Source organism: Vibrio sp. Vb1337 (genome assembly GCF_033338715.1).
GTDB lineage: Bacteria > Pseudomonadota > Gammaproteobacteria > Enterobacterales > Vibrionaceae > Vibrio > Vibrio alginolyticus.
The window spans coordinates 1-57,671 of record NZ_JAWOTD010000016.1 but is presented as its reverse complement, the minus strand read 5'-3'; the positions used below and the strand labels follow the sequence as shown (position 1 = coordinate 57,671).

Annotated in this window: 49 protein-coding genes (1 of these 49 running past the window's edge); 26 read left to right on the top strand and 23 right to left on the bottom strand. The window is 45.0% G+C overall.

Annotation, left to right across the window (positions count from 1 at the left end; genetic code table 11):
* Positions 1 to 314: the start of a sulfate reduction electron transfer complex DsrMKJOP subunit DsrO gene (gene dsrO / locus R7E42_RS17315; protein ID WP_318072876.1), read on the bottom strand. Its footprint begins 454 nt before the window's first position; 314 of the gene's 768 nt are visible here — the first part of the coding sequence; the start codon lies at positions 312 to 314; its stop codon lies off the left edge, out of view.
* 178 nt (positions 315 to 492) lie between these two features.
* Between dsrO and R7E42_RS17310 the strand changes: the two genes are divergently transcribed.
* From R7E42_RS17310 to R7E42_RS17245, 14 genes are all read left to right on the top strand, one after another.
* Positions 493 to 2,325: a sensor histidine kinase gene (locus tag R7E42_RS17310; protein WP_158174055.1), complete on the top strand. Its 1,833-nt coding sequence runs from the start codon at positions 493 to 495 to the stop codon at positions 2,323 to 2,325.
* Positions 2,326 to 2,350: 25 nt separating this feature from the next.
* Positions 2,351 to 2,953: a response regulator transcription factor gene (locus R7E42_RS17305; protein ID WP_318072875.1), complete on the top strand. Its 603-nt coding sequence runs from the start codon at positions 2,351 to 2,353 to the stop codon at positions 2,951 to 2,953.
* A 102-nt stretch (positions 2,954 to 3,055) separates the two neighbouring features.
* A complete protein-coding gene (locus R7E42_RS17300; RefSeq protein ID WP_033905718.1) occupies positions 3,056 to 3,454 on the top strand; it encodes a hypothetical protein in 399 nt (132 codons plus the stop codon).
* A gap of 65 nt (positions 3,455 to 3,519) precedes the next feature.
* Positions 3,520 to 5,631 (top strand): protein-disulfide reductase DsbD family protein, encoded by a 2,112-nt coding sequence (locus tag R7E42_RS17295; RefSeq protein WP_318072874.1) that lies wholly within the window; start codon positions 3,520 to 3,522, stop codon positions 5,629 to 5,631.
* Positions 5,628 to 6,143 carry a protein disulfide oxidoreductase gene (locus R7E42_RS17290; protein ID WP_203345885.1) on the top strand — a complete coding sequence of 172 codons (516 nt, stop codon included), beginning with the start codon at positions 5,628 to 5,630 and terminating at the stop codon, positions 6,141 to 6,143. Before R7E42_RS17295 ends, R7E42_RS17290 begins: the two co-directional genes overlap by 4 nt.
* Before the next feature lie 161 nt (positions 6,144 to 6,304).
* Positions 6,305 to 6,937: a class I SAM-dependent DNA methyltransferase gene (locus R7E42_RS17285; protein WP_318072873.1), complete on the top strand. Its 633-nt coding sequence runs from the start codon at positions 6,305 to 6,307 to the stop codon at positions 6,935 to 6,937.
* Between the two features lie 25 nt (positions 6,938 to 6,962).
* Positions 6,963 to 7,718 (top strand): class I SAM-dependent methyltransferase, encoded by a 756-nt coding sequence (locus R7E42_RS17280; RefSeq protein WP_318072872.1) that lies wholly within the window; start codon positions 6,963 to 6,965, stop codon positions 7,716 to 7,718.
* A 19-nt stretch (positions 7,719 to 7,737) separates the two neighbouring features.
* Positions 7,738 to 8,163, top strand: a complete 426-nt coding sequence (locus tag R7E42_RS17275) for a GNAT family N-acetyltransferase (RefSeq protein ID WP_213966763.1) — start codon at positions 7,738 to 7,740, stop codon at positions 8,161 to 8,163.
* Between the two features lie 3 nt (positions 8,164 to 8,166).
* Positions 8,167 to 8,727 carry a GNAT family N-acetyltransferase gene (locus R7E42_RS17270; protein ID WP_213966764.1) on the top strand — a complete coding sequence of 187 codons (561 nt, stop codon included), beginning with the start codon at positions 8,167 to 8,169 and terminating at the stop codon, positions 8,725 to 8,727.
* A gap of 227 nt (positions 8,728 to 8,954) precedes the next feature.
* Entirely contained in the window at positions 8,955 to 10,088 is a 1,134-nt protein-coding gene (locus R7E42_RS17265) for an efflux RND transporter periplasmic adaptor subunit (protein WP_262580429.1), read from the top strand.
* Positions 10,081 to 11,352 carry a TolC family protein gene (locus R7E42_RS17260; RefSeq protein WP_318072870.1) on the top strand — a complete coding sequence of 424 codons (1,272 nt, stop codon included), beginning with the start codon at positions 10,081 to 10,083 and terminating at the stop codon, positions 11,350 to 11,352. The genes R7E42_RS17265 and R7E42_RS17260 overlap by 8 nt, the downstream gene beginning before the upstream one ends.
* On the top strand, positions 11,349 to 12,563 hold the full coding sequence (locus R7E42_RS17255; protein ID WP_262627436.1) for an ABC transporter permease: 1,215 nt from the start codon (positions 11,349 to 11,351) through the stop codon (positions 12,561 to 12,563). The genes R7E42_RS17260 and R7E42_RS17255 overlap by 4 nt, the downstream gene beginning before the upstream one ends.
* A 2-nt stretch (positions 12,564 to 12,565) precedes the next feature.
* Complete coding sequence (locus R7E42_RS17250) at positions 12,566 to 13,849, top strand: ABC transporter permease (protein WP_239932585.1); 1,284 nt, start codon at positions 12,566 to 12,568, stop codon at positions 13,847 to 13,849.
* Positions 13,850 to 13,871: 22 nt separating this feature from the next.
* Positions 13,872 to 14,576: an ABC transporter ATP-binding protein gene (locus R7E42_RS17245; RefSeq protein WP_130545155.1), complete on the top strand. Its 705-nt coding sequence runs from the start codon at positions 13,872 to 13,874 to the stop codon at positions 14,574 to 14,576.
* 65 nt (positions 14,577 to 14,641) lie between these two features.
* Here R7E42_RS17245 and R7E42_RS17240 read toward each other — a convergent pair whose 3' ends face one another.
* Together R7E42_RS17240 and R7E42_RS17235 are read right to left on the bottom strand one after the other, a co-directional pair.
* Positions 14,642 to 15,325 carry a topoisomerase I gene (locus tag R7E42_RS17240; protein ID WP_130545126.1) on the bottom strand — a complete coding sequence of 228 codons (684 nt, stop codon included), beginning with the start codon at positions 15,323 to 15,325 and terminating at the stop codon, positions 14,642 to 14,644.
* Between the two features lie 75 nt (positions 15,326 to 15,400).
* A complete protein-coding gene (locus R7E42_RS17235) occupies positions 15,401 to 16,318 on the bottom strand; it encodes a leukocidin family pore-forming toxin (protein ID WP_005376731.1) in 918 nt (305 codons plus the stop codon).
* A 1,099-nt stretch (positions 16,319 to 17,417) separates the two neighbouring features.
* Between R7E42_RS17235 and R7E42_RS17230 the strand changes: the two genes are divergently transcribed.
* Positions 17,418 to 18,392: a DUF1852 domain-containing protein gene (locus tag R7E42_RS17230; protein ID WP_017636059.1), complete on the top strand. Its 975-nt coding sequence runs from the start codon at positions 17,418 to 17,420 to the stop codon at positions 18,390 to 18,392.
* A 30-nt stretch (positions 18,393 to 18,422) separates the two neighbouring features.
* Positions 18,423 to 19,451 carry a methionine synthase gene (locus tag R7E42_RS17225; protein WP_031780992.1) on the top strand — a complete coding sequence of 343 codons (1,029 nt, stop codon included), beginning with the start codon at positions 18,423 to 18,425 and terminating at the stop codon, positions 19,449 to 19,451.
* A gap of 817 nt (positions 19,452 to 20,268) precedes the next feature.
* Here R7E42_RS17225 and R7E42_RS17220 read toward each other — a convergent pair.
* Both R7E42_RS17220 and R7E42_RS17215 read right to left on the bottom strand, forming a co-directional pair.
* Complete coding sequence (locus R7E42_RS17220; RefSeq protein ID WP_318072869.1) at positions 20,269 to 21,288, bottom strand: DUF2955 domain-containing protein; 1,020 nt, start codon at positions 21,286 to 21,288, stop codon at positions 20,269 to 20,271.
* Between the two features lie 9 nt (positions 21,289 to 21,297).
* Complete coding sequence (locus R7E42_RS17215) at positions 21,298 to 22,362, bottom strand: HlyD family secretion protein (protein ID WP_318072868.1); 1,065 nt, start codon at positions 22,360 to 22,362, stop codon at positions 21,298 to 21,300.
* Between the two features lie 99 nt (positions 22,363 to 22,461).
* Here R7E42_RS17215 and R7E42_RS17210 point away from each other — a divergent pair, with 99 nt between their 5' ends.
* Positions 22,462 to 23,322 carry a LysR family transcriptional regulator gene (locus R7E42_RS17210; protein ID WP_318072867.1) on the top strand — a complete coding sequence of 287 codons (861 nt, stop codon included), beginning with the start codon at positions 22,462 to 22,464 and terminating at the stop codon, positions 23,320 to 23,322.
* A 150-nt stretch (positions 23,323 to 23,472) separates the two neighbouring features.
* Complete coding sequence (locus R7E42_RS17205; protein WP_005457944.1) at positions 23,473 to 24,015, top strand: hydrolase; 543 nt, start codon at positions 23,473 to 23,475, stop codon at positions 24,013 to 24,015.
* Positions 24,016 to 24,054: 39 nt separating this feature from the next.
* On the opposite strand, the gene R7E42_RS17200 is transcribed toward R7E42_RS17205, so the two are convergent.
* The 3 genes from R7E42_RS17200 to R7E42_RS17190 form a co-directional block, all read right to left on the bottom strand.
* Positions 24,055 to 24,951, bottom strand: coding sequence for a 1-aminocyclopropane-1-carboxylate deaminase/D-cysteine desulfhydrase (locus tag R7E42_RS17200; protein ID WP_318072882.1), 897 nt, complete (start codon positions 24,949 to 24,951; stop codon positions 24,055 to 24,057).
* A 109-nt stretch (positions 24,952 to 25,060) separates the two neighbouring features.
* Complete coding sequence (locus R7E42_RS17195; protein WP_318072866.1) at positions 25,061 to 26,347, bottom strand: HAMP domain-containing sensor histidine kinase; 1,287 nt, start codon at positions 26,345 to 26,347, stop codon at positions 25,061 to 25,063.
* Complete coding sequence (locus R7E42_RS17190; protein ID WP_005389368.1) at positions 26,344 to 27,021, bottom strand: response regulator transcription factor; 678 nt, start codon at positions 27,019 to 27,021, stop codon at positions 26,344 to 26,346. The genes R7E42_RS17195 and R7E42_RS17190 overlap by 4 nt, the downstream gene beginning before the upstream one ends.
* A 151-nt stretch (positions 27,022 to 27,172) precedes the next feature.
* Here R7E42_RS17190 and R7E42_RS17185 point away from each other — a divergent pair, with 151 nt between their 5' ends.
* Genes R7E42_RS17185 through R7E42_RS17175 form a run of 3 tightly spaced genes read left to right on the top strand, consistent with a single transcriptional unit; the run spans position 27,173 to position 30,043 of the window.
* Positions 27,173 to 28,213 (top strand): glycosyltransferase family 2 protein, encoded by a 1,041-nt coding sequence (locus R7E42_RS17185; RefSeq protein WP_020197904.1) that lies wholly within the window; start codon positions 27,173 to 27,175, stop codon positions 28,211 to 28,213.
* A 2-nt stretch (positions 28,214 to 28,215) separates the two neighbouring features.
* Positions 28,216 to 29,622, top strand: a complete 1,407-nt coding sequence (locus tag R7E42_RS17180) for a glycosyltransferase family 39 protein (RefSeq protein ID WP_318072865.1) — start codon at positions 28,216 to 28,218, stop codon at positions 29,620 to 29,622.
* Positions 29,623 to 29,626: 4 nt separating this feature from the next.
* Positions 29,627 to 30,043, top strand: coding sequence for a GtrA family protein (locus R7E42_RS17175; RefSeq protein ID WP_318070826.1), 417 nt, complete (start codon positions 29,627 to 29,629; stop codon positions 30,041 to 30,043).
* Positions 30,044 to 30,177: 134 nt separating this feature from the next.
* Here R7E42_RS17175 and R7E42_RS17170 read toward each other — a convergent pair whose 3' ends face one another.
* The 3 genes from R7E42_RS17170 to R7E42_RS17160 all read right to left on the bottom strand — a co-directional run bounded on the left by R7E42_RS17170 (position 30,178) and on the right by R7E42_RS17160 (position 37,231).
* Positions 30,178 to 31,122: a hypothetical protein gene (locus R7E42_RS17170; protein ID WP_318070828.1), complete on the bottom strand. Its 945-nt coding sequence runs from the start codon at positions 31,120 to 31,122 to the stop codon at positions 30,178 to 30,180.
* A 3-nt stretch (positions 31,123 to 31,125) separates the two neighbouring features.
* Positions 31,126 to 34,635 (bottom strand): T6SS effector BTH_I2691 family protein, encoded by a 3,510-nt coding sequence (locus R7E42_RS17165; protein ID WP_318072864.1) that lies wholly within the window; start codon positions 34,633 to 34,635, stop codon positions 31,126 to 31,128.
* A gap of 262 nt (positions 34,636 to 34,897) precedes the next feature.
* Positions 34,898 to 37,231 carry a YgiQ family radical SAM protein gene (locus R7E42_RS17160; RefSeq protein ID WP_064354146.1) on the bottom strand — a complete coding sequence of 778 codons (2,334 nt, stop codon included), beginning with the start codon at positions 37,229 to 37,231 and terminating at the stop codon, positions 34,898 to 34,900.
* Positions 37,232 to 37,655: 424 nt separating this feature from the next.
* On the opposite strand from R7E42_RS17160, the gene R7E42_RS17155 reads away from it, so the two are divergent.
* The 3 genes from R7E42_RS17155 to R7E42_RS17145 all read left to right on the top strand — a co-directional run bounded on the left by R7E42_RS17155 (position 37,656) and on the right by R7E42_RS17145 (position 41,262).
* A complete protein-coding gene (locus R7E42_RS17155; protein ID WP_318072863.1) occupies positions 37,656 to 40,112 on the top strand; it encodes an EAL domain-containing protein in 2,457 nt (818 codons plus the stop codon).
* Between the two features lie 86 nt (positions 40,113 to 40,198).
* On the top strand, positions 40,199 to 40,909 hold the full coding sequence (locus R7E42_RS17150) for a hypothetical protein (RefSeq protein WP_005389354.1): 711 nt from the start codon (positions 40,199 to 40,201) through the stop codon (positions 40,907 to 40,909).
* A gap of 152 nt (positions 40,910 to 41,061) precedes the next feature.
* Positions 41,062 to 41,262, top strand: coding sequence for a DUF4250 domain-containing protein (locus R7E42_RS17145; protein ID WP_005376762.1), 201 nt, complete (start codon positions 41,062 to 41,064; stop codon positions 41,260 to 41,262).
* 21 nt (positions 41,263 to 41,283) lie between these two features.
* Here the strand turns inward: R7E42_RS17145 and metR are convergent, their stop codons facing one another.
* On the bottom strand, positions 41,284 to 42,195 hold the full coding sequence (gene metR / locus R7E42_RS17140) for an HTH-type transcriptional regulator MetR (protein WP_005386724.1): 912 nt from the start codon (positions 42,193 to 42,195) through the stop codon (positions 41,284 to 41,286).
* Between the two features lie 281 nt (positions 42,196 to 42,476).
* On the opposite strand from metR, the gene metE reads away from it, so the two are divergent.
* On the top strand, positions 42,477 to 44,759 hold the full coding sequence (gene metE, locus R7E42_RS17135; protein WP_318072862.1) for a 5-methyltetrahydropteroyltriglutamate--homocysteine S-methyltransferase: 2,283 nt from the start codon (positions 42,477 to 42,479) through the stop codon (positions 44,757 to 44,759).
* Between the two features lie 133 nt (positions 44,760 to 44,892).
* Here the strand turns inward: metE and R7E42_RS17130 are convergent, their stop codons facing one another.
* The 8 genes from R7E42_RS17130 to R7E42_RS17095 all read right to left on the bottom strand — a co-directional run bounded on the left by R7E42_RS17130 (position 44,893) and on the right by R7E42_RS17095 (position 52,571).
* Positions 44,893 to 45,285, bottom strand: coding sequence for a GspS/AspS pilotin family protein (locus R7E42_RS17130; RefSeq protein ID WP_005386726.1), 393 nt, complete (start codon positions 45,283 to 45,285; stop codon positions 44,893 to 44,895).
* A 3-nt stretch (positions 45,286 to 45,288) separates the two neighbouring features.
* The gene (locus R7E42_RS17125; protein WP_005376766.1) at positions 45,289 to 45,585 is read right to left on the bottom strand and encodes a YciI family protein; all 297 of its coding nucleotides are present in this window, start codon (positions 45,583 to 45,585) and stop codon (positions 45,289 to 45,291) included.
* Between the two features lie 115 nt (positions 45,586 to 45,700).
* Entirely contained in the window at positions 45,701 to 46,096 is a 396-nt protein-coding gene (gene yciA / locus R7E42_RS17120; protein ID WP_005376768.1) for an acyl-CoA thioester hydrolase YciA, read from the bottom strand.
* Between the two features lie 225 nt (positions 46,097 to 46,321).
* On the bottom strand, positions 46,322 to 46,885 hold the full coding sequence (locus tag R7E42_RS17115; RefSeq protein WP_213894013.1) for a septation protein A: 564 nt from the start codon (positions 46,883 to 46,885) through the stop codon (positions 46,322 to 46,324).
* Between the two features lie 198 nt (positions 46,886 to 47,083).
* Positions 47,084 to 47,326 carry a hypothetical protein gene (locus R7E42_RS17110; protein ID WP_005376770.1) on the bottom strand — a complete coding sequence of 81 codons (243 nt, stop codon included), beginning with the start codon at positions 47,324 to 47,326 and terminating at the stop codon, positions 47,084 to 47,086.
* Between the two features lie 111 nt (positions 47,327 to 47,437).
* The gene (locus tag R7E42_RS17105) at positions 47,438 to 49,978 is read right to left on the bottom strand and encodes a hybrid sensor histidine kinase/response regulator (RefSeq protein WP_318072861.1); all 2,541 of its coding nucleotides are present in this window, start codon (positions 49,976 to 49,978) and stop codon (positions 47,438 to 47,440) included.
* Positions 49,971 to 51,155: an acyl-homoserine-lactone synthase gene (locus R7E42_RS17100; protein WP_318072860.1), complete on the bottom strand. Its 1,185-nt coding sequence runs from the start codon at positions 51,153 to 51,155 to the stop codon at positions 49,971 to 49,973. Before R7E42_RS17100 ends, R7E42_RS17105 begins: the two co-directional genes overlap by 8 nt.
* 156 nt (positions 51,156 to 51,311) lie before the next feature.
* A complete protein-coding gene (locus R7E42_RS17095) occupies positions 51,312 to 52,571 on the bottom strand; it encodes a dicarboxylate/amino acid:cation symporter (protein WP_222712504.1) in 1,260 nt (419 codons plus the stop codon).
* A 543-nt stretch (positions 52,572 to 53,114) separates the two neighbouring features.
* On the opposite strand from R7E42_RS17095, the gene R7E42_RS17090 reads away from it, so the two are divergent.
* The gene (locus tag R7E42_RS17090; RefSeq protein ID WP_033905678.1) at positions 53,115 to 54,656 is read left to right on the top strand and encodes a long-chain-fatty-acid--CoA ligase; all 1,542 of its coding nucleotides are present in this window, start codon (positions 53,115 to 53,117) and stop codon (positions 54,654 to 54,656) included.
* A gap of 126 nt (positions 54,657 to 54,782) precedes the next feature.
* Here R7E42_RS17090 and R7E42_RS17085 read toward each other — a convergent pair whose 3' ends face one another.
* From R7E42_RS17085 to trpB, 3 genes are all read right to left on the bottom strand, one after another.
* Positions 54,783 to 55,478, bottom strand: coding sequence for a Crp/Fnr family transcriptional regulator (locus R7E42_RS17085; RefSeq protein ID WP_005376777.1), 696 nt, complete (start codon positions 55,476 to 55,478; stop codon positions 54,783 to 54,785).
* A 196-nt stretch (positions 55,479 to 55,674) separates the two neighbouring features.
* Complete coding sequence (trpA, locus tag R7E42_RS17080) at positions 55,675 to 56,481, bottom strand: tryptophan synthase subunit alpha (RefSeq protein ID WP_318072859.1); 807 nt, start codon at positions 56,479 to 56,481, stop codon at positions 55,675 to 55,677.
* Positions 56,481 to 57,671, bottom strand: a 1,191-nt coding sequence (gene trpB, locus R7E42_RS17075; RefSeq protein ID WP_005376781.1) for a tryptophan synthase subunit beta, incomplete at its 5' end; no start/stop codon positions are given. The genes trpB and trpA, both read right to left, overlap by 1 nt.

The window sequence follows — 57,671 nt, the reverse complement described above, 5'->3', positions numbered from 1 at the left end:
AGCATAAAGGCTTTTGCTTCTCGCGTGGCTGTAGAGCCATCATCTAACGTAACTTCGTATTGCTTTACGGTGGTTCGGAATTGACCGATAGGCACTTGGTTCTCGATGCTGCAACCCACAGTGCAAGCCTGGCATCCGACACATTTACGCAAATCTATCACCATGGCATAACGCTTCCCGACTTGTCCTTTTCGGTCAGCGGACTGGTTATTTCGAATAATGTTTCCCGCAGTTGCCGTGCCAATGCCTGCGACTGGAATTAACGCGGCTCCGGCTGTGACCGCGCTGAGAAAGCGACGTTTGGTGGAATCCATAACTCACCTGCTTTTTTGTTGTATTTGAATTGACTGATTCCATTGTGAGAAATGCACTGCGAGGCTTATATTGTGGATTTCCACATACCCAGATCAAACTTGATCTAAAACAAATGTGGTTTAGGGAAGGTAGCTGTTATTCTTGTCGCACTCTCTTGACGGAACGATTCGACTCATCATGAAAAAAGCACTGTGGCTTCAGCTTTGGATTCTTTGCTTAGTTGCCTTTGCATCTTTGGCTCAGGGCGCTGTTTCTGAACAAGAATATCTGCAAGGAATGCAAGAGCAAAAAGCAGAGCAGCCACAGGTCAAGCAAAAAGTCGAAGTGGGCGTGTTAGCGATACGCGGCCATCTTTATGCTGAGCAGAGATGGCAACCGACCATTGATTGGCTCAATCAGCAAATTTCCGATGTGCATTTTGTCCTTCATCCCCTTAACTTGGATGAAATGGGCGAAGCGGTGAAGTTTCAGAAGATAGATTTCATCTTAACCAACCCAGGTCAGGCAGTGCGATTGGGCAGGCAATACGCGCTGTCGTGGATGGCAACGCTAACCAGCAGAGCACCACAAAACTCGAATTACGGCATTGGTTCGGCGCTGGTGGTTCGAGCCAATTCAAGTTATCAAACGGTGCAAGATGTCTCAGGACGTCCCGTTGCGGCGGTATCAGAAAAAGCGTTTGGTGGTTATCTAACGATGCGCTATCAAATAGTCAAAATGGGGCTTAATCCAAACGATTTCTTTTCTGATGTCCGCTATCTTGGTTTTCCTATTGATGCCAACCTGTATCAATTACGTGATGGTAATGTGGAAGCGGCCGTCGTCCCCGCTTGTTTATTGGAACAGATGTTAAGTGAAGGGCTTTTACAACCGGGTAATTACCGAGTTTTAAATCAACAGCCGAACGAGCGCTCGTTATGCGCTGTTTCCACACCGCTTTATCCTAACTGGTCATTTGCCAAAACAGAGCGCGGCTCAGCTCAGATTGCCAAACAGATTGCGCAAGTATTGTTAGCGATGCCACCTGAACACCCTGCGGTTATTGCGGCAGGCGCGTCAGGTTGGACGTCCCCCGTCAGCTTGCTGAGCATCGACAAACTTTATCAGGCGTTGGATCTCCATCCGTTGCAACAACCTTGGTGGAGTGAGGCTCTACGCTGGCTGCGTAGTCATCAAGAGTGGGCATGGGCGCTGTTCATGTTTGTGATTGTGTTGAACGCGTACCACTTTTGGCTTGAGTATCGATTTAGCAAGAGTAAGCAAGCGTTGGAGCAGACATCGTTACGATTAAAAGAGAAAAGTGAACAGTTAGAACATTCACAAAGGGTCGCGATTGTCGGAGAAATCGGCACTAGTCTTGCTCATGAACTCAATCAGCCACTGGCAGCCATTCGCAACTATAGTGAAGGCGGTTTACTTCGCTTGGCCAAAAAGCGCCCTCATGAAGATATTGTCCCTGTACTTGAGAAAATACAGGGCCAAGTTGAAAGAGCCGATGCAATTATTCAGCGATTAAGAACGTTGATTCGTAAGCGCAGTGTCGACAAAACGTCGTGCGATCTTCAAGTACTCATTGATGACACGATTGAGTTACTCCATTTTCGAATGCAGAAGCAAAACATTTCTATTGTGGCCAGTACAGAAGGGAACATTCGTCCATTACTTGTCGATGCAGTTGGCGTACAACAGGTTTTAGTTAATGTGATCAGCAACGCGATTGATGCGTGTACTTTGTTCCAAGAGAAATATCACTCATCAGGTTATCAAGGTAAAATTGCCCTGCATTGCGATTACCAAATCAGTCAACTCTCTATTCGAGTGTTAGACAATGGTACAGGGTTGCAGCAAGAGAATCCGACTCAAGCGTTTGTGAGTAGCAAAGAAGAAGGGCTTGGGCTGGGGTTAGCCATTTGTCGCGATGTGATGGAAATGCATGGTGGCGAGTTTGTCATCAGCTCGATAGCACCACATGGTTGTTTGGTTGAGCTTGTGTTTCCATATCAAAACTAATCTGAACTAGGCATAGGAGCACTCAATGAGCAGCGGTGAAAAGCAGCTACCTGTTTTTGTAGTCGATGATGATGAATCGGTGCGTGACTCGCTCGCTTTTATGCTGGAAGAGCATGACTTCAACGTGACGACTTTAGCTGATGGGCAATCTTTTCTCGATAAAGTGAACATTCATCAGGCCGGATGCGTGATCCTTGATAGCCGAATGCCTAACCTTCGTGGTCAGCAAGTGCACCAAATTTTAAATCAAGTCAACAGCCCGTTAGCCGTTATTTATCTGACAGGGCATGGTGATGTCCCAATGGCGGTCGATGCATTACAAGCTGGGGCGGTCAATTTCTTCCAAAAACCAGTCAAAGGCGATGAACTGGCACGAGCCATTTTGCAGGGACAGGCGCAGTCTGCCACAAACCTCGATATGGCAGCGGCAAAATCGGCTTATGAATCGCTCACACCTAGAGAAAAAGACATTTTACGTTTGATCATTGAAGGAAAGCGCAATATTCGTATTGCTGACGAACTTTGCATAGCAATGCGAACGGTTGAAGTACACCGAGCCAATCTATTGAAGAAGTTCTCGGCAAAAACCGTCGCAGAGTTGGCATATATATATGGCAAGCTAGATTAAAGCTTAGCGAGTGAAGCCTCTTAAGGCTATTTAGAGGATACAACTTGAGCTTTATGACGACTCGCGTATTATCTTCTTCGTTCTTACTTTATCTGAATTCTTATGAGTTTGTTGACTAAACGACATCACACGCCACATAAGCGGGCAAAATGGCTACTGGCGATTATTGGCTGGGTGGTGGTTGTGTGTCTGATGCAAAATTCAGGTTTTGCATCGTCATGCTCTATGAAATATGAGACGGAATCGCCCGCGGTTTCACTTACTGATGAGCGTTCGAGCGTCAAGTCGATTGATACTAAAGAAACCAGCAAGTGCGAATTGTCTGAAAAGTTAATTCAGTTTTCTCAACATCAACTCGATGTATTTATTGTTGTTCTGTTTGTCGGTCTTTTTGCTTCGGCAATTTGGTTGTGCAGTGCCTATATTGGTGCGCAACATTGGACAGAACCGATAGGCCGTAAGTATCGAGTCCATCTGACTTTCTGTGTGTTCCGAGAATAAAAGCGTGCTTTCTGACCACTAGCGTCAGTTATTTAGCACCTTTGTCTTTATAACTAGGAATCACTATGAATCAAATTACTAAACTGACTCAGTTTGCGTCCATGTTTTTTATGACGCTTGCTTTGAGTTTGCTCTCTCTGAGTATTTCAGCTCAAACTACTGATACAGGTTGGCTAACCAACCCACAACATCCTCCAGTGCAAACGCGCTTTGTGCTCACTGGTCAACAAGACCTGCAAGCCAAAACAATCACTGGTTATCTGGACGTCAAGTTGGCTGGGGACTGGAAAACTTACTGGCGTTCACCTGGTGAGGGCGGCGTAGCACCATCTATTGATTGGCAAAATTCACAAAATTTATCCAAAGTGGATTGGCAATGGCCACACCCACAAAAATTCGAACTATTAGGTATCGAGACTCTTGGGTATAAAGGCGACACTTTGTTCCCCATGACGCTGCACGTCGAAGACATGTCCAAACCTGTCACGATTGATGCGGTACTGACACTTTCTTCTTGTACGACGATTTGTGTGCTGACCGACTATCAAATTCAATTGACGTTCTTGCCTTCTGATCTAAAAGTCGATGAAGACGTGATGTTCAGTTACGCTCAAGCAGTGAGTAACGTGCCGCAGCCATCGCCGTTTATTGATGTTACTCAGGCGAGTTGGGATGCGAACCAATCGAAACTACAAATCAAGCTACAGAACAGTCAGGGTTGGCAACAACCACAAGTGCTGGTGGATGGTGTCGATGAAGCAACGCGAGACTATAGCTTCAAGTTTGAAGGAATGCATCAAGAAGGAAACATCGTCACCGCGAGCTATATCGTTGATACTTGGCTGGGCGATGTGGGGTTAGATGGTCAGTCGTTGTTTGTGACCATCAAAGACACCAATTTACTAGCAGAAGAAACCACTCAAGCAACTGCTGAGGCAATAGTTGAACCGCTGCCGAGCACGTCTCTAACGAGTGTTTTTCTATTCGCGTTGCTCGGCGGTTTAATTCTTAACATCATGCCTTGCGTTCTTCCGGTTTTGGGGATGAAGCTAAGTAGTATTGTTGCCGCTCAAGGTATCGAGCGTCGTCAAATTCGCGCTCAGTTTGTTGCCTCGTCACTTGGTATATTAACGTCGTTCTGGATTCTCGCTGGTTTTATTTTGGTGCTTAAGCTAACAGGTAATGCCATTGGCTGGGGCGTGCAATTTCAAAGCCCTTGGTTCTTAGGTTTGATGGTGTTGGTCACCACTTTGTTTGGGGCCAATATGCTGGGGCTGTTTGAAATCCGTCTATCATCGGGTACCAATACATGGCTGGCCTCGAAAGGTGATAACTCCCTAGTTGGTCACTATGTTCAAGGTATGTTTGCCACATTGCTTGCGACGCCTTGCTCCGCGCCTTTTCTAGGAACTGCCGTGGCATTTGCCTTGGGTGCCGACGTATTAACGTTATTTGCAACTTTTACAGCATTAGCATTGGGTATGGCACTGCCTTGGCTCTTAGTCGCTGTGTTTCCAAATATCGCGCTGAAACTACCAAAGCCTGGCTCGTGGATGAATGTCGTTAAAATAGTGTTTGGCATAATGATGTTGGCAACCAGCGTTTGGCTACTTTCATTAATGGCAAATCATGTTCCGATGTTATGGATTGCACTTATCGCTGTGGCTGCTTTTGTTGTAATGATGGCAAGAGTTAAGAAAGTGTATGGTGAGAAAGCGCTTGCTGTATCCGGAACTGCGTCATTAGTGTTGATAGCTGGTGGCCTGTTACTTGGTAGCGTCACTGCCGACCAATGGGCGACACCGCTTCCTGAGGACTTAGCGTGGCAGAAGCTTTCTAACTCGGCGATTGAAGATCACGTCAATAATGGGCGAGTGGTGTTTGTGGATGTCACTGCGGATTGGTGTGTCACGTGTAAAGCGAACAAGATCGGTGTGATCTGGCAAGATCCTGTCTACTCATTGCTGCAAAGCCCTAATGTAGCGACGTTAAAAGGGGATTGGACACATCCGGACGGCTCGGTAACGGACTTTTTACGAGCTCATGGGCGTTACGGTGTGCCGTTTAACATCGTCTATGGCCCGGCAGCGCCACAAGGTATCCCGTTACCTGTGATCCTGACTGATGATGTTGTTTTAAGTGCGGTGAAGCAAGCGAGTGGGGGAGCTATTCAATGAGTTCGACAAAGCGGCGTAGAACATTCCGATATTGGCTCGTTCAAATCGTACAGATGGTGCTCATTGTCACCGTCATTTCCATCGCGATGGATTGGTATCGCACTAAAGATATTCCTAAACAGGAGGCACCACCATTGAGCTCAGTATTGAGCGATGGTGAACACTTCGATGCAATCGCGCAAAGTTATGAACAACCTGTCGTTGTTTATTTTTGGGCGACTTGGTGTCCCGCTTGTAAATTTGTAAGCCCAAGCGTGAGCTGGCTGAGTGATGACTACACCGTAGTTGGCGTTTCTGGCTCGTCGGGACCGAATGAGCGTGTGGCGCAGTTTATGAGGGCAAAAGAATATCGTTTCGAAAACATAAACGATCCTTCAAGCGATATTATGCGCGAATGGAAAATTAGCGTGACCCCAACCATTTATGTTTTAAGAAATGGTGAAATTTCCTCCGTCACAACTGGCGTTACTACTCCGATAGGAATACTAGCGAGAGTTTGGTTAGCTCGATAACGCTATAAAAATCCGATATTCAAAATATTGAGTATCGGATTTTTTTGTTGTCCTAAACAACCAGTCGGTCACATACCATAAAGAACTAGTTAACCAATAAGTGTCTAGATGCTTATTGCGTGCTACATTCGAGCATCGTTCTGGTTATCAAGGAGGAAACGATGAACGTAGCAAAAATGTATGATGATGTGTCGGATCGCTATCAAAAGTTGGTGGATGACAGTCACTACGTCGGTCCACGTTGGATTTCTGAGAAGTTAAAAACCTTTCCCATCGAGCAAGGCTCGGTTCTCGACCTAGCCTGTGCGACTGGCAGTATCGGCCATGTCGTAAAAAGTCACTATCCAGAACTCGCCATCCATGGCTTAGACATCTCGTCCAAAATGGTTGATAAAGCGCGCCAAACTAACCTCTATCAAAGCGTCGCGGTTCATAATCTCGATGAGCCATTTTCCCCTTTGTTTGAACAAACCTTCGACTTTATCACCGCACTTGGTTTTACTGAGTTTCTAGCAGAGCCTCAACAACTTCTGGAGTGCATTTCGCATAAGCTAACTGCGAATGGACGATGTTTTATCAGCTTTCAATACCACGATCCGGATGGACAAGATTTGCCTCGAAATACTTATAGTGGATCGGTCGTGCATACGGCATATACCGAAAGTGAAGTTGAGCAACTCTGTCAGCAAGCGGGGTTGGAAGTGGTTTCCATAGAAAATGTGATTGGTTACGTATCTGGTGTTGGTTATGTGTGTCGATACTTGATGCTAGAGCTGAAAAAGTCACACCGCTGAAATAAGTAACAAACAAGGATTGTTTTTGAAAACACAAGATTTAACCGAGTTCGGGTCTGGCATTGAATACGATGCTCAATACGACCAGCATTACCATCACGACATTGCTTTTATCACAAGGTTAATCGAAGAAACCAATGCTCGAAGTGTACTGGATGCCTGTTGTGGTTCCGGCATTGTCACGATTCCAGTCTCTGAGCAACTCAACGAAGCCATTGGCATTGATATTTCTGAAGGGATGCTCAAACATGCAAAGGACAAAGCCAAAAGCAGGAGTAACTTGCGTTTTCTTCATCTCGACGCAACCCAGTTTTCGTTAGGTAAGAAGTTTGACCTAGCCATAATGACAGGGAATGCATTCCAAGCCTTTTTAAGTGATGAGATGCTAGCAGGTGCACTGAGCTCAATATCAAGACACCTCGAAAAAGGTGGGCGATTTGTCTTCGATACGCGGTTACCAACGCCAGAGAATCTAGAACTGGATAATGAGATGGCACTGTGGCAAACCTATGTTTCTCCTACTTATGGTGAAGTGAATTATTTAGGTATGAAGGCCGAGTATGACTTGCAAACATCCATCATGTATTTGAAGAAAGAGCGCCATTTTGAAGGTGGAACGATTGAGTATTCCAGCATTGATTTAAAATATCGTCCGCTGGAAGACATAGAGGTTTTCCTTGAACAAGCGGGATTCAGAATCATAGAGAAGTACCAGTCTTGGTCAGCGCAAGCATTTGAGGCGAATGCCAACTCGCTTGTCTGTGTGGCTAAGAAAATATAAATCAATGTTGAGGGATACAATGCAAGGATTTCAAATTACTACGTCGTTAGATGACATGGATTTAGACGTTATCTACGAGTTCATTTCAAACAGTTACTGGGGAAAGGGCATTCCAAGAGAACGCCTTGAGAAGTCATTGCGCCATTCGTTCTGTTTCGCGGTTTTGGATGATGAAAATCAACTCGTTGCTTTTGCTCGGTTAATTACCGATCGTACCACGTTTGCGTACCTTGCCGATGTGTTTGTTATGGAGGCACACCGTGGTAAAGGCATCAGTAAGTGGTTGATCTCAGAAATTGTTGCTCATCCAGAACTACAAGGCTTACGCCGTATGATGCTTGCAACCCGCGATGCTCATGGGTTGTACGAACAGTTTGGGTTCACTCCTATTGCTCCAGTAGAAAACTTCATGCAAATCTGGAAACCGAATGTTTATCAGAGCTAAATCATGATGAGAGTTGAAGCTCAACAAGTGGCAATCAGATACCTCAAAACAACAGACGCTGCTCCCCTGTTTGAAAACTATTTAGGCGATGAGCAAGCATGTCGCTTCCTCAATCGCCAAGCCCACCAAAATTCAAATCAAACCCTTGAAGCTATCGAAAGATGGCTTGCTCAATATGATCAAAAGTCTCCCAATCTATTAGTCTTCACCATTGAAGAACTTACTTCTCAAACTCCTATAGGCTGTCTGGTGCTGATACCTGAGCAAGACAGCAGTGAAATCCATTTTGGTATTTCTGCTCGCTATCAGGGAAAAGGCTATGCAACCCAAGCCTGCAAACTTGGCGTTGTTTACCTGCAAAGCTTGGGTATAACGCGCATTCGCACTACCCCGCATATTGGCAACCACGCGAGTATTCGTGTGTTGGAGAAATGTGGCTTTATCAGCCAAGGCATTTTAAAAGCGCATGCGGTTTTTCCTGCTTTAGGACGTGAGGCGCAAGACTGTATGGATATGCGATTGGAGGATACAGAACAGCACCATTTTGCACATTGTTCAGAATGAAATGGGTGGCGGTTGAAACGAGCGGTTACAGAGCTTGTCAGTCGCCATCGTAGACAGCGTCTTTGCTGAATGATTCGTCGAGATTTTTTGGTCTTTGATTGTCAGAGACGACTGACAAAGCCATACCAACTGTGACAACCAAACCGCTATTAAAGCAGGATATTATTCCTTCAACTTTGTGTTTTAGGAGTAGTCATTAGACTACCCAATAATTGTTGGAATAAATAATGACGAAACGTTGGCTTGTCTCCGCTGTGAGCATTGCGCTGCTCGGCGGTGGTACGTATTTCTATCTCCAATCTGCCGCTCAACCAGAATTGCTGCCTACATTGATTGTGGAAAAAGGCACGATTGAAAAACAAGCGGTGGCTGTTGGTAAAATTGTCCCTGCACACTCCGTGTCTATCAAGTCACAAATCGACGGTATCGTCGGTGAAATTTACGCGAAAGTTGGTGAAAAGGTGAAGCAAGGCCAGCCGCTGATCAAAGTGCGTCCAAACCCAACCCCCCAAGCATTAACGGATGCATCGGCAGAACTCATGCGTAGTGAAGCCGATCTGGAATCCGCCAAACAAAAACTGTCCAACTTAGAAAGCTTGGTCAAGCAGGACATTATTCCAAGTAACTACGACGAATACGTAAGTGCGCGCTCGGCAGTCAAATCTGCGCAAGCGGACGTATTGCAAAAGCGCCAGAATCTCGAACTCATCCGCAGTGGCGAGGCGTCTATCGGCGATGCGCGTTTAACGTCGACGATCTACGCGCCAATTGATGGCACAGTACTCAACCAGAAAGTTGAGGTCGGAGAGCCGATCATCTCGACTCAATCAAGCCAAGCCGCGACTGAAATGATGTCATTGGCCGACATGAACAGTCTGATTTTTAAAGGTAGCGTCAGTGAGCATGATGCTGCGCAGTTGTCTCCGGGAATGCCCGTTATGCTGACGGTTGCGCCTTATCCTGATGTGGCGATTTCTGGCGTGCTAACCAAAGTGGCGATTCAATCTGAGAACCTTAACTCACCAGAGGGCAATGCTTCGGCAAAAAGTTTTGATAACGGTTTTGAGGTTGAAGTGGGAGAACTCAAGATCCCACAAGATGTGTTTCTTCGTTCTGGTTTTTCATCGACGGCTCAAATCATTCTGAAGAAGTCTGAAAACGTGCTCACTCTACCGGAGCGCGCTCTGCTATTTGATGGTGACGCACCGAATGTTCTGATCCCCGACAGCTCAGAACAAGGGTTTCATAAACAACCGGTGAAACTCGGTCTGTCAGATGGCATCAATGTCGAAGTGCTTGACGGCGTGGAGCTTGATGAAGAGGTTATCGACAACAGCATGATGGGAGCGGCGCATGGTTAAACTGCAACGATCAAAAATCGCCTTTGCATTGTTGGCTTCCACGCTCAGTTTGCCGACCTACGCAATTTCTATTGAACAGGCTTGGCAACAAGCAAAGCAGAACGATCCTAATTACGAAAAAGCGAAAATCGGCGTCCAGCTTGGCGAGGTTGGCGTACAGAGTAGCCGCAGTGCGTTATTGCCGGGTTTAAGCGCCAGTGCGTCAGCGGATTGGAATGAGTCCTCAAGCCATTCCAACAGTTACGGTGCTACCTTATCTCAAACTATTTGGGATAGCAGTTTGTGGTCGGAACTGGATCAAGCGAATGCCAATTATCTCAAAGCACAGTTAGAGCTATCTCAATCACATAACGAGCTTGCGCAGAAGTTGCTCACCGCTTACCTAGATGTGGCAAGCGCACAGGGCGACCTCAAATTGGCGCAGTCCAAGCTGGAGGAGGGGAAAGAACTTCTCAACATCATCGAGAAACGCTATCGAGCAGGCAAAGTGAATTCGGTTGATGTTGAAGAGATGCGAGCGAATCAAGTTTCTGAGCAAGCAAGTATCCTCAATGCAAAAGCCGATCTCGAAGTGAAAAAAGCAGAGCTTGCGGCGTTAATCAATCAAATGCCGGAGAGTGTCGACCAAATTCGAACGGATTCTTTGATTCAGCCGCCGATGCTGGTGGACTCTCAGGAGCAATGGCTAAAGCTGGCTAAAGACAGCAGTCCAGAGCTGTTGGTGGCGGCGCAGATGGTGAAAGCGAGCGAGTTCGCGAAAGATTCAGCTAAAGGTGGATACTACCCAACCGTCAAAGGCAGTGTGGGCTACAGCGATGGTGACAATCGTTCAAACGGCGAGTTTAACGCTGGGATTAGTTTGAGTTTGCCGATTGACCTCAATGGTGCAGTGCGAGCGAAAGTGGACGAAGCATCGTTGAACATTTTAAGCGCCAAGCAAGATATGCGTAGAGTGGAAATTGATATTCAGAAACGAGTTATTCAGCAGTTTACGCAGGTCGATATCAACTGGAATCAAGTTTTGATAGCGAACGAGCTAGTTGAGTCGCGCGCCAGAGTGTTGCAAAGCAAAGAGAAACTTTACGACGCTGGCCTGCTTGAAGTGTCGGAAGTTATCAGTGCACACAACAGCTTGTTTGAGGCGAAAAACAGTCTGCAAACCAACTTGTACAGCTATTGGCGTAAGAGAATCGGCTTACTGCAAACCGCAGGGAAACTCGATGACGATACCATGGCGTTGATCTCTCGGGCTTTTCATTCATGAGCAGCCTGTTGCAGCAAACTTGGCAAACGTTGATGGCGCACCGCATGAAGAGCGTGCTAGCCATTATCGCGATTGCTTGGGGCGTGATCTCTGTGGTGGTGTTAATCGCACTTGGCGAAGGCTTTTATCGCCATCAGACCCAGTCGTTTTCATTTATGATCAACAATGTGCAAGTGGTGTTTCCATCGAGCACCAGTAAACCGTGGCAAGGATTACCTTCAAGGCGACAAATTGATATTCCACAAGAAAAAGTCGACATGATCAAACAGTCGGGCTTCGTGCAACTGGCGTCGAGCGTTTACGCCAAATGGGATGCGAATATCACCAATCTCAAAGGACAGAATTTATCGAGTACGGTCAGCGGTATTGATACGTCTTACTTTCCTTTAATGCAACGCAAGCTGCAATCCGGTTCGAGAAACCTGTCACCAAGTGATATGGACAACCACACTCGCGTGGCGGTGTTAGGCGATCAAATTGCGCAAATGGGTGGAATCCAAATCGGGGATAGGCTCAAAGTCAACGGCATTCCGTTTTTGGTGATTGGGATAACCGTTGGTGAGGACACTGGCATTTCATTCGGCGATAGCCGCACGGTTTTCATTCCTCAAACAACGTACCGCGATTTGTGGGATGCGAAACCTTGGATGGTATTGATGAAGCCGAGAGAAGGGATGGATGCATCGTCATTTCGACAAAATATCGTGAACTTTTTCGCCAAGCAGCTTCATTTTGACCCAAGTGATAAAGATGCGGTCGAATTACCCGATTTTAGTGAAGGAGCGGCGGTCATCAGTGGAATTTTGCGTGGCATTCAGATTTTTCTTGGAGCGAGCGGCGCGATGACCATGGCGGTCGGTGCGCTTGGCGTTGCCAACATCATGTTTTTATCCGTCACTGAGCGCACGCGTGAAATCGGTGTGCGTTTGGCCATCGGGGCGACTCAAAAATCCATACTCAGTCAGTTTATTCTTGAGGGGCTTATTTTGGTAGCTGTGGGCACGGCATTAGGTCTGATGTTTTCGTATGCCGTGGTATCTGTCCTAAGCAGCATGGCATTACCGGAATGGATTGGTTTGCCTGTGATCACGCCAGATTCCATTGCTTGGTCTTTATTTGTGACGCTTGTCTTGGCCTTGATGGCGTCGTATTTCCCAGCAAGGCGAGCATCGCGTCTCACGCCAGTCATTGCTTTGAGTGCGAGGGCCTAGTCATGTTGTTACCGATGAGACAAATTTTCCAAGAAATGGCCGCAGAAAAGCTGAGATTGGGTTTGACTATTCTGGCTGTAGCGTGGGCGACCCTCTGTATCGCTGCTATGTTGGCGGTAGGTGAGGGCATTCGTCAGGGCGTATTGAAAACCGCACAAAATGGTAACGGCAACTTGATCTATTTGACCGGAGGGATGGCCACCGTCGACCACGGTGCTTTTCACCAAGGTAAGTTTCTGACGTTAAAAATGGACGATTCAGAGATCGTTCGAGCATTACCCGATGTAAAAAGCGTTGCGCCAACTGCGAAGTGGAAAGAGCGCATCACCGTTGGTGACAGAAGCTCATGGCAAGAGCCGTTAGCGGTCACGAGCGAGTTTCAATCCATGACCAATTTGGTGCCGATGGCGGGGGGACGATGGTTAAACCCACTCGATCAAAAAGAGACGCGCAAAGTCGTTGTACTGGGTTATGAACTGGCAGCCGACTTATTCAACCCGAATGAGGACTTTAGTTGGTTTGCGACAGTCACATTGCAAGTCAACCCTGTGGGGAAAAAGGTAAAAATCGGCAATGAGGAGTTCACTGTTGTGGGCGTATTGGAGAAAAACAGCGCCCAAATAGAACTGGGGGATCTTATCAACTATTCCAGCTTTGTGCCGTTAGCGACGTGGAAGCGATTTCATGTCAACGGTGAAATTGGTGGCATCAATGTGCAGCCACAAGCGGATGTAGACCGAGAAGCCTTAGCAAAGACGATCAGGCAAGTGATTGCCCGTAAACACGGGGCAAGTGTCAGTGATGAACAGGTCGTCCAAGTCGATGATATGTTCCTTAAGCAAAAGAGTATGCAGCAGTTTCTGATAGGTTTGCAGAGTTTCCTTGGCATTATCGGCTTCGTGACGTTAGCTGTTGCTGGTGTTGGCATCGCCAATGTGATGTATGCCACCGTAAAGCGATCTACGCGTGATATCGGTGTGCGCATGGCAGTCGGTGCAACCCCAACGGCTATTCGCATGCACTATTTAGTACAGTCTTTATTGACAATGATGATGGGGGGGGCGTTTGGGTTAGCCGTGACGTACGCGCTGGTGTCTGCCATCAGTTCCATTCCTTTAGAGGGCAATGCTTTTTATGAACAACTGGGTAAACCTGTCCCTGAGTTGTCGTGGGTCGTTGTCGCGATTGTCATCCTCACCTTAGTGATCATTGGTGTGGCATCTGCATGGTTACCTGCAAACCGAGCCGCAAAAGTCAGCCCGTTGGAGGCGCTACAAAGTGAATAACAACAATAACTCTGGAAAGAACATGTCGAACAAGCCGCTTGTTGAGCTGACCAACATCTGTAAATACTACTCAAGCGGGGAGGCGGAAGTTCGCGCGCTAGACGGCGTAGACTTAACCATTAATCAAGGTGAGTTTCTTTCGATTCTTGGCCCGTCTGGCTCGGGTAAATCAACGCTAATGAACATGCTCGGCTGTTTAGATAAGCCCACCGATGGCGAGTACCAACTTGGCGGCCAAAACGTAGCAAGTTTAAGTGCGAATGAGTTGGCTGGCATTCGTAACCAAAAGATCGGGTTTGTCTTCCAAAGCTTTAACTTATTGGAATACGCGACGGCGCTTGATAACGTGGCACTGCCGTTGGTTTACTCTGGCATCAAAGCCAAAGAACGTCGCCAGCGCGCAGCTAAATTGCTAGAGCAAGTCGGGCTAGGGGATCGTTTAGACCATAAACCAAACCAGCTTTCTGGTGGTCAAAAGCAGAGAGTTGCTATCGCCAGAGCCTTGGTCAACGATCCGCAAATCATCTTAGCGGATGAACCAACGGGTGCATTGGATTCAAAATCCGGCGCAGAGATTGAAGCCTTGTTCAATCAACTTCACGCTGAAGGCAGAACATTGATCATCGTGACGCACGATAACGCTCTGGCAGAGCGCACTAAACGCATCATCACCATCAAAGACGGCAAGGTAATTTCGGATAGGGTGCCGGTAAGTAGGGAGAAATGAGCTTTTCTTAATTGAGAACTGAGTTTTAAGGGAAATAGCGATACAGAGGCTATCTCCCTTTACTTTTATTCGCGATGTTCGTTTTGTCTCTCTTTTATCAAGTCATGCTTTTGTTCTTTAAGTAGAGTGATTGCGAGCTTAGTGTCCTCAATCAATTTACTGTTATCGTTGAGATCTTTGCTCTTCAAAGGCAAAACTAGATAATGAATGCTGCCATCTGCATTCTGTACTCCGGTAGCGATGATGACATCACCTTCAGACGCCGTACCAAAATACTCTGATACGACTTTGGTTTCGCTGACACCGTAGCTATCCAAATAGGATGACTCCGTATTGTCAAACAAGATAGGAACCCCTTGCTTAGCTAATGTTCGCAATTGTTTTTGCTTTTGCTCGTCGAATGGATAGTCGGTCGTACTGATGTAACTTACCTGTTCAGCTTCAATAAAATCGTACAGTTCATTGCTCAGTTCATTTAATGGGGCAGATATCCAAGGTGTAGCTGGAATGACGTCGGAAGTATCATCATTGCCACTTTGTGGTGTTGGAGTGGTAACCACCTTTTGAGCAGCATTGCTCTCAGGAGGCGTTACACTTATTGTCGCAGCGTCTTCTGTCTTGATTTGCTCGTCAAGGCTTGCAACAGGTTCGGTCTGGGCATTCTTGTTATTTGAATTAATCAGAAATATGGCGAGTACTGCACCAAGTGCTAGTGCCGATCCAGTCAAGAGTTTTTTGTTACTTGTCATGTGTCATGTCTTACCGTTTATTTCATTAGTAAATACGGCGGCCACTTATTTATTCCGTGGCCGCAGGCTAATAAGTTAGTGGTAGAGATCGTCATTCCAAGAGATAGTTACGGCTCGGCTAGTCTCTGTCCATTGACTGCTATCACGATTTTTCTTCCAGGTATTTTCTGGTGTGGTATACCAGCTACACCAGTCGCGACCAAAGTAGTAATTGGTTTTTCGCCAACCAGCAACCAGCTTGACCTCTGATGTATCTAGGCCATCTTGAATGTCATTTTTTCTATATACGACGCCGACTTGTGGTTTAAAATCTGAACGCATAACGACAGGTAACTCATTGTAATCAATCAAATTACCCATGTCACAACTGGTCCAACGATACAATAACCAGTCTTTAGCTGGCGTATTATGGCGGATAGTCTTGTTTTCAATTAACCAATTAATGCTTTCGTTAGCTTGGTTAAAATCGGCAACCGTTTGAAACTCTGGCTGGTCGTACGTTACACGGTTGCTCCAGGAGATTCCCCCACTAATATTTGGAGAAGTAGAAGCACTGAATCCAAGGTTAAAATCTAGCGACTCACTGACAGATGCCGTTGCAATGGTGTTTTCTGGAGCATGGCTCATGTGGCGTAAAGGGGCGCCATTTAAATAGCTCAGTGCCAGCTTAAAAGCCGTTGGAACGGTGTAACGGTAATCTCCCCCAGTGGCAAAACCATAGATTTGTTCTTTGTTTGGAACATTAGTCATGTCGAAGCCAGAGCCGCCATTTAGGATCAACTTAGCTTCTTTAGCGCCATTTGGTAGTAAAGATTGGTTCCAGACATTTTCTAAAGAATAAATTAAGCGGATTTTTTTCGAGCGTGCATCACCATCATCAAGCTGAAGCAACGTCGAAGTGTAAGATTTTAATGTATCTTCAGCATGTGCTGGTGCTAAAGAACCAAGTAAAGCGAGTGCGATAATACTCGCGGAAAGATGCTGTTTTTCCATTATTGTTTCCTATTAGTCAGCCCATAAAGACTTTTGTTTTAAACTATCTTGATGGGCACTTTATAATTATGGACAGGTTATAAATTCAAGCTCAATAAATGAGCGGTGAAATAGTGCATCTTGTTTTTTATTAAAAAAAGAAAAAGGATAGATTCGTGGGATTAATGTCTCATAGTTTTTAAATTCACCTCTCAACTATAATAAATAAGAATTTGGTTATTAAGTCTTGCCTTTTTAAGTTATTGCTTAATTTTAATTTTCTAATGTTATATTGAGATTTTTTATTGATAAAAGTAAATTTTATAAATGTTAGCCATGTTGTTTTTAGGGTTTTTGTTATACCAAACTAAGTAAAGTATCGTTATGTGGTTATCTCGGGTTTATGGGTTTAATTCAAATTAAAACAGTGGTTTATGTTTTTTTGTTGTTGGTTTTTTAGAACTTAATGTAATAGTTGAGTTCTAAAGTCCGTCAATGAAGTTGTCATGTTCGTGTATGAAGTTATATGTGCTTTACAGCAGGAAATTAAACTTTACGTTTAAGATGGTAAAGATAGAAAAAGAAATAAATAAGATAATTAAATAATCATGTTTCCGAGAATATAAATGTAACGTACTTCTAATTAAACGAATGCTTGAATAAACGATGGAGTGTGAAAAGTACTATTTAAGTTACGCTGTCCTATATTCCAGTTGGTGCCTTGTTTATACAATGCGTTTTCTCGGCTTAAAACTGGTTTACGTACTGCTAATCCCTTATCAGTTTCTTAATTACACATATTGGCAATATGCTCGCCAAGTTACGTGTATTGGTGTCAATGAAAAACAGTATCTACGATAGCTCTCTCAGGGTTGGAACTGCCACTATGAATTTCCTTCATGTTCAATGTGAAACAATACCAATATTACTCAACTCGTGAAGCAAGTATAAAAAAGGACTGCTCTGGTGTTAGGCACTGCGACGGTCGTTTTTTGTACGAACCGTTCGTCGTAAGTGCTGTGCAACCTAACGATTGGGAAAACCAAAAAACAAAAAATGTCCCCATGCACAGAGTTAGGAAAAGTCTGCTTTATCTAAGGAAATAGGATACCAACTCACGATGAATAACGATTTCACATTTGCTATCAAAAGCATTCGCTTTGATGAGAATTACCAACCATCAGACAACACGCGAATCACTACCAACTTTGCTAATCTGGCTCGCGGAAACTACCGCCGAGAGAATCTGCGCAATGCGCTCCGAATGATCGACAATCGTTTTAATGCGTTGGCATATTGGGATAACGCGCAAGGTGACCGCTACTCCGTTGAACTTGAAATCATCTCCGTTGATATGGATATCCAGGGTAGTGGCGAAGCCTTCCCATCGATTGAAGTGCTCAAAACTAACATTGTTGATCACAACACTAACGAGCGCATCGAAGGCATTGTGGGCAATAACTTCTCTTCATACGTTCGTGATTACGACTTTAGCGTTTTGCTGTTGGACCACAACAAAAACCAGCCACAGTTCAGCATCCCAGCGAACTTCGGTGATTTGCATGGTAAACTGTTCAAAGCTTTCGTTAATTCTGAGTCTTATAAACAGCATTTCAAAAAGCTGCCAGTGATTTGTCTGAGTGTATCGGACAACAAGGTATATCGACGCACCGAAAACCAACATCCTGTTTTGGGCTTTGAATATCAGCCGAACGAATCTTCGTTGACGGAGCAATACTTCAAAAAGATGGGCTTACAGGTGCGCTACTTTATGCCGCCAAACAGTGTTGCACCATTGGCATTCTACTTCTTCGGTGACTTGTTGAACGATTATTCAAACCTAGAGCTTATCAGCACGATAAGCACGATGGAGACATTCCAGAAGATTTACCGACCTGAGATTTACAATGCCAACGCGGTTGCCGGTAATTGCTACCAGCCAAACTTAAAAAACCTAGACCACTCGCTAACTCAAATCGTTTACGACCGAGAAGAGCGCAGCCAACTGGCGATTGAACAAGGGAAATTTGCCGAGGAGCATTTCATCAAACCTTATCAATCTGTGCTTGAACAATGGTCTGCAAACTACGCGTAACCGACAACGAGAATCTAGAAAGGAATGACGATGAAAACACTATTACCGACTTCAACGGCTGGCAGCTTGCCGAAACCTTCTTGGCTAGCGGAACCAGAAAAACTTTGGTCACCGTGGAAACTACAAGGTGAAGAACTGATTGATGGCAAACGCGATGCGCTACGTGTCGCTTTGCAAGAACAAGAACTGGCAGGCGTTGATATCGTCAGTGATGGCGAGCAAACTCGCCAACATTTTGTGACGACCTTTATTGAGCATTTAAGCGGCGTAGATTTTGAAAACCGTAAAACGGTGACCATTCGCAACCGTTATGAAGCAAGTGTTCCGACGGTGGTTGGCCCAGTAAGCCGCACAAAGCCCGTGTTTGTTGAAGATGCCAAGTTCTTACGTCAGCAAACTAAGCAACCTATAAAGTGGGCGCTGCCAGGCCCTATGACGATGATCGACACACTATATGATGATCATTACGGTAGCCGTGAAAAGCTGGCTTGGGAATTTGCAAAGATCCTCAACCAAGAAGCGAAAGAGCTTGAAGCGGCAGGTGTCGATATCATTCAGTTTGATGAGCCTGCGTTCAATGTGTTCTTCGATGATGTGAACGAGTGGGGTATTGCATGTTTAGAGCGTGCGATTGAAGGGCTGAAATGTGAAACTGCAGTGCACATCTGCTATGGCTACGGCATCAAAGCGAACACAGATTGGAAGCAAACGCTAGGCACTGAATGGCGACAATACGAAGAAGTATTCCCTAAATTGCAGCAGTCAAATATCGATATTATCTCGCTTGAGTGTCATAACTCACGAGTGCCTATTGAGTTACTTGAGTTGATTCGTGGTAAGAAAGTGATGGTTGGTGCGATTGACGTTGCTACCAACGAAATTGAAACACCAGAAGAAGTGGCGAACACACTGCGAGAGGCGTTGAAGTACGTTGATGCCGACAAGCTTTACCCATGTACCAACTGCGGTATGGCGCCTTTGTCTCGTGAAGTATCGACCGCTAAGCTCAATGCGTTAAGTGCGGGTGCGGAGATCATTCGTAAAGAGTTGGTGGGTTGATATTAATACTTAGGCTCCGCACCATGAACTAAAGTTAGAGTCATTCCAGCGAGTTTAAACGAGGCTAGGAGTCTGATTACAGCTCGCTAGGAAATAGCGATAACTCTCGCACTTCAAAGCACTCGGTGGGTAGATCCTGAATCACGTTCGTCCCTCGCTGTTCAGGATGACGGATGTTGGAAGATATATTGCTCGCTACACACCTAGGTATTAGAGCAGTTTCAAGATAACGTCATTCCAGCGAGTTTAAGTGAGACTAGGAATCGGGTTACTGCTCGCTAGGAAATGACGATAACTTTCGCACTTCAAAGCACTCGGTGGGTAGATCCTGAATCACGTTCGTCCCTCGCTGTTCAGGATGATGGATGTTGGAAGATACATTGCTCGCCATCCACCAGGTATTAGAGCAGCTCCAAGGTAGGGTCATTCCAGCGAGTCTAGACGAGACTAGGAATCGGGTTACAGCTCGCTAGGAAATAGCGATAACTCTCGCACTTCAAAGCACTCGGTGGGTAGATCCTGAATCACGCTCGTCCCTCGCTGTTCTGGATGACGGATGTTGGAAGATACATCGCTCGCCACAACCCTAGGTATTGGATCTGCTCCAAGGCAGGGTCATTCCAGCGAGTCTAGACGAGACTAGGAATCTACTAACAACTCACTGGAAAATGGCGATAACCTTAGAACTTCACAGCACTCGGTGAGCAGATCATGAATCACGCTCGTTCCTCGATGTTCAGGGTGACCGTTTTAAATAAAAATGCCGCTCACAGTAAAGTGAGCGGCATACATTTCCCGTTTCCAGCCTCGGCCAGGTTTAATTCAACTCCACGTTCTTCATCTCAGGATGCTTTAGCAACATCACACGAATCCAGTGATGCACCACCCACATCACCATCGCGGTGAGCAGAACCGCAACGAAAATCGAGCTAAAACGGTACAAGATCGAAAAGAACGCGTCTTTTTGTTCTGGCACCAACGAGGTCGTCAGCGGAACCGATAGGGCAGACATGGCAGAAAACGCGATAGCCGCTTTAATTTGCCCCTTGGTGAGCCACAAGCAGAATGGCCCCATCGCAATGGTAAAGGCGAGCCAAAAGAGTAGCCCATGCCCATACCAACTGCCCAATATCAGCTGAACAGCCATCCCTGCGATGCAGCCTAGTGCGGTGCCGATGATGCGAATTTTTGCCATGGCGAGCGAGCCCGCTAAAGTCATTGGGGTTAGGATGATCAAAATGGAAGCTTGTGCGGATAGCGAGTCATATAAGTCCGCTACTTGGAATACGATAAACGCAGCCATCGCCACTACCCAACCCATAGCAACTTGGCTGATGTAGTCAATATCGCTTTTTACTGGGTTCGACATCTCAAGGTGCTCGGCGGGGGATTTTGGCTCCGGGAACAACCAATACGCGAATGCGCAAACAAAAATATTGCTGAACGCCATCACCCACATGTTGACGTTGAACTCTTCAATATCCATGAAGTTATAGCTGGCAAAATTCAACACAATTGAACCCACCAACAGCCCCATGTAACCAAACAAATAGGTTTTCTGGTTCATCATTGCAATGCACTTGAACAGCATCATAATTCCGACGGCAACGGTCATTAATGTTGGATGAAACTGCAAGTATTCCAGCAAAAATGTGGCTTGTATGGTTGTCCACACCGCAGAGAAAAACACGATCAATAAAGCCGAAATATTAAAGTTGTCCATTCTGCCCAATATAAACAGCGGCATCATGATGGCAAAAAATCCGTAAGACCAACCGAAGATCATGCTTAGCGCGAGCCCTAAAGAGCAGCCGAACCAAATTCGTAAGGTTTTCATTGTCGCCGCCTAGTAAATGAAGTGGAACCAGCTTGCGAGGTGAATCTGTGCTTGCGCCATCCACTGCCAGAAAATGCTGTTGTCTGGGTACAAAACAATGGTAGCGCGAGAGCCGACAAACAGTGCTGGTGGTAACTCTTCGCTGCTGGTTAGGTTCACTCGTGTACGCTGTGCATCACGTACCCAGCGGTTGTTCACTTCCACTTTGGTCAGTGCGCCATTAGGCGTTTGTTGTGCGGCTGCTACACCGTAATCGCGGCTAGCTAAATCAAAGTCGTACACCGAACCTGGGTTGGCATCAAATGTGACCAAGGCGTGGAAAGTCTTGTCTACGTTCGCGACGGACTTTTCACGAAAATCAGCGGCTACCCAGAGTGATCCTGTTGGTACAAACGTCAGCAATGGCATGTTGGTGTTTGCCATCGTGCCAACTTCTAGTTGCAGGTTGGTCACGACACCATCACTGGGAGCGAGTACCGCGGTATTTGCCAAATCAAGTTGCGCCTTTTCGATGCCGTTTTTGGCAATTCGAACGGCGGTGCTTTGACCTTTTTGGTTGCCTAATTGCGCCTCAATGACTTTTAAGTTTTGTCGTTCCGCTTTAAGCGCTGCACGTGATACCTGATTTTGGGCAAAGGCATTATCGAGTGTCGATTGAGAGATGACTTTCTGCTTCGATAGTGTCAGTAAGCGGTTGTACTCGCGGTGTGCATTATCAAATGTCGCTCGTGCGCGGGCAATATTGGCAAGAGCGGCTTCGCGTTGAGAATACAGTGTTGCTTCTTTTTCATAGGCGGATTGCAGAGACAGCTCCGCCTGTTCAAGCGCTATCTTGTATTTACGATCATCAATCGTAAACAACACATCGCCTTTTTGAACGGACTGGTTATTCTCGATGAGAACGTCGGTCACTTTACCAGATACCTCGGGTGCGACTTGGACAACGTATCCTTGCACTCGTCCTTCGGTCGTTAAGGGGGCGTGGCGGTCAGCAATGATAATGTACAAAAATAGTACGATGAACAGGACAATCAAAGTTCGCATCCAGTGTTTGAATTTTTGGTCAGCCGTCATTACAAGCTCCGTTAAACATATTGGATAGCGGATTATAGAGAAGTCACTCACAATTCAGTAGAATGATAATACGAACATAAATGACCTAAAAATAGGACAATGAACGTTAATTTTGATGATATTTACCTATTCACTCAGACGGTGGTTCACGGCGGTATAAGTGCAGCGGCAGAGGCGAATCAACTACAACGCTCAAAAGTGAGTCGTCGTCTGCAAGAATTAGAGAAATCGCTCGGGGTACAGCTTTTGATTCGCACAACACGCAGCATTGAGTTGACGGAGCACGGGAAACGCTTGTTTGAGTTGGTGGGGCAGCCTATTGACTATATTCAGCAAGGTTTAAATGCCATGCATGAATATCAACAAGAACTGACGGGCAAGGTGCGTTTAGCCATTCCTTCCGCATTGATGAGCTCTGCCGCGTTTAACGCGATCATCACCGAGTACACAACGCGGTATCCGGAGATTTCGGTCGAGATTGAAAACCATCAAGAGAGTGTCGATCTCAAGCGTCAATCGTTTGATTTACAGCTTCTTCCGAGCGTGGTCAAAGTCACCGATGACAGCTATGTGCAGTTCAGTCTTTTGCCTTATCGTAGTCACTTTGTTGCGTCAAAAGCCTATCTAGAATCGCATCCGCCAGTAAAAACGGTGGAAGATCTTAAGCAGCATCGCCTTTTAACTAATCGTTACAATGCCGATTTGCTCGATTCAGATCTGCATGTGGCGTTGCGTTCGGATGACCTCAACTTGCTGCGCTCGATGGCGATAGCAGGAAACGGCATCGCGTTTATTCCTCAAATTCATTCCAAGCCTGCACTGAGAGACGGTTTGTTGGTCGAGGTGCTGCCTCAATTCGCGCATCCGAAGCAGCATCTTACTCTGATTTATCCCTCGGCCTTATTTCTGCCCAATAAAGTCAAAGCCTTGATTGAACTAATTCGAGAGAAATTTAAATAGTCAGTTCAAACCACTCTTACCTAAGGGCAAATGTGTGAGCGAAGGTCATCTTTCTAGGTTTTATTGCTCTAACATGAAAGAGTTCTGATACATTAACTTTTGCTCAACTTGTTGAGTATGGTTTGTGGTCGCACAAGATAGGAGATGGAAATGTTATCGAAAGGAAACACGGGCCTGATTGTGGTGGATGTTCAGGGCAAACTCGCTACATTAATGCATGAAAGCGACGCACTGATTGAAAATATCACGAAACTGGTAAAGGGCGCCAAAGCACTAGATTTGCCTATTCTGTGGCTAGAACAGAATCCAGAAAGGTTGGGCCCAACCGCGGAGCCGATTCGTGAAGTGCTTGAAAGCACGCATTTACCTATTACCAAGTACACGTTTGATGGTTGCAAAGAGGCGACGTTTAAGGTCGCGGTGGAGAACGCGAAAGTTGATACCTGGTTGGTTTGCGGTATTGAATCCCACATTTGCGTCTATCAAACCGCGGTTTCTCTGCGCCAGTCCGGTTATCGCGTTGAATTAGTCACGGATTGTGTATCTTCCCGAACCGCTGCCAATAAAGCGCTCGCTCTTGCGAAGTTAACCGCTAACGGTGTGGTGCTCACTGGGTTAGAAATGTGTTTGTATGAAATGGTCGAAGATTGCCGAGCACCTGAATTCAAAGAAATTCTGGCGCTCATCAAATAGTGGAATCACTGTAATCAGCAACAACTTTATTTGAACACGCTATTCAAATTCTCGTTGATATCTTGGCAACATCGACTCGTTGCCAAGTAACCCGCCTTGGTGAATATAAATCACCGTTTTATCTGTGTTCTCTTCCAACCAAGGGGTGAGGCATTGCCACATATACGGGTCGTATAACAGGTCAAATTCGAGGTCGGTTTGCTCAAAGAGTGCTTTCCATGTGATGTAATCTTCTTCGTACAAGCGACCAAAATGGTGTTTGTTGCGCACGGTTAAAATGGTTGGGTGGCTGTTTTCACCGAGCTGGTTGAACTGCTCAGTTAAGTAATCTGCATCGCCTACGCAAGGGCAAGTTAGCACTTCTATGCCGTGTGGGCTTAAATGTTTATGAAGATATAAAGCCGTCGTGCCAGTACCTGATGGCAGGGCGACCGTAAACTGCTCTTTACCTCTCAATCGCGTCCAATCAAGAATTTCTCGTGCTAACTGTTTGATGCCAGCTTCAGCGAGGTGGGAACGTCCACCCTCTGGAATCAGCAATGTCGACTCATCTACTCTTCGTACCTGGTGGATGTATTCACTAGGGTGGAGTTCGCTACCGATGTCTCGCATGGCGGTGATTTTCATACCCAAATCGAGAGCGCCGCGATAGTTTCCGATGGGGGAGCTTTTTAGCCAAGATGGAATGTGATGAACATAAAACTCAAATGCCCAACCTTTAATCTGGGTGAGAGCCGCTAGCGAGTACATGGCATTAGATTGAGCGGAGCCAAAGCTTATTAACGTGGTGATGTCGGGATTTTGCTCTTCCATTAACGTCATAAACTTACGTGCTTTGTTCCCAGAAAAGTGGGAGTGGAGCATGTCGTCACGTTTAAGGAAAAATTTGCGCCCATTAAAGCTATGTTGGGTGATAGGACTTTCTGAGAGTTTCATGTCGATGCTGACGGAATAAACCGTGTCACCTTTGCCATTTATAAAGGGCGCGTAGTGTAACGCCATTAAACCCAGATAAAAAGTCTGGGTTTCAGGACTTCCATTTCGGTTATTCCTGATGTTCTGTTGCGAGGTTAATTACTGCTTCACAACCACCCTCTGGATGTGTACCAATCTTAAATTGCCAGCCATAGCGTTGGCACAAATCATCCACAATCATCAAACCTAATCCGTGCCCATCAGAGTGCGGAATGGTCGAAAAGCCTTCACCTTCATCACGCACCGAGATGGTGTTCTCATCCATGTTGATATGAATTGATCCCGATGGTGTCGCGGCGATGCCGTTGCGAATCAGGTTGCCAAGAATAATGGTCAACACGGCATTGGTCGCGCGCGTTTTAGGGTTGCCGTCGATCTGAACATCAAAGCTGAGTGCTTTCTCATCCGCCTGAGCTTGGCTTTGGAAGATGATTTGGTTGAGTTCTTCTTCGGTGATGCTGCGCACTGGTGAATCATCTGCATTACGCTCGTAACGCACTAAGCCGAGTAGGGCATCCACCATAGTCGACATCTGTTGCGTTGCATCCTGAATTCGGTTCACTTGGCGGGTTTGGAAATCCGTGTTCGCACTTCTCGCCAGTAAGCTGCTTGAGCCTTTCATCACGGTTAACGGAGTACGCAGTTCATGGCTTGCGTATCGTGCAAAGGCTTGCTCACGCTTGATGACTTGGTTGATCTTATGGCGGTACTCATTCAACTCATCCGCGAGGGTTTGGAACTCTTTGGCCGAGCCCTCAGGCACACTAAAGGTCTGCGTGGCATCGCCTTGGTGATGATCGAGTTGGGTTTTAAGCGCATTGACGGGTTCAATTAAGCGCTGCGATAAGCGCAGTAGCAGGCTACCAAACAGGAACACCAATACGGCGACAATGGAGAGCACCATAGCGACGACGAGAATGAATTCCTCTGAGGTGATCTCGATTTCATCAATCAAGGAAACCAGAATCACAGGATGTTCAACGCCTTTGTAGGTGTAAGTACTCATGTAAACCATGCGCGAGTATTCACCATCTTCTACTTCATCAAGAAAGTGCTTTTGACCTATTAGGTATTTTTGGTAGCGCTCGGCAACCAATGAGATGTCGTTGTATGCGGTGGTGAGCAGGTCAAGCTGAATACTGCCTTGCTCTGGGTGGGACTGGAAATGTTCAATCGCTTCTTTTTTGTCGACCATAATACGACGCTCGCCCACGCGGTCTTCAGACCAAAGCAGGGAGCCGGTAATCAACAAAAAGCAGAAGATGCCAATCACGACCGACACAAAAGAGAAAAACAGAGCGAGCCGCCCTGTCATACTTTGTGTGCTTTGCGTGCTAGCAAGTAAGCGATTGATCATGCACCTGTCTCCAAGCGGAAGCCAACTTTCGGTACGGTGATCAGAACATGTTGTTCAAATGGCTTATCAAGTTGGTTACGCAGTTGGTAAATGTGGCTGCGCAGAACGTCGTTGTTCGGCTCGTTCTCTTGCCACAGTTGGAAGGCGATTTCTTCACGTGTTACTACGTCTGGCGCGCTTTTCACAAGCATTTCCAGAATGGTGTAAGTGGTGGGGTTTAGCGCCAGCAGTTTATCTTGGCGGTAAGCTTTACGCGTTTTTTGGTCGATAGAGACTTCGCCGTATTCCAACTTACTCGACGCGACAGTACCACGGTAACGTCGGATCAGCGCCATCATACGCGCTTCTAGAATATCCAAGTCGAAAGGTTTGGTCAGATAGTCATCCGCACCATGTTGGAAGCCTTTGAGCATATCGTCACGGCTATCAAGTGCAGTCAGCATAAGTACCGGTGTGTTGTTGCCCGCATCGCGAAGTTTATTACACATGGTCAGGCCATCCATGCGTGGCAGCATGAGGTCAAGCAAGATGATGTCAAAGGTGTTTTCCATCGCCAGTTTTAGGCCGAGCTCGCCGTTGTCTGCATAATCGAGTTCCATACCTGCACACTCAAAATAATCGAACAGCATGCCTGCGATTTCTCGATTATCTTCGACTAAAAGTACGCGTTTCATGTATTTCTCTCCAAGTGGGCAGGTGCTCGAAAATAAGATTTCGTCTTAACCGACCATTATTCACTAAGGACGTGAAAAAGTGTCAATAACATCTCTTTCACGTTGATGTTTGTAGACTGGATTCATTCATCGGATTTAGTGGAAGAGTAGCATGTCAACCTTCAACATTCACGCTGCAACCTTTTCAAAGGTGAGCCAACACACTGAGCCTAAAACAGTTTTGTCTGTTGTGGTGCCATTCTTTAACGAGCAAGAAGTCTTACCTGAATTTCATCGTCGTTTAGCCGCCGTTTTGGATGAAATGCCAGAACGCTGTGAAATCGTTTATGTGGACGACGGCAGCAAAGACGACAGCCTAATGATCGCGCAAAACTTTTCTCAATCTTCTAGCGACGTTCGTTGTATTGCACTAAGCCGTAACTTCGGCAAAGAGTCCGCCATGAGTGCGGGGCTGGAACACTGCCAAGGTGAAGCGGTGATCGTGATTGATGCTGACTTGCAAGACCCGCCGGAGTTAATCCCGCAAATGGTATCAAAATGGCGTGAAGGGTATGACGTGGTGAACATGCAGCGCAGTGAACGCCACGGCGAAACTTGGTTCAAACGCTTCTCGGCCGCTTGCTTTTACAAAGTGCTTAATAGCATGGCGAAATTGGATGTGCCGGAGAATGTGGGCGATTTCCGTCTACTGAGCGCAAAAGTGGTCAAACACATCAATGCGCTTCCAGAGCGTAACCGATACATGAAAGGCATTTTTTCTTGGCCGGGTTTCAAGCAAGTGACGGTTCAGTTTGAGCGTGACGCTCGTTTCTGTGGTGAAACCAAATGGAACTACCTCAAGCTGATTGGCCTTGCAATGGACGGCATTACCTCGTTTTCCATTCGTCCTTTGCGCTTAGCGACACTTGCTGGTGCGCTAGTGGCGTTCAGTGCCTTTATCTATGGCGCATTCATTGTGATGAAAACCGTTGTGTTTGGTGAGCCTGTCACTGGCTACCCATCCATGATGGTCGTCCAACTTGCATTGGGCGGTGTGCAACTGCTGTCGATTGGCCTTTTGGGCGAATACATTGGCCGCATTTTTGTCGAGACCAAGCAACGTCCTCTTTATCTTGTTCAGTCTGTTTACGAGCAGCCTGCAAAACATCAATCCATCCAAACCATGAAGTTTAAATTGGGAGAAACCGCGTAATCATGAGTATTAATAAAACCCATCTGTGGTTGTTGTTGGCGTTTGCTCTTTTACTCCGTCTTATTTCACTTGCCGCTTACCCTTTGATGGACACCACAGAAGCCCGCTACGGCGAAATGGCGCGCTTAATGGTGGAAACCGGCAATTGGCTTACCCCACAGTTTGATTACGGCGTGCCTTTTTGGGGGAAGCCACCCCTGTTCACGTGGATGAGTGCTTACGGCATTGAGCTGTTTGGATTGAATGAATTTGCAGTGCGTGCGCCTCATTGGCTAGCGGGTGTTGCGACGATTGTTTTTGTTGCTTTCATGGCGCATCGCGCTGGCTTTAATGCAGTCATCGCAGCGTTGGTACTGGCGACCTGTGGCATCTTTTCAATTGCGGCGGGTGCGGTGATGACAGACATGGCACTGACGTTGGCAATGACGATGGCGATGGTTGGTTTTTACTATTGCTGGCTCGGCAAAGACAAACACAGCCGTTTGTGGGGTTACCTCGGTTTCTTTGGCTTGGCTTGCGGGCTGTTAGCAAAAGGTCCAGTGGCGATCGTGATCATGGGTATCGCAGTTTTTCCTTGGCTCGTGATTCAGCATGGTTTTTTTGGTGCCTTCAAAGCCTTGTGGCAGCGTTTTCCAATTGTATCGGGGTTGGCGCTCATGCTAGCGATTGCTCTACCGTGGTACATCATGGCTGAAATGGCGACGCCTGGATTTATTGATTACTTCATTGTTGGCGAGCACTTTAAGCGTTTTGTTGTCAGCGGTTGGGAAGGGGACCTGTATGGCTCTGCTCATGATCAACCACGTGGGATGATCTGGGTATTCTGGCTACAATCGGCTGCGCCTTGGTCAATCGTATTGCCTATCTTGGCGTGGAAACGTCGTAAAGTACTCAAAGCCATTGAAACTGATCATCAAGGCCTATTTAGCTTCCTGATGTGTTGGCTGATTTCCCCAATGATCTTGTTCACCATGGCTGGGAATATCTTGCCTGCTTACGTGCTACCGGGTGTGCCTGCATTGGGTATCTTGATTGCGATGCTGGTGGATAAACACGATTTCAAATGGTTGACCGGAACGGCAGCGGTGTTGCCAGCCCTGCTTATGATTGCGATGTTGGTTTTGAATATGGGCAAAGCGGATAGCCGCAGCGACCGCATAATCTTCGTGCAAATTGATGACAACGCTCCGGTCTTTTATATTGGTAAGCGTCCGTTCTCAGGTCAGTTCTATAGTCATGGTCAGGCGAAAAAGCTTGAAGACAAGAATGACTTAAACAATCTGAAGAAATTCCACCTGATTGGTAAATCGCAGCAAGTGGATAGCATGATTCATGAAAATGCGTTGAGTTGTACCAACGAGTTCACAGCAAAATCGAAACGCTCACTCTACACCTGTGTGGTTGGATAGCGGAATGGGCAAATTACCAAAATTTGCTTCGCTGGAAAGGTTTGCTTCGTTAACAAGGTTTGCTCTAGTAGGTGGTGTCGGCTTTATGGTCGACACCCTTATCTTTTCTGTGTTGTTCCATTGGTTTGGTCTGGAGCTGATGCTGGCTCGTGGGATTGCATTTTTGTTTGCGGCAACCACGACTTGGCTTGGCAATCGCTGGCTGACTTTCTCTCAAGCAGAAAAAACCAACCCTTTCGCTCAATGGCAAAAATTTATGGCGAGTGCTTGTATCAGTGCTTTGCCGAACTTTATTGTGTTCAAAGGCGTAACGCTCGCGCTAGGAACGCAAGGGTTGATGGTCTATTTGGCTTTGATCTTAGGTATATTGGCAGGCATGGTGAGTAACTATTTACTCAGTGCAAAATGGGTGTTTAGTTGAGGATAGAAAGGTTCGGGCTTACTATCCTATCCTCGAGTTAAAAATTCGTTATCTGAACCAATTTTTCTTTTTGTACATCAGAGTAAACCTAAAGCTTTTCATGGGGGGATGTAAAAAGGTAAACAAGCCAAGGTTTATACCTTGGCTGCCGTTAGTTCAGATTTTGATTGTTCGATTTCAGACTCGGTTTGCCACTTGCCGTTATATAGGTACTCTCGCTCTGGGAGCGGGGCATTTGACGCCCTTAAATCAAATACCTCATCGGTTTGATATTCTTTATAACAAACTGGCGTACCAAACATTCTAGCCTCTGGCTTAGCTTCAAATAGCTTTTTGTGGTCGGCGACTTCTGTACAGTCAAGCTTATATTCCGTGGCTAGCTGATTGACCATAGACTCTAAGTCAGACACGGTTTTGAAAAATACGTAATAGTGGAATCGGTTGTGTAAGCGTGAAATCTTAGTATGTTCTATATTAATATATTCGCATGTGTCATGCTTAAAAAAGAACTTAATTACTTTTCTTTTCTTATTGTAATCAGCAAAGAGCCAGTCTTCACGTTCTCCGATTCTTACTTCTGTTGGTTCATCAGGCTTGCGTTTAAGCATACCAAATGAAACCAATATAAAGCCACCGGCTCCGACAAGAACCATCGGTCCAGCAACTCCAACCATCACGACACAAACTATTGCTCCAATCCAGCCCATGACTTGAGCCGCGGAGTTTACCCAATTCGGTAAATTACGTCGTTTTTTTATGACTAACCCGCGATCGGAGAAGGTGTAATCATACCGATTGTCCAAACCAAATGTCAGATAAGACACACCAGACATGATTATCGTCAGCCCCGATAAAATGTAAGTTAAGATCATTTCACTACTATCATGTAGGAAATAGGTAAGGAAAAATAATGGACTGACAGCAGCTATAGCAATTGATAGGTATAAGTATCGAAAAGGCTCTTCAATATCGTGCTTATGCCAGACTGTCAGATTCATCCCGTTAAGAATTTTTTGCTCCTGCTCTTCTTGGTATGCTGAAAATTCTTCTGGGGTAATATAGAAAGGTAAATAAGCCAAAGGTTACTCCTGTAAGCTAAGTTCACTATTAATCGAAGATAATGAACTTCTGATCGTTGCTTGTTTGGTATTGTCTGAAATTGCTGTATAAGTTGCACGCTGTTTTGCATTATTTTGGAACCAGTACTTACGGTTAAATTCGCTCTTCTCATCAAGAATGTATTCTATCTCAAATGCTAAATATTTAGCCGAGTCTTTCATTGGTAAAGTCAATTTATAGACACTTTGAGAATCTGAGGAATCTGTTGAACTATCCAACGTTTCTAGATCTACTCCAGTGTGCCAAGCTCCCGACCCCAGTCCTCCCTCTGTTACAGAAGTATTTGTCCGAAGTTTTATTCCATCTCTTGCTGTATTGGTGGGAACTTGGATATGTAGCTCAATACCAAACAATTCTTGTTTTGCTGCCGGATACTGTGTTGTTGAATTCGGAACGGTACGCATCAATGGTATTTGGCAGATCAAAGGTTTATCCATTATGGTTTTTAACTCAAAAAGAGCCTCTTGCACTAAAGAAGAATTATGCTTTTCTCTCTCTACCAAGCTTGAGGATTGACTCCACAGGGCTTTATCTGGGTGATAGCCCCAAGGAAGTTTATCTAACCACTTTTGATAATCATCTTGTTTAAGTTTACTCATTATATGATTACTAAGAAGGTAAACTGCAGTAAGGCCCATAATGACAAACATGATCGGACCTCCAAACAGAATATTTGCAGACCAAATCCCAGTTAATCCACCGATAGCTTGAAACCCACCTACAATTGTCAATCCAACTAAAGATGCAAAGTTGAAGTATTCGACAACTCTTGCGCTCCCATGTAAACCGTCTATGTTCTTCCATGAACGATAGGCCTCTATACCCGAAGCAAGAGCTCCAATAACTCCGGTCACAGCTAGCCATTTATTGAATACCTTTAAGTCATCAAGGATCAAGTTATCAAAACCACGGGCATTATTATTTACTAACTCTTTTAATGCTTTATATGAATGTGACCTTAACCTAGGTTCACCCTTCACTTTCTCCCATAACTTACCTGTACGAACACCTGTCCAAGCGTTGACTGTGTAAAATAACTTTTGCTGGATATCCAAAAATTCATCTGAGGACATTAACCCCGTGTCTTGAATACTGCTCATGGCATCACCAAGCGCGATGCAGTTAAATATTAATGCCAGAAAGCCTAGACCACCGGCATTCTCGAACAGTTTATTCAAATCATTGAGCTTATTCATCACGATCCGCGTTCTAAGCTCGATGGTTCTTTGAGGTAGATCATCAGGTAACTCAATGTACTGCGGGTACTCCAATGTAGCTACAGCGAGAGCCTTCTTAATAGTCTTTTTATTTTTTAAAGCTGTTGTGTATTTAGAGTCAGCTTTGCGGTTATTTTTCTGGAAGTCAGCAATGATTGCATCGTTTTTTTCGAGCTTAATCAGATAATCATTTACGCGTGTTTTCCATTTTTTAAAATCGTGAGCGTAACCTTCTTTTATTGTTACGGGCATATTGTGTGCCATATGTTCTGCAATAACGGCAAATAAATAATAGCTATGACGGTTCAGAGGTTTAGCGAAAACAGGCATCAGCGAAATTGATACTTGTGAGGTCATGCTAACACCAAACTCTACAACGCCTTTTGCAAGCGCACCTATTGCAGATTTAAAAATAATATCCAGCTCTTGGAAACCTTTGGCGATATCTTTGAGAAAGGCTGTTTCCGCAGTGTTTGGGTTGGAAACAAAGTCCATGATCTTAGAGTACATATTCACGCGGTTGCTTGTATCAGATATCTGGTCCATCAACTGATTATCAGGTTCAGGATTGTCTGAGACGATCGACTGTTCATCAAGCGCCTCTGTAATATTCTTCTCCATCACTTTAAATAAACTACGACTAAACCCTGAGGCATAGAGAGCAAGTAAACTGGTTGGTTTTTCCCATTGGCTTTCAGCCCACTGTCGGTCTTCTTCTTGCATCACCAGAGTAAATGACTCAACGGCTTGCTTGTGCAGTTGATACAAGCTGTACTGCGTGTCTTCGCTGTATAGGTCGAAGGTTCTCTCAAGATGATGAGGTGTCAAAGATTCCATTACAGCAATAAAGTCGCGTTTGACCGAAACCACTTGGGCTAGCATGGTTTCTTTTTGTTCTGACAGCTCTTGCATCTCGCTCAGCATTTGCTTCCAGTTGAGCTGCTGACGCCAGCGTTCAGTCGCTATCCATTGTTCGTATTTACCAAAACGGCTCGCAGAAATTCGATATTTGTCCTGTATCGCTTTAGCAATGTCACTTTGGGTATGTTGGTGTGATTCAATCGCTCCAGCGGAAAATTTAGCAGGATAGCCGGACTGAACTGAGCTTTTGTTCTGCTCTGCCAAATCAAGTTGGTGAGAGGAGTCATAATAGTCAGCCATGTCGGTATAAAACGACAGCTCTTCGCCGTTACGCTTAACGCTAGCTGGCATGTCTATCTCGTCACTTGCACCAAACATACACAGTTGCATGGCGGTCTGCATCAAGTTCCACTGGTTTGAAAACTGGTCAGTGAAAAGGCGGTAAGGGCTTGCGGCACCAACAAAATGCAGTGACATATCTTGAATGTCTGCGGCGTAATCTTTTATCGCGACGAAGTAGCCTGATTCTTCTTCTGGAATCGCAGAGGTTAAATCGCTTTCGACTGCGACAGGTTTAAAGACAGAACCATCTTCATCTGCTTTGGTGGCGATGCCAGAATCCGCAAAGCGACCATCATCGACGGCAGAAGATTCAATATCAGCGACTTGGGTTAACTTATCTATTGGTGCAATGTTGTGCTGATTCTCGTTTGAGGACAGAACAATGGTTTGCATGCGATCGATATGATTACTCGGATTGTTAAGTACGCGCATGAACGTGTGCCATGTCCAGCGGTGCTCAGAGAAGCAAATCGATAGTACGCTTCCGTTGACGTAAGTAAGGAAGGCCTTTGCATCTTGTGGTGTCCCACGCTGCTCTGATTTTGGGCTTTCTGATTCTCCCAACTTATAGAGCGTGAATTGCGTTCCTTTGATTTCGTATTCGTCTAAGCTTTTGTTGATTGCATCATAGACATACAGCCAACCGTCGCGCAGTTGACGCAGGGTGTAACCAACGGTATTGAGTTTGGCTGGGCCTTGGCCTTTCCATTCTTCAGGCAAACCAAAAGGTTGTGTCTCTTCTGTTTCTAGCTGATCGATGGCATAGCGGATTGGGATAAAGTGCGCAGGTGATGCTTCCGTTGCTTCCTTCTCAGTTTTTAAATTGAGAGGCTCTGGTTCAGACGGCGGTGGCGGATCGATTTTTTTTGTTTCTCCCTCCCAAAACATACTGCGCTCTGGGGGTGAGCCAGCAAGATCATCGGATTCCGTGGTTGGAACGATATTCAGCGATTTCAGTGTACCATCGCTTTCAAATGCCTGAACGGCCTCCTCATAGGTATAGCTGTTGTCATACCAGAACATAGAAGTTTTTGGGGGAAGTGGATTATTCATCGTTAGCCCATGTTTAAGAGTTTTATTCTATTACGCAAATATCGCACCAAAATAAAGCAATTAAAAATCAATGAGTTAGATTTTTATGGTTTTGCGTCAATCAAATAATTGTTTGTTTTTCCAATAAGTTGGTTGGTGTTTACCATTTTTTGTATTGATTGAATCAAAGTTTTAGTTGTGAGTGATGCCTCAATGAGCCGACAAAACAAAAGGGCTCCAGAGTTACCTCTGGAGCCCTTTCTAGTATTTAAGTGCTAAAGAGTTAGCGACGCTTTGGTTTACGTTGACCAGCTGGTTTGCTTTGTCCTTGTGGGCGACCTTGGCCTTGCGGCTTGCTACCTGCCGGGCGGTTTGCACCGTTGCCGCTAGGACGTTGGCCGTTGCTTGCAGGGCGTTGACCACCTGTAGCTTTACCCGAACCGTTACGGTTGCCAGATGGTTTACCATCTTTTGAACCGCCTTCAGAACGTTTGTTCAAATGACCACCGAAGCCTGGTTGGTTTTTGGTATGTTTGGTTGCAAAGCGGTTTGCCCCGTGACGACCAGATTTACGACGTTGCGCAGGTGTTTGTGCTTCAATGTCTTCCGCAGGAACGAGACAGCCTTGTTTGTCACCGATCAAATGTTTTTTACCCATACTGACTAGGGCTTCACGGATCATTGGCCAGTTTGCTGGATCGTGATAACGCAACAGCGCTTTATGCAGGCGACGTTGACGTTCACCTTTTGCTACAGGTACATCTTCACGTTTTTTGTACTTCACGCGTTTCAGAGGGTTTGTCTCTGAGTAGTACATCGACGTTGCGTTACACATTGGCGAAGGGTAGAAGTTTTGTACTTGGTCACATTCGAAGTTGTTCTTTTTCAGCCACAGAGCAAGGTTCAGCATGTCTTCGTCTTCTGTGCCTGGGTGCGCAGAGATAAAATAAGGGATTAAGTACTGCTTCTTGCCTGCTTCTGCACTGTATTTCTCGAACATCTCTTTAAAGCGATCGTACGTACCCATGCCTGGCTTCATCATCAGATCAAGAGGACCTTTCTCTGTATGTTCCGGTGCAATCTTCAAGTAACCGCCTACGTGGTGAGTCACGAGCTCTTTCACGTATTCTGGTGATTCAATCGCAAGGTCGTAACGTACGCCAGATGCAACCATCACTTTCTTCACGCCTTCAACTTTACGCGCTTCACGGTATAAATCGATCGTGTGTTTGTGGTCTGTGTTTAGCTTGTTACAGATGCCCGGGAATACACAAGAAGGACGACGACAGTTCGCTTCCGCTTTTGGATCTTTACAGCCCAGGCGGTACATGTTTGCAGTCGGGCCACCAAGATCGGAAATTGTGCCGGTAAAGCCTGGAACTTTGTCGCGAATTTCTTCAATCTCGTTGATGATAGACTCTTTCGAACGGTTTTGAATGATTCGACCTTCATGCTCGGTAATCGAACAGAAAGAGCAGCCACCAAAGCAACCACGCATGATGTTTACAGACGTCTTGATCATGTCGTACGCAGGAATTTTTGCTTTGCCGTACATAGGGTGAGGGACACGCGCGTAAGGCAGGCCAAACACAAAGTCCATCTCTTCGGTCGTCAATGGAATTGGAGCTTGGTTTACCCAAAGTTCACGATCACCATGGCTTTGAAGTAACGCTCGACCAGAGTACGGGTTCGTTTCTAAATGCAATACACGGCTTGCATGTGCATAAAGAATGCGATCGTTTCTTAGCTTTTCAAACGAAGGTAAACGGACCGCAGTCGTCGCAGCATCGTGGCGTGATGGGCGAATCGTGATTGGTTGTGCAACTGGCTCGTCTTTTTTAGTTTCACACTGAGTTTCTACTTCGTATGGGTTCTTTGGTACGAACGCTTCTTTACGAGGTTTTTCAATGCGAGAAGAATCAATAACCGTGTAGCCTTCTGGCGCCGCTGGCAAGTTCACAGCAGTACCACGAATATTGGTCATGGTGCTGATGTCTTCGCCGTTTGCGATGCGATGTGCTACTTCGACAAGTGCGCGTTCTGCGTTACCAAAAAGTAGGATGTCTGCTTTTGCATCAAACAGTACTGAACGACGAACTTTATCTGACCAGTAATCGTAGTGTGCCACACGGCGTAGGCTGGCTTCGATACCACCTAAAACAATAGGTACTTCTTTGTAAGCCTCACGACAACGCTGAGAGTAAACCAAAGTCGCGCGGTCTGGGCGTTTACCACCTTCGTTATTCGGTGTGTACGCGTCATCGTGACGAAGTTTTTTATCCGCGGTGTAACGGTTGATCATGGAGTCCATGTTACCCGCAGTGATCCCGAAGAACAGATTTGGCTTACCAAGTTGCATGAACGCATCTTTATTTTGCCATTCTGGTTGAGCAATGATACCGACACGGAAACCTTGTGCTTCTAGCAGGCGGCCAATGATAGCCATACCAAAGCTTGGGTGATCCACATAAGCGTCACCGGTTACAATGATAATGTCACAGCTATCCCATCCTAGGGCATCCATTTCTTTGCGACTGGTCGGCAAGAAAGGTGCCGTACCAAAACACTCTGCCCAGTATTTTTTGTACTCATGAATAGGAGTGATGTTATTGGTCATATTTTGCTCTCTGTTCCAGGGAGCGCGAATTATAGCGATTTGATTATCAGGTATCTATAACAAACTCATCTATTCAAGCTTAGTTCATCGAGTTTTATTTGGTTTGTAAAAATATCAATGCTCTATCGGCGATTTTCTGTCTAATTTCACCTTGAAAGCCTCATGGTTATAGATCGGTTCATGAAAAATGTCGCAATCTTAATACAAAGCATAAGCAATGGTGTGCTTATGTGGGGTAAAGCCTATAATCAAATTAGTGCATATTAAATGCAAAAGGCTGAGCTGCTCTGGAAATAGTTCTAAGTCGATAGGCTTATCGTTGACACAATCCATCTATAAAGAGGATCGGCAGGTCCCAACTGGAATGTCGCGAATTGACTGTGAATTTTGAGCCTTGGGCTAATTACAAAAAAGGGGCTAGGGTATGAGTGAATCTACGACAACAGTGCATCCAAAAATGCAAACGACTTCCAGTCTAACTCCTGTTATAGAGTGGTCTTACGATATTGATACTCGCGAGTTCGAATGTGATCAGCAAGGAATGGCAAAGGCATTTGGGATAAGTACGCCAGTAACCAGCCTAAATAACTTGTTTGATCATATGCTGATGGGGCAACAAGAAACGCTAAAACAACGAATTCTAGAAGTGGAACTCTTTGGCGGACGGGGGCGGTTTTCTTGTTGCATGATGCTAAAAAACGTTAACTTAGTGCACGTTACTATTAGTTTTGAAAGGCTCAATAAGCGCATTATCCAAGGCACTATCATTCCACAATTAACAATCACTGGTTGCGAGGAGTTAGCGAAAATTCTCGAAACGATTTTTGATTTGCCAAATGTAGGCGTTTTAGTTGCCGATGAAGATACGCGCATCTTAGGTTGTAACCGTGCCTTTGAGTTACAAATGGGCTATCAAAACCGAGATCTGGTTGGGCTTAAAACTCATATATTCAGTACCTCTCACCATAGCCAAGCGTTTTATGATCAGCTGTGGCAGCAAATTAATGATGAAGGATGTTGGTGTGGTAACTTGCTGAGCAAAACAGCAAACGGTAGCAACCAAGCTCATCATCTTTGTATTTACCGACTTACGTTTCACTCTGGACGAATTCTTTATCTCGGATTTTCTACGGATATTTCTGCTTCGTTGTTGTGGATGAAAAATCGTTGTGAACAACAGCATGATTGGGCTGCCTTTTTACCGACGAGGAAAGAATTTGAACTCCAATTAGCTACCTTAGCGAATGAAAGCAGAAATAAAGAACTCAACATTGTTATGACACTAAGACCCAAGTTTTCGGAGAGATACTTGCTTGAACAGCAATTAGGTTTTGCAGATTTTATTATGCGAAGTCGCTACACCAGTATTGCGGGGCAGTTATCTCGGGATGTGTTTGTCGTATGCTTGCAGACCCCTCATTGTCAATGGTTGAGCCCGGTTCGTTTGATCCAAATTGCCATGAAAGGGTTCTTTAATGAGCTTAGAAATGAAATGGGCACAAAAATGCATGCCACTATCGTTAAAGGCCAAACTGGTGTGTCAATCCTTGGCTATGATACGAACCGACCAAGACAAGCGCTAGCACATGCAGCGCAAGCAATGTTGTCCTCTATTTCCGGTGAAGGCAGCTATTTCAACTTTTACGACAGTGAACTTCACTCTGAATTAGTGAAGCGCCAACATCTCGAGGCGTTTTTGGAGGCGCAAATAGAGAGTGGGCTAGTGGACGTTTACTTTCAACCGATTATCGACGTTCAAACCGGAAGCGTGGTTAAGTTCGAGGCTCTCGCACGCTTCTATGATGAAAATGATGCGTATTGTACGCAAAAGATGATCGCTATTATTGAAGATCTAGAACTCATAGCGGCACTTGATGATGTGGTCTGCCAAGCTGCGTTGAAGCACTTTCCGCGCTTACAAGAAATTTATGGCGAGGAAGTGGGCGTGACCATCAATCGCTCCCTCAATACGAAATTGGATTCTCTTCAGATCCTTCAGCGGTCGCATGATTTGATTAAAGCCAGTGGTGTAGACCCTAAGCGAGTAACTATCGAGCTAACAGAAACCGCGTATTTTGAACAAGATGAGGAGCATACTCGAGCTCTAGAGGAAGTGCGGAAAGAGGGCATTGAGATCGCGATTGATGACTTCGGTACTGGGTATTCTTCTTTTTCTTATCTAGAAAAAGGGCAGTTTGATTTACTGAAAATAGACCGAAAATTCGTTAAGAACATTCATAAAGGGAGCACCAGCTATAACATTGTGAAAATGGTCACCGAGCTTGCACAGCAAATGAATGTAAAAGTGGTTGCTGAAGGCGTGGAATCTAAGCAAGAACTTCAAGTATTGGCAGAAATCGGTGTCGATTACATGCAGGGCTTTCTATTTTCTGCTGCCGTGCCTGTCGATTTGATGGATAAAGCGGACAGTTATGAGCATCTGTTCTCTGACATCGCGATTGAGTCTAAGCAAAGTGATGTGTTGCAATCTGTGAGCCATGAACAAGTCAGGTCTATGGACCCTGGAGAACCGCTCTCCTTGGCAGTGGAGTACATGAATTTGAATCCAAGCTCGCCTTTAGTTGTTCTCAATGAAAATCGTTGTGTTGGGTTAATTACGAAAGAGACGGTGAATTTACACCTAACGCCTTCGATGGGAACAGAGCGAGAAACTGAACGAGAAAGCCGAATTTGGAAACGTCCTGTTAATCAGATAATGAGCACCGAATTTGTGTTGGTTGATGAGGATTTACCTGTCTCTGTTATTCGAGAGTTGGTTAAAACCGGCATTCGTTTCCCTTGGGTACTGTGTAATACCAAAGAAGAGTACCGTGGAGTTTTAACGCAGGAAGACGCGTTGAAGTATCTTGCTTCTCTGTGAATAAAATTGTCTTACCGTTTTAGCTCATTTGGGGGCCGACTTTCGGTGGTTTGGCGATAGTTGATTTGATATTATCGCCCCCCAAAATGACTTTTGAGCGTGCATTCAACATGATTCAACAATTGCTGGTTACTTTCCCTCCGATGCTATTTGGCGCACAAGCGCTACTGACTTTGCTTCTAATAAAGGGCGATATTTGTCCTGGTCAGCGAGGACGTCTTCATAAAATGTTGCCAGCAGTAGCTGTATTGTGGCTCGCTGTTGCGTCACTTCGCATTGAAGCATTTATGATCGTGTTTGCTATTTTCTACTTCTATTCTCAGGTTCAAACCAAGAAAACGCGTGAAAAAGGGCCACTATGGGCGATGCATTTAGCGAATGGTTTGGCCTTTGCGTATGTAAGTATTCAGGTATTTGAGCAATCAAGCTGGCCAGCATCGATAGCGATGGCGCTAATGATATTTTTCCTTGGGGCGTCATTTTCTCAATTGCTACTTACGATAGCTCGCAGCAGATTACAGGCATTTCACCGCATTTTACCAGTTACTGGCATTGTGTCTGGAATGCTATTAGTCATCGCAACGTTGTTTGCTTCTTACCAGTTAAATGAAGCCACACTAAACGCTGCAACACAGCCGATCTTGCTGTCTTTAGCTATGCTAATTTCTTCAATTATTGTGTGGTGTTGGCATATTTTTACGCATAAGAAACCAGAAAAGGTGCAACTGAGCGTAGCCTTGTTGCTAGCACTCGCGTCGATGACGAGCCTCCAAGGTTTATTCTCTCTCGCGGCTTAACCTCTACTCTAAAGACAAAGCTAGACGGCTTATATCCAAGTGCTTTCTTGATGCTTGGGTATAAGGTGATCACGTTTTAGATCTCACTCACTTTAAATTCGCGTGATTACTACTACGCTTGTTTATATACCTTGTCGAAGAGGAGAGTCGCGATGGATTTAAGCAATGTAGGTAATCTGGACAGCACTATTTTGCTAGGTATCGTCAACGAAAAGCTACGTTTAGAGTGCGACAGTTTTGACGAGTTAGTATCAGTGTATGAGATGGATGTAGAGTCCGTAGTCGGCAAGCTTGATATGCTCGGTTATCAGTACGATCCATTGACTAACCAATTTAAAGCATATCAACGCTAAGCCTTTCATAACCCAAATCTTTTAAGCCACCTTGATTCCGTCAAGGTGGCTTTTACATTGTAGCCTCGCGGTTGCGAAAAAAGCTTGTAAGTAACGCTTTTCTTTCTCAGAGTGACGCGTTGCAGCAAACAAGCGACGCCATAAGCCTTGGCCGAAAGGTTTACTGGTAATAAGACCTTGGCGAGAAAATTCAGAAATCGCCCAATTGGGTAGTGCCGCCACCCCTAATCCAGCAGAGACCATCTGAACTAACATGAGAGTGTTGTCGGCTTGCTTCCATTTCGCAGGTTCTATTCCTGCTGGCTGAAGAAAGTGTTTTACGACGTCTAGCCTTTGTTTTTGAACCGGATAAGAGAGCATGGTTTGATCTGCGAGATCTTGCGGCTCAATAATTTCTTTTTCCGCCAATGGGTGGTTGGTTGCGGTAATTAAACGCATTTCAAAGTCGAATAGAGGCTCGTAGTGGACTTCAGATCGAGGTTGGATATCGGAAGTAATAACGAGATCGAGTTCGCCTGCCAATAGAGCTGGGAGTGGTTCAAAGCCAAAACCAGAGGAAAAGTCCAATGTTACGCTAGGCCAAGCAAGTTGGTACTCCCTAAGTGCAGGCATTAGCCATTGGAAGCAAGAGTGACATTCAATGGCCATATGTAATCGGCCATTGACGTCCTCTTTCAAGCTCGCTAAATCATTTTCTGCTCTTGCGAGTTTCGGAAGGATATCTTCTGCAAGACGCAATAGGATTTCTCCCTCTGAAGTGAACTTCACCGGACGAGTCTTTCTCAGGAACAGTTGCCCTCCAATTCGCGCCTCCAAATCTTTGATCTGATGAGACAGTGCCGACTGAGTGAGATGCAAAGCGGTCGCTGTCGCCGTTAGAGAGCCAGTGTCTCGAAGCGAAGTGAGTGTCCGCAAATGTTTTAGCTCTATCATGAATTCCTTTCATCCTTTGTTGCTCGCTATGAACAGAATAGCAATCGTGTAAATAACTTAACGACAAAAAATGGATATGTAAACGTCTAGACGTCTATTTGTTGTTTTTATTTGCGAATCATGTCGCTTCATGATGAATTTTTTTAATAAACAAGTTGAATAAATGGACGTTGTTCTAATATAAGATGAGAGCGATAGTTTAGCCATCCAGACATCTTAATCTTTACCGAAAGATGCTCTGATCCAAACAAATTGAACAAAATTGAGAAAGGAATAGGGACATGGCGACAACGACTCACATATTAGGTTATCCACGTATCGGTGAAAAAAGAGAATTAAAATTCGCTCAGGAGAAATACTGGCGAGGAGAAATTGAACAAGCTGAGCTTAAAAAGGTTGGGGCAGATCTACGCGCCAAAAACTGGCAAACACAAACGGATGCTGGTCTGAGTTTTGCCACCGCTGGCGACTTCGCTTGGTACGATCATGTACTGACGACCACGTTGCTATTGGGTCATGTGCCAAAGCGTCACGCTGATGGTTTCCCTAACCTGGATACGTTGTTTAAAGTGGGTCGCGGTCAATCTCAGGCGGGTTGCAGCTGTGCGGGCGCTGCGGCATCGGATATGACCAAATGGTTCAACACAAACTACCATTACATTGTCCCTGAGTTCAGCAAGGACGATACGTTTGAAGTGAGCTGGCCGCAACTGTTTGAAGAAGTCAACGAAGCGCTTCAAGCTGGCCACCAAGTGAAGCCTGTTTTGCTTGGCCCAGTCAGTTACCTTTACTTGGGCAAAGAGGTCGAAGAAGGGTTTGACCGCTTAACCCTGCTACCACGCTTACTTACTGCTTACCAAGCTATTTTGGCAAAGCTAGCAAGTCAAGGTGTTGAGTGGGTTCAGATTGATGAGCCAATTTTGTCACTGGAGCTAGAAAGCAAATGGGCTGATTCGTTTAAGCTAGCCTACCAAGTGATTCGAAGCGATGTAAAAGTGCTGCTAACGACGTACTTTGACTCCGTAAGCGATACGCTAGACAAAATTGTAAAGCTACCAGTGGATGGTTTACATATCGATTTATCTGCCGCGCCTCAGCAGCTTGACGACGTGGTTGCCAAACTACCGGAGGGGTGGGTGCTGTCTGCTGGCGTGGTCAACGGTCGTAACGTGTGGCGCTCGGATTTGAGTGCGCAACTTGAACGTCTACAGCCAGTAAAAGAAAAACTGGGCGACAACCTTTGGGTTGCGAGCTCATGCTCTTTGCTACATAGCCCGGTTGATCTGGAACAGGAAACAGAACTCAGTGAGGAAGTGAAAAGCTGGTTTGCGTTCGCAAAACAAAAAGTAACAGAAGTCGCCTTGCTTGGCCGCGCACTCGATGGTGATCAAGATGCGATTCTCGCTTGTGATACCTACAGCCAGCCAATCAAAGCACGTAAAACGGCAACGCATGTGAATAAGCCACAAGTTCAAGCACGTTTAAACAGTATTACTGCGTCACTTGCCGAGCGCAGCGCACCTTACGCGGAGCGTGCTGCGCATCAAGCTGAAGTATTGGGCTTGCCTCTGTTGCCAACAACGACAATCGGCTCTTTTCCTCAAACGGGTGAAATCCGGGTGCAGCGCAGCGCTTATCGTACAGGTCAATTATCTGAGTCTGAATATATCCAAGCACTTAAAGGACATATTGCTGACGCAGTAAAACGTCAAGAGGCGCTCGACCTAGATGTGCTAGTTCATGGTGAAGCAGAGCGTAACGACATGGTGGAATACTTCGCTGAGAACTTGGCGGGTTTTCAAACGACCAAATTTGGTTGGGTACAGAGTTATGGTTCTCGCTGTGTGAAACCTGCCATTGTAGTTGCTGACATTGAACGTGAAAAACCGATCACAGTTGAATGGTCGACGTACGCACAATCGCTAACCAGCAAACAGATGAAAGGCATGTTGACTGGACCAGTAACGATTTTATGTTGGACGTTCCCACGTGAAGACATCACACGTCAAGAAATTGCGCAGCAACTTGCTTTGGCACTACGTGATGAGGTGTCTGACCTGCAAGATGCAGGCATCAATATCATTCAAATTGACGAGCCAGCCATTCGAGAAGGTTTACCACTCAAAAAACGCGATCACAAAGCGTACTTAGAATGGGCCGTAAATGCGTTTAAGGTCTCTGCGGCAAGTGCAAAACCAGAAACTCAGATTCACACTCATATGTGTTACAGCGAGTTCAATGAAATCATTGATTCGGTTGCGGCACTCGATGCGGACGTCATTACCATTGAAACATCTCGCTCAAATATGGAGCTGCTGAAAGCATTTGAAGAGTTCAATTACCCGAACGAAATTGGCCCTGGTGTTTATGACATTCACTCACCAAACATTCCTACGGAAGAATGGATTGAAGGTTTAATCAAGAAAGCGGCAGAAAAAATTCCGGCTCAACGTTTGTGGGTAAACCCAGATTGTGGTCTGAAAACACGAAACTGGAAGGAGACAGAAGCCGCATTGGCAAATCTGGTTTCAGCGGCGAAGAAGCTCCGTGCTGAGCTGGCGTAACACATCGTTACAGCAAATAAAAACGGAGACTGTGGTCTCCGTTTTTCTATTCTTAATTGTTAACTTTCGTTTTCAGATTATCCAATAATAGCGAATCATCGTCTCATGCCGAAAGCAACAAAAATTACTGTAGCTACTTCACCTGAGTACAAGTTTGTGCGGAAACCAACTCATCTGCCATCAACTGACCGCGAGAATTACGTACCTTAATACGATACATCAAGCCCATATCAATTTGCTTGCGAACTTCTGGGTTGCTGCAGTAGGTATAGATACTGGTATTCAGTACTTGATTTAACGGCTTTGCACCGAGTGCGCCATCGTTATAAATCATCATCATCTCTACAACATTCTTGTTGGATGAGACACGCATTATTTGCAGTGGACCGTACTCTAAAGGGAGGCCCGCAGACAAAACTCCTGCTCGGTTTGATGCCATAAGCTCAAGTTGCCGCTGATTATCATCGGTTGATGAACAGCCAGCCAGAGCACCAAATACCAAGAAAAGACACAGTAATTTTTTCATAAATTAAAACACTTTTTTGAACGGTTTCACGATTACATTATCGTAAACACCAGCCGCTACGTAAGGATCGGCTTCTGCCCACGCTTTAGCATCCTCTAGCGAGGCGAATTCAGCGATGACAGTTGAGCCCGTAAATCCAGCTTCTCCAGGATTGTCAGAATCTATCGCAGGCATCGGACCAGCTGTAAGAAGGCGACCTTCGTCTTGTAACTTTTGTAAGCGATCCAAGTGTTGTGGGCGAACGCTCATGCGTTTTTCCAACGAGTTCTCAACGTCCTGTGAAAAGATGACATACCACATAGCATAGTTCCTTAATTGGTAGGGTAAAGTGTTAATTTAACGCCTTTTTTGTGTCTCTCACAAGTGAACAACAGAAAATGTGAGATCCTTTCTAACTGTTAGCGTTGTAGGTTGACTAATTCTGAACCGGACGTGGTTTACCTTCACTGTCAATGGCTACGTAGTTGAAGGTCGCATCACAAACCATGAAGCGTTCGCCAACACCGTGAGCTTTGACGGGTTTGACCCATACTTCCAAATCGACACTCATGGATGTGCGGCCGATCTTAGTGCATTCGCCGTAGCAGCATACGACATCGCCCACACCAACAGGTTTTTTGAACGTAATGCTTGATACCGAAACGGTGACAACGCGACCACAAGAGATCTCTTTTGCCAGAATCGCGCCCGCTAAGTCGAGCTGAGACATTATCCAACCGCCAAAAATATCGCCATTGGCGTTTGTATCTGCAGGCATTGCAAGGGTACGAAGCAGCATTTGACCTTTCGGAGAGCTAATTTCTTGACTCATTGTGACATCCTAAATCTTAAAGGCGCTCAAACTAAACGCCAACATAGTAAATACCTAGAACCAAAGGTCCTTAAAAAACCGCAGATACCGGACCAGAGAAAGTTGGTTTACAGCAGCAAGAATGGTCTGAAAACGGTACGTTGTTTGAGCGGTTTACTGATACATGGAGCAAAACAGCGACCCTAAGGTCGCTGTGAAGTCGCGGATTATAGCAAAACTGAGTTTTTAATCATCAGTGGACACATCGGATGAGTTATTTTTTTGTTCTTTTGGCATGTGTTTATAAATGTAAAAGCCAGTCGCAATCATGTAGGCAAATGTCGCGATCAACATTCCAAATACTTTGAAGTTAACCCAAACATCCAACGGCAATTCGTAAGCAATATAAATGTTTAGGCCAGCGAAGAATGAGAAGAAGCCAACCCAAGCCCAGTTAATCTTTGCCCAAACAGCGTCAGGTAACGTAATTTCCTTGCCTAGCATACCTTTGATGGCTGATTTTCCCAATGCGTGGCTCACTGCTAAGCCAATCGCCAGAATCGCGTAAATGATGGTGACTTTCCACTTTATAAAATTGTCGTCGTGGAAGAAAAGGGTCATGCCGCCGAAGATAGTGACGATAACAAATGTTATTAGCTGCATCTTTTCGACTTTCTTATACAGCGCATAGGTGACGACAAGCTGAATGCCTGTTGCTGCGATCAGTGCACCTGTCGCCACATAGATGTCGTACAGCTTGTATAAAGCGAAGAAAACGATGAGTGGTATAAAGTCTAGGATCTGCTTCATGATGGCAAAATCTACCTAATTGTTGAATTGAAGACAGTCTAACGGAATCTGACAAGATGTGAATACTGGGGAAGTTAAGGTAAGAATAGTAACGCTTAGTATATCGTACAGCCCGCAAGCTTCTTCCACGTCGAAACAGCAAATGGAAAGAATAAAAATTGCCGCGTGAAGCGGCAATAAAGTTGAGAGTTTTAAACCTTAAGCAACACGTTGATATTGGGAAATAAGCGTTTTTACATCTTCTAAATAGCCTTCCCGTAGTAAGTTATCGACCGTTGCTTCTAGCTCTTCGAGAGACATCGTGAAGCAAGTGGATTTACCAGTCATCAGGCTCAGATATTGATGATACTCTTCTTCTGTATAGTGGCCTAAGCGATCAAGTAACAGTGTTTTGATTCCATGATGAATCAAGCCGTAGTATGTATGTCGATGAAGTAACATGGCGATCTCCTTATCAAGCTCATACGCTACTCATTTGCAGCCTGCTTGACCTTCTGGATAATTCGATTTACCCCAATAATGCACATCTAGTGCCAATTCTATATTTGCAAATTAAAAAGTGTTGGAAGGTGCAAAATTCTCGTTCTGTAACCATCTTTGGATGACGACTTGAAGTGCATTTAACGTGGTGGGCTTTTCGAGTCTGTCATCCATGAGTTTCGAAATTAGCTCCAACTCTCTAGCTCCAGACTCACCAGATAAGGCAATGATTGGAACGGAGGATGTGATTTGCTTAATCCGTTGGCTTGCGTCAAATCCATTCATTACCGGCATTTGGACATCCATAAGAACGAGATCAATCTTGTGAGAGTGGAATAGTTCTACCGCAGAGGCTCCATTATTTGCTTGTAAGCTGTTGACTCCCAGCCTTTTTAAATACATCTGTACCAAGGTGCGTTGCACCTCTTTGTCATCAACAATGAGCACTGTTGGTGCATCTTTAGATACTTGTACGTGTTGAGCTGAATGATTTTCAGAATGTGATGCAGTTGCTTTCCAGCTATCAAAGTCCGGTGCTCTTAATGTCTCTGGTTTTGGTGCGTTTGGTACGACTGGGAAATACAAGTAGAATTCTGTGAACTCATTCAATTCAGACTGGCACTCTATTCGTCCTCCGAAGGAGCGCATAACACGTTGGCAATAGCCCAAACCTAAGCCACTGCCTCCGCTTTTTTGATACGAGAAAAAGTCATCAAATATCTTGTGTAAGATACTGCGATCTATACCTGGCCCACTATCTCGGAAGATCAGAATGTTTTCGTAAGCCCCCGTCTGGGTACGAATCTCAATTTGACTGTCGGGATAAGAATCAAAATAGTAGATAGCGTTACGAATCAAATTGAAAATGACAAAGTTAAACAGGGTCTCATTTAACTTCGCGACAAAATCGTGTGCCTGTGGCAGGTTAATTCTCTCTATTATTTGATCGTTTTCAAAACCATAACGGCTTACTGCTTGGTCGATGGCTTTATGTATGGAAGTGAGAGCTAAAGGCTCATGCTCTGGTGAGCTGTCGCTAACTTCTCGTAAAATAATATCGATAAGTTGTCGACCGCGTTGTATAGCGGCTTCACCTTTATCAATTTCTCTTTTTAGCATATCCAGTGAGGCGTTTGACTCTATATGCTGTTTTAAAGCTTCAAATTGTAATTGTACTTGAGCGAGAGGGTTACGCATTTCATGTGCAATGGAGTTAGCCAGCGCACGGCTTTGGCGTACCTTTCTATCGGCTTCAATGGTGCTCTGGATGCGAACTAATAACGTTTGCAGAGCTGAGATTTCTTCATTAGAAAACAGCTTATTATCTATTTTATGTGAAGAAATTAGTAAGTGAGTAACAGACTTTCCACGACCGAAGAGAGGCATAACGAGCGCAGTATTGCTTGAGCGCATACGCTCGTAGAGCTTTCTCATAGACCCTTTAGAAGAGGAGGCATAATCAATTTCTTCAGACAACTCATCAAGCACGAGAACTGACTTGCTTGACGGCAGGTACTCTTCGTAAAACGTTTCTGTGTAATTGCTAGTGACTAGCTGTAGCTTGTTGTTTGGTATGTTAAGTAACGATGCCAACTGATGCATAGCATCATCTATTGAGCGTTTAAACTCTTCCTCTAACCCAAGGATTTGCTGAACGGGAGTGTGTCGTTTCCCATAAATAAAATACGAAGCGAAACGACTGACTCGCTTAAAAAGCAAGTGCCAAGTGATACCGATAAGCGCGCATAAAGGTACCGCAACAAGCCATTGGTTATCTTCAGAGATAGGAATAAATATCGCCCCTAGCGGCAGAACAAAAATGGCGCAGACTAAGAGCGCGCTTACCGTTAAGTACGTGAGATATTTAGCGCTGTAGAAGCGAGAGGTAAGTAGGGCATAGCCCACAAACAACATTTCGCTGATTGAAAGTGCTGGTGGTAACCAAGTTAGGGAGAAGTCGCCAAGGAAATACGTCATTCCAAGGTGTATCACTGCCGTAGATAACATGAATACCAAAATGCCAGCGATCATATAGTTGCTTTTTGCTAGCGTGAGCTTGCTGCTGTTAGCGCGCATGGCAATCAAGTTAAGCAGCGTTAGTACCACGAAAGCTAGCAAACTAATGAAAAAATATGAGGTATGTGGGCCAAATTCAATGACGAACTGGCTTGGACCACTAATGGTGACATTTTCGACAGTAAGATTCGGCACTAAGTTGATGTACAGTGAATACGTTGCTAGTGCGACAAAGACGACTTTTTGCCAGACTTTGACCGCTGTTTTTTTAACATCTGCGGTTAACTGGCAAGAAAAATAGAATGCAAACGCAAAGGCGAAAAAAGACGCTAAGTTCGCTAACTTAGCCATAAAAATGCCACCAACAGAGCCTAATTCTGGCAATAAATCGGTATGGAAATAGGCGTTGCTGCTTATCCAAACAATGATACAGCTGGAATAAGCGATGTAAGGCGCGTGATGCGAGCCTAAGATTGATTCACTCTTCTGTTTTAGGCGATAGCAGTAATACAGTAGCCAAGCGAATACTATTAGTACAGTCGCGTACAATGCCATTGCTTTTGGGTAAAAGAGACCGTGCAAATGAACATCAAGCATGCTCATTCACCTTTTTATCCATTCTTTTTGTTCGTACGCAATGTTTGTAGTCGCGAAATTGTATGTCTTGAAATGCTTCAACCATCATACCTAAATTCCAGAAACCGCGGTATGTCTTGGTACCGTCACCGTTAATGTCGCGGTATCCTGAGTGAAAGTAGGCACTTAAATCAATAGATTGATAGAAATTTAACATAAATACTTGCTCAATAATGGTAAAGCCGAGCTTATAGCCTGCTTTATAGAGCTCGCTCATCATAGTTTTTTGCGCCAGATACAAAAAATACAGCTTTTGTTGAATGTTGCCTCCCACCGTAAGACGCAGTACTTCACAAACCGCTTCACTGTTCTTTACACGAGATTGAAACTGAGCATCAAACTCAATAAGAGTGTGCTCATGAGTTAGAGCACGACACTCCAAAATACCCAGTTGATTGAGAACACTGTACCCATGATTAGGAAAGCAAAACTGCCATTGTTCGTTACTAAACTGTGGTGAGTAACTGAGCCAGTTATTTCGTTGATGCCAGCCTTGCACTAAAGCGGAGGAGACCATGATTGGTGAAGATGACGATTTGAGCAAGAGCGCAAAGTGCTGCCCTTTTTGCGAGAGTGATAAAAGAGGCAAGATTTCAAACCATTGTTCAGTTTGGACGAAAAGCTCAAGATTACTCAGTGTGATCGCTTTGGAAATCGGCATTAACGCTGCATGATTTGGCAGCATTACCTCAAGATCGCAATCTGCGATATCTTCAATTAACACGCTAGTATAGCTGTGGTCGTCAAACGGAAGCGGAGTAGGAATCGCAGCTTCGTTTGAAGGATATTTTTGCTTGATTGCTTCGATCTCGCATTGACACCAGAAAACCATCCAATGCGGGTAACAATCTGCGGCAAGTTGTTCAAGTAAACGAATCTCTTTGGAGAAACCTGTCGGATAATGTTGCACTAAATCTCGATAATCCATTAACTCAAATAGTGCAGAAAGACTTTTTGATGCGTGTTTAGGAAAGAGAGATTTAAGCAGTTTTATTCGATACAGAGCAACCTGTTGAAAAAGAGCATCTCGTTTTTGTTTCGTTAGGGTAAGAATAACTGAGTCAACCAGTGCCTGCTGCTTTGATTCGATCGGCAAATTTGTTTTGGTGAGATATCCCAAAGATTGCTCAAGACTCATGATGTAACCTAGTTCTAACGTTTTGTTATATTTTGTAATGGTTTATATCATTTTGAAAAATTTATGCCATCGGTTTCTATTTGTATAGTTACGTAATGCAAGAAAAGACAAAAAAACCGCTCATTATGAGCGGTTTTTGGTCTATTCAAGAAAGGGTTAGGCTTCTTGCTTTTTTAGCTCAGCTTCTGCCGTTTCTTCTTCAATTAGCGCATCAACGATAACTGCACATGCAGCATCACCTGTGATGTTCAGTGCTGTACGAATCATATCGAAAATACGGTCAAGAGCGAATAGCAGCGGTAGACCTTCAATTGGAATGCCAGCGGCAAGAAGCACGGCAACCACTAGGAAAGAAGGGCCAGGAACACCCGCTTGACCAACAGCACCCAATGTAGACGTTACGATAATTGCAATGTAAGCGCCCATGCCTAGATCGATATTGAACAGTTGAGCAAAGAAGATAGCAACCAAGCCATAGTAAATCGCATTACCTGACATGTTGATCGTTGCGCCTAGAGGCAGAACAAATGATGCAGTTGAATTTTTTACGCCAAGCTCTTTTTCACAGGTGTCCATTGTGACAGGCAGTGTTGCCATAGAAGACGCTGTTGAAAGCGCAACTGCTTGCGGTTTCTTCATTGAAGACAGGAATTTCTTCGCAGATGTCTTCGTGAAAACATGCACCATTGCTGGGTAAACAATGAAACCGAAGATTAGGATGGCGGCAACGTAAACAACGAACAGTTTAAACACCACCATTAGCGCACCAAAACCAAACGTACCGACGGCTTCTGCCATCAGACCAAATACACCGATAGGTGCAATGATCATTACTTTGTTGATCATCCAAACCATTGCGTCAACGATGCAGTTAACACCATTGATGATTGGTTCACGACGTTCTTTTGCTTGCTTAGAAATCGCAATACCAAAGAACATACAGAAAACGAGGATCTGTAGGATGTTTGCTTCATTTAGTGATTGGAAAACGTTGGTTGGGATCATACCAGTGATGGTTGCCCAGAAAGTAGGTAGTTCACCTTTTGAAGCGTATTCTGCTGAAAACATGCCTTCAACGCCAGAGACGTCGATACCCATGCCTGGTTGGAATACTTCACCCATAAATAGTGCAAGCGCAACGGCTAGGGCGGATGTTAAACCAAAATAACCTAGAGTGACGACACCAACTTTACCTGCTGACTGGCTGTTCCCAAGACCAGCGGCGCCAGAAATCAAGGCTACAGCGACCAAAGGAATAACCAACATTTTGATTAAGTTGATAAAGATAGCACCTAAAGGAGCGAACACTGTCGCATCATGACCCATCATGGCACCAACGGCTGTGCCCACGATCATGGCGATTACGACTTGTACGCCAATGTTGTTTAGCAAACTCTTTTCTTTTAACACTTCCATAACCTCTGTGCTAATAAAATGTAAAATCCTAAAATTACCCACTAACCATAAATGGATTTACGGATAATTATCTCGCCTTGCTTTTTACACTTATCGTTTACAATTGGCAATATGCAGCAAGGTATTATTGATGGATTAATCGATATTTTCTTGACGAACGATAAAGTTTTGTTCAATAGCAAACGTTTGCTATTGATTTTTCTTATAAGGGTCGCGCTTGGGATTGTTCAAGTTTATTTTTCTTTATTTGTTTTCTTTTTGTTAATTTTAACCGCTTTTGTATTTGCTATTGCAGTCAGAGTTTTTAGTGGCTTGGGTTGATATTTATAACAATTCATCTCTTTCAAGCTCACACTTTTATTAATTTGTCTTCTGAAATGTTAATTGCTTTACATTCTTGGCTCTAATTGCGTTGTAAACATAATGTTAAATGGTAATGACTAGTGAGACTCAAATGCTGACGATCCAGTGTTAGAGATAACTTGCTTAGTTAATGCTCCTGAGCTGATTAGACGAGAAAGACAAGTAAGAGGTGAAGAGACTATGATGAATCTTGCTGCTGCGTTACAAAGAAATGCTGCGAGTAAACCAGATAAAACGGCGTTGATATGTGGCGCTGAAAAGATAAATTATGCGCAGTTTGATGCGATCGCCGGCAAGATCGCAGCGTCTTTAATCAATAAAGGCGTAAAGCCAGGTGACCGCGTTGCGATTTCATGCCCAAACATTCCTTTTTTCGCGTTTGTTTATTATGCAATACAAAAAGCTGGCGCGGTTGCAGTCCCATTAAATGTGCTTTTGAAAGCGCGAGAAATTAAGTATCACTTAGAAGATTCAAAAGCGAAGTTTTATTTCTGCTTTGAAGGGACGAAAGAACTGCCAATGGCAAAAGAGGGTGTCAAAGCCTTTGAACAAGTCGATACATGCGAAGGCATCGTCGTATTGACTCAATCTCAAGATGAAAGCTATTGGAATGGTGTAATAACTCTCAATGCGTTTATAGCTGATGTCCAACCGTTGCCGGATTATATACCGCGTAATGCGGATGATACTTGTGTGATTTTGTATACATCAGGGACGACAGGCTTACCAAAAGGCGCTGAGCTGACTCAGCAGAACATCATAATGAACGCTCTGGTGGCACAAAATATTATGGGCAGCCAGGCCGATGATATTCACTTAGTAACTTTGCCTTTATTTCATACATTTGGTCAAACTGTCCACTTAAATGCTAGTGTTTTGGGCGGGGCAACATTGGTGTTAGTGCCTAGGTTTGAGCCTAAACATGTTCTTGAGCTGGTGGAAAAACATAGGGTGACGATATTTGCTGGTGTGCCAACGATGTATATCGGTCTGCTTCATGTGCAGCATCAATTTGATACCTCGTCATTGCGTGTTGCAGTAAGCGGTGGTGCGTCATTGCCAACCGAAATCTTTCGAACCTTTGAAGAAACATTTAATGTGCCGATCTTAGAAGGATACGGCTTGTCGGAGACAAGTCCTATTGCATGTTTTAATCATTTGGATCAGGAGCGTATACCAGGCTCGGTAGGTCAACCGGTTCAAGGCGTCGAAGTAAGAGTTATCGACATTGAAGGCAATGCACTACCGATAGGCGAAGAAGGTGAGATTGTTGTGCGTGGTCATAATGTTATGAAGGGATATCTTGACCGTCCAGAAGTTACTGAATCTGCGCTACAAAATGGTTGGTTCCATACTGGTGATGTGGGCCGCTTTGACAGTTCAGGTAATTTATTTATTGTCGATAGAATGAAAGATCTGATCATTCGAGGTGGATTTAATGTTTATCCCAGAGAAATTGAAGAAGTTTTCATGACTCATCCTGCAGTTTCAATGGTCGCGGTGATAGGGATTCCAAATGAAGAGTATGGCGAAGAGATAAAAGCTTACGTTGTACTTAAACCAAAAGAATACATTGACGCCGATTCATTACAAAAGTGGGGTAAAGAGCAATTAGCCTCGTTTAAATATCCTCGTTATGTCGAAATTCGTGAACACCTCCCGATGAGTGCGACAGGAAAGATTTTGAAACGTGAGTTGAAATCTGAATTGAATATAGCTTAGTCAATTCAATGGTTTTTGTGTCACAGCGCCACTTGCCTAAGCGCAAATGGTGTTGTGCTCTTGACCAATTAGATGCATAAGTTTTTTAGCTATCGTTAGACAATACTTACCGTTTGCTGAATGGATCTATTGCTCGAGTTCTTTAAAGTATTCTTCTAAGCGTTTCGGATTGGTAATGGTTACTGAGCCATAGTTTAGCTCTAGCATCCCGATACTTTCTAATCGTTTTAGTATCTTGTGTACGCTCTGACGAGTTAGCCCCATCATGTTAGCGATATGTTCTCTTGTTACCCTGACAACGCATGGTCGAGTATCGATCGCTTGATTAAGTTGGTATTCAGCAAGTAGCAGCAACCTTTTGGCGACTCGTTCTTCAATTCCTCTAATCGCGTCATCTTCGATAACAGAAATAGCAGACCACAAGCGGCGGCTAAGTAAGTCGAGTATAGTGGGGTAACTTTGAGGGTATTTGGCGAGTAATTGGCGAAATTTATCTCCAGGAAGCTCCATTACAGTCACGTCAGAATGCGCGGTCGCACCAAAAATACGAGGCATGCCGGGAGAAAAAACATTGTCTCCAAACCAGCCACCAGCTTCGAAAATCATCAGTGTGACTTCTTTGCCTTTTGAACTAATTGAGTTCACTCTCACTGCACCTTGAGCTATGACCATAAGAGAAGATTGAAGCGCACCTTTATTGCAAATCAGTGCTTTTTCGTCGAAGCAGCGAACCTTAGTCATTTGCGCTGCTTCACTAAGCCCTTTATCTGGCAGCCCTGATAGTACAGGACATTTGGCTAGCAGTGTTTTGACTTCTTCCATGTAGCAACCTTACTGCACATTGCTTTATTGAGTTAGTTAAGTTACCCAAGCTTAACACTCTTTGAGTGCTCTGCTTGAGATAGATTTGGAAAGTGCGGGCGTTGAACAAAAAATGACGTGGCATAAACGCGATAGTAAGAAAACGCCCACTAAACATAATGTTAAGCGGGCGTTGTTGTGTCATATCAAACTGAAATTATTTTTGAGTGGCGGCTTTCATTGCAGAAACGAATTCACCTAGCTTGTCGAGCATAATTTGTGGCTGATCAACGTTCGCTTCAATGATTTTGACCACGGCTGAACCAGAAATTGCACCAGCGGCGCCAGATTCTAGTGCTTGTTTCACCTGTGCAGGCTCTGAGATGCCAAAACCAAGTAGTGCTGGTGGCGCATCAAATTGGTTCAGTCTATCCAGCATATGACCTACAGGCATGTTTGCTTTGGTTTCTGCGCCAGTAACGCCAGCACGAGAGAGTAGGTAAGTGTAGCCGCCACCTAACTCTGATACTTGCTTCAGTGTTTCATCACTTGCCGTTGGTGGTGCGATGAAGATTGGGTGAATACCAAACTTCTCTGCAGCAGCAACAAATGCAGCACTTTCATTAGTTGGTACGTCTGCAATCAAAACAGAATCGATGCCTGCTTTTGCACAACGCTCATAGAAGTTCTCGATACCACGAGAGTAAACAAGGTTCGCGTACATCAGAAGACCAATAGGCAACTCTGGGTATTTAGCTCGGATCTTACCGATTTGCTCGAAGCAGATATCTGGTGTTGCACCTGAATCTAACGCGCGAATGTTAGCGCCTTGGATGGTTGGGCCATCGGCTAGCGGATCTGAGAATGGAATACCAAGTTCAAGGGCATCTGCGCCAGACTCAACCAGTGTTTCCATGATTTTGTAAGACTGCTCTGCGTTTGGATCGCAAACCGTTACGAACGGTACAAATGCGCCTTGGTTCTTTTCGTTTAGGCGCGCAAACATCTTCTCATAACGGCTCATTAGATTGCTCCTTTTTCTTCTAAGATGGCGTGTACGGTGAAGATGTCTTTGTCACCACGACCTGACAGGTTAACGACCAATAATTGCTCTTTTTCTGGATTCTCACGAGCCATACGCAGTGCGTGTGCCACGGCGTGAGAAGATTCAAGTGCAGGGATGATGCCTTCATGGCGTGCAATCTCTTGGAATGCTTCTAGCGCTTCATCGTCTGTCACGTTGTCGTATTCAGCACGGCCAATTGCGTTTAGGTGTGCGTGCTGTGGACCAACTGAAGGGAAATCAAGGCCAGCAGACACCGAGTAAGACTCTTCTACTTGGCCGTTTGGATCTTGCATCAATGGTGCTTTCATACCGAAGAAGATGCCTGTTTTACCATGCTTAAGTGGTGCACCGTGCTGGTCAGTATCGATACCTTTACCTGCTGGCTCAACACCAATTAGGCGAACGCTTTCTTCTTCGATGAAGTCAGCAAACATACCAATCGCGTTTGAACCACCGCCCACACATGCGATAACCGCATCAGGAAGACGACCTTCACGTGCCAAAATCTGATTCTTCGTTTCTTCACCAATCATGCGTTGGAAGTCACGCACGATCGTTGGGAATGGGTGAGGGCCTGCCGCTGTACCTAGTAGGTAATGCGCATCTTCATAAGTTGCAGACCAGTCGCGTAGCGCTTCGTTACATGCGTCTTTAAGCGTTGCTGAACCCGAGTGGACAGGAATAACTTCTGCGCCCATTAGCTTCATACGGAATACGTTCGGGCTTTGACGCTCAACGTCTTTTGCACCCATGTAAACGCGACACTTAAGGCCAAGTAGTGCACACGCTAGTGCAGTTGCTACACCGTGTTGGCCTGCCCCCGTTTCTGCGATGATTTCGTTTTTACCCATGCGTTTTGCAAGCAGAGCTTGACCTAACACTTGGTTGGTCTTGTGCGCGCCACCGTGAAGTAGGTCTTCACGTTTTAGGTACAGTTTGGTTTTCGTACCTTTGGTTAGGTTACGAGTTAGAGTCAAAGCCGTTGGACGACCCGCATACTCTTGAAGAAGCGTCATGAATTCGCTGCGGAATTCTGGATCTTCTTGCGCGTCGATAAACGCTTGCTCTAGTTGCTCCAGCGCTGGAACTAGAATTTGCGGAACGTACTGACCGCCGTATTCGCCAAAGTAGGCATTCAGTTTTGCCAT

Coding starts and splice junctions, on each gene's coding strand:
- R7E42_RS17310 (WP_158174055.1), top strand. CDS start 493: ATGAAAAAAGCACTGTGGCTTCAGCTTTGGATTCTTTGCTTAGTTGCC.
- R7E42_RS17305 (WP_318072875.1), top strand. CDS start 2,351: ATGAGCAGCGGTGAAAAGCAGCTACCTGTTTTTGTAGTCGATGATGAT.
- R7E42_RS17300 (WP_033905718.1), top strand. CDS start 3,056: ATGAGTTTGTTGACTAAACGACATCACACGCCACATAAGCGGGCAAAA.
- R7E42_RS17295 (WP_318072874.1), top strand. CDS start 3,520: ATGAATCAAATTACTAAACTGACTCAGTTTGCGTCCATGTTTTTTATG.
- R7E42_RS17290 (WP_203345885.1), top strand. CDS start 5,628: ATGAGTTCGACAAAGCGGCGTAGAACATTCCGATATTGGCTCGTTCAA.
- R7E42_RS17285 (WP_318072873.1), top strand. CDS start 6,305: ATGAACGTAGCAAAAATGTATGATGATGTGTCGGATCGCTATCAAAAG.
- R7E42_RS17275 (WP_213966763.1), top strand. CDS start 7,738: ATGCAAGGATTTCAAATTACTACGTCGTTAGATGACATGGATTTAGAC.
- R7E42_RS17270 (WP_213966764.1), top strand. CDS start 8,167: ATGATGAGAGTTGAAGCTCAACAAGTGGCAATCAGATACCTCAAAACA.
- R7E42_RS17265 (WP_262580429.1), top strand. CDS start 8,955: ATGACGAAACGTTGGCTTGTCTCCGCTGTGAGCATTGCGCTGCTCGGC.
- R7E42_RS17260 (WP_318072870.1), top strand. CDS start 10,081: ATGGTTAAACTGCAACGATCAAAAATCGCCTTTGCATTGTTGGCTTCC.
- R7E42_RS17255 (WP_262627436.1), top strand. CDS start 11,349: ATGAGCAGCCTGTTGCAGCAAACTTGGCAAACGTTGATGGCGCACCGC.
- R7E42_RS17250 (WP_239932585.1), top strand. CDS start 12,566: ATGTTGTTACCGATGAGACAAATTTTCCAAGAAATGGCCGCAGAAAAG.
- R7E42_RS17245 (WP_130545155.1), top strand. CDS start 13,872: ATGTCGAACAAGCCGCTTGTTGAGCTGACCAACATCTGTAAATACTAC.
- R7E42_RS17240 (WP_130545126.1), bottom strand. CDS start 15,325: ATGACAAGTAACAAAAAACTCTTGACTGGATCGGCACTAGCACTTGGT.
- R7E42_RS17235 (WP_005376731.1), bottom strand. CDS start 16,318: ATGGAAAAACAGCATCTTTCCGCGAGTATTATCGCACTCGCTTTACTT.
- R7E42_RS17230 (WP_017636059.1), top strand. CDS start 17,418: ATGAATAACGATTTCACATTTGCTATCAAAAGCATTCGCTTTGATGAG.
- R7E42_RS17225 (WP_031780992.1), top strand. CDS start 18,423: ATGAAAACACTATTACCGACTTCAACGGCTGGCAGCTTGCCGAAACCT.
- R7E42_RS17220 (WP_318072869.1), bottom strand. CDS start 21,288: ATGAAAACCTTACGAATTTGGTTCGGCTGCTCTTTAGGGCTCGCGCTA.
- R7E42_RS17215 (WP_318072868.1), bottom strand. CDS start 22,362: ATGACGGCTGACCAAAAATTCAAACACTGGATGCGAACTTTGATTGTC.
- R7E42_RS17210 (WP_318072867.1), top strand. CDS start 22,462: ATGAACGTTAATTTTGATGATATTTACCTATTCACTCAGACGGTGGTT.
- R7E42_RS17205 (WP_005457944.1), top strand. CDS start 23,473: ATGTTATCGAAAGGAAACACGGGCCTGATTGTGGTGGATGTTCAGGGC.
- R7E42_RS17200 (WP_318072882.1), bottom strand. CDS start 24,951: ATGAAACTCTCAGAAAGTCCTATCACCCAACATAGCTTTAATGGGCGC.
- R7E42_RS17195 (WP_318072866.1), bottom strand. CDS start 26,347: ATGATCAATCGCTTACTTGCTAGCACGCAAAGCACACAAAGTATGACA.
- R7E42_RS17190 (WP_005389368.1), bottom strand. CDS start 27,021: ATGAAACGCGTACTTTTAGTCGAAGATAATCGAGAAATCGCAGGCATG.
- R7E42_RS17185 (WP_020197904.1), top strand. CDS start 27,173: ATGTCAACCTTCAACATTCACGCTGCAACCTTTTCAAAGGTGAGCCAA.
- R7E42_RS17180 (WP_318072865.1), top strand. CDS start 28,216: ATGAGTATTAATAAAACCCATCTGTGGTTGTTGTTGGCGTTTGCTCTT.
- R7E42_RS17175 (WP_318070826.1), top strand. CDS start 29,627: ATGGGCAAATTACCAAAATTTGCTTCGCTGGAAAGGTTTGCTTCGTTA.
- R7E42_RS17165 (WP_318072864.1), bottom strand. CDS start 34,635: ATGAATAATCCACTTCCCCCAAAAACTTCTATGTTCTGGTATGACAAC.
- R7E42_RS17160 (WP_064354146.1), bottom strand. CDS start 37,231: ATGACCAATAACATCACTCCTATTCATGAGTACAAAAAATACTGGGCA.
- R7E42_RS17155 (WP_318072863.1), top strand. CDS start 37,656: ATGAGTGAATCTACGACAACAGTGCATCCAAAAATGCAAACGACTTCC.
- R7E42_RS17150 (WP_005389354.1), top strand. CDS start 40,199: ATGACTTTTGAGCGTGCATTCAACATGATTCAACAATTGCTGGTTACT.
- R7E42_RS17145 (WP_005376762.1), top strand. CDS start 41,062: ATGGATTTAAGCAATGTAGGTAATCTGGACAGCACTATTTTGCTAGGT.
- metR (WP_005386724.1), bottom strand. CDS start 42,195: ATGATAGAGCTAAAACATTTGCGGACACTCACTTCGCTTCGAGACACT.
- metE (WP_318072862.1), top strand. CDS start 42,477: ATGGCGACAACGACTCACATATTAGGTTATCCACGTATCGGTGAAAAA.
- R7E42_RS17130 (WP_005386726.1), bottom strand. CDS start 45,285: ATGAAAAAATTACTGTGTCTTTTCTTGGTATTTGGTGCTCTGGCTGGC.
- R7E42_RS17125 (WP_005376766.1), bottom strand. CDS start 45,585: ATGTGGTATGTCATCTTTTCACAGGACGTTGAGAACTCGTTGGAAAAA.
- yciA (WP_005376768.1), bottom strand. CDS start 46,096: ATGAGTCAAGAAATTAGCTCTCCGAAAGGTCAAATGCTGCTTCGTACC.
- R7E42_RS17115 (WP_213894013.1), bottom strand. CDS start 46,885: ATGAAGCAGATCCTAGACTTTATACCACTCATCGTTTTCTTCGCTTTA.
- R7E42_RS17110 (WP_005376770.1), bottom strand. CDS start 47,326: ATGTTACTTCATCGACATACATACTACGGCTTGATTCATCATGGAATC.
- R7E42_RS17105 (WP_318072861.1), bottom strand. CDS start 49,978: ATGCTTGATGTTCATTTGCACGGTCTCTTTTACCCAAAAGCAATGGCA.
- R7E42_RS17100 (WP_318072860.1), bottom strand. CDS start 51,155: ATGAGTCTTGAGCAATCTTTGGGATATCTCACCAAAACAAATTTGCCG.
- R7E42_RS17095 (WP_222712504.1), bottom strand. CDS start 52,571: ATGGAAGTGTTAAAAGAAAAGAGTTTGCTAAACAACATTGGCGTACAA.
- R7E42_RS17090 (WP_033905678.1), top strand. CDS start 53,115: ATGATGAATCTTGCTGCTGCGTTACAAAGAAATGCTGCGAGTAAACCA.
- R7E42_RS17085 (WP_005376777.1), bottom strand. CDS start 55,478: ATGGAAGAAGTCAAAACACTGCTAGCCAAATGTCCTGTACTATCAGGG.
- trpA (WP_318072859.1), bottom strand. CDS start 56,481: ATGAGCCGTTATGAGAAGATGTTTGCGCGCCTAAACGAAAAGAACCAA.